We start from the raw sequence: 56,694 nt of genomic DNA, 5'->3' as shown, positions 1-56,694 counted from the left end.
GTCGAAGCACGCCTGCAGGACGAGCTGGCGGGCCGGGGCGCGCACGCCGAACTGCAGGTAGTTCGTCTCCGGTGGCTCCCCGTCGTAGGCGAACTCGAAGTCGAACACGTACGTCTCGCCCGCCCGCAGCGGGTAGTCGAAGCGCAGTTCGCACGCCACCAGTTCGGACGCCGCGTCCCGGCGGACGCGGCCCGGGCGGCAGCAGTGCGCCGAGCGCAGCACCGGCCGGCGGCCCCCGCCGGTCTGCGGCCGGAAGAACGACACCCAGCGGTCGACGCCGTCCGCGCGGCTGGTCACCACCAGCTCCGTGCGCACCGACCGCTCGGTGCGGTCCGCACCCAGCGTCGCCCGCTGGTGCACCGACACGAGCGCGAGCCGGGCGTTGCCGTCGAGGTCGATGCCGTCGCAGGCCGCCAGGTCGGTCGGCGCGGAGCCGAGCGCGCTGGCCAGGCTGACCCCGCCGGGCCACGGCTGCGCACGGCGCTCCCGCGGCCGCGTCACCAGGCTGGTCAGCGCGTCCGCGGGCAGGCCGAGGCAGCTTTCGGCGACGGTCACCGCGTGCAGCGAACGCCGGCCCTCCGGGTGACGGCGACCCCGCCGCCAGTAGCTGAGCGTGGCCAGGCTGACCTGGGCGCCGCGGATCGCCATCCGCCGCTGCAGGGCCTCCAGGCTCAGGCCGCGCTGCCGGATCGCCTGGTCGAAGGCCGCGGCGAACGGTCCTTCCCGGACCGTCGCGGCGACCTCCGCGGGAATCGCCTCCATCCGGGTAAGCATGAGTACCGGATGCCCGCGGCGCAACGAGGGCCTGCCACCAAAGTAGGTGGCAGGCCCCGCGGGGTCAGCTCAGGGTGACCCCGGTGTCGTCCACGGCGAACGACGTCTGCAGCGACTGGTCTTCCGTCCCGGCGAACTTCAGTGTCACCGTCTGGCCGGCGTACGAAGACAGGTCGAGCGTCTTCTGGACGTACGCCGAGTTGCGGTCGAGGTTCGAGTACGTCGCCAGCGTCGCCGAGCCCGCGGACACGACGAGCTTGTCGTAGACGACGTTCTCGGTCTCCGCCGTCCACACGCGCAGCCAGAACGTCAGGCTCGCCTTGCAGCCGGCCGGGATGGTGACGGCCTGCGTGAGCGTGTCCGTGTGCGCCGAGCCCCGGCCACCGAGCCAGGAGTCGTAGCTGCCCGAGCGCGCCGGCGCCTGGCTGCCCCACTGGCCGATGGTCGTGTCCGGGTCCGTCCAGGACGCCTTGCCGGACTCGAAGCCCGGGTTCTGCACCAGCTGCCCGCTGCACCCGCCCGGAGGAGTGGTGGTGGTCGGCGGCGTGGTCGGGGTCGTCGACGTGGTCGGCGGGGTGCCGGTGCACGTCGGGTCGCCGGACTGCGCCGGGACGCTCACCGCGTTCCAGGCCGCCTTGACCGCGTCGAACTCGGCGCAGCTGTTCGGGTACAGGTTCTTCGCGGCCTGCAGCGTCCACGTCCGGTAGCGCAGGTACGAACTGCCGGACGTCTTCAGCTGCACCGCGCCGTGCATGATGTTGATCGCCTTGCGGATGCCGATGCCCGCCACCGTGCTGTTGTTGCATGTGGAGCTCGTCGGCTGCCCGTTCGTCGGGTTGCTGCCCTCGGCGAGCAGGTAGAACCAGTGGTCGCCGGGGCCTGCCGCCTTGTGCACCTCCGCGTTCGGCGTCGAGCTGGAGTAGCAGTTCGGGTCGCCGACCTTCGACGGGTCGTACATGTACCGGATCGCGCCGGTGCCGACCAGGTTGACCTCCTCACCGATCGCGTAGTCCGGCGGGTCGTACTGGGACGGCTCGTTCGCGTAGAACTCCGTCGCGGTGCCGAAGGTGTCGGCGATGAACTCCTGGGTGCCGCCGCCGGAGAAGCCGCCGGACCCGGAGTAGTCGTCGATGCCGTGGCCCATCTCGTGGCCGAGGATGTCCAGCGAGCCGACCCACTCACCGCTCGGGTTGTGGCCGAGGTTCACGTACGCCGGCCGGGAGTTGTAGTAGTACGCGTTCTCGTCGTCGAGGCCGACGCGGATCTTCCAGGCGCCGCCGTTGCCGGTGAAGCCGTTGCGGCCCACCCACTCCGAAAGCATCTTCTTCTCGGTCTGCGCGACGAACAACGCGTCCGCGCAGCCGGTTTCGATGTTCGTGCCGCTGCCGTTGCCCCAGCTGTCGTCCGGTCCGGTGAGGACCGAGTCGCTGCTGTAGTTGCGGCAATCCAGGTTCGGCGTGTTCGGGTCGGCCATCGAATACGTGCTGCCGGACTTCGTCGTGTTCAACGGCAGCGACGGGCCGTTCCACTTGCCGGTACCGGTGCCCGCGGCCAGGTGCTGGACCGTCCGCAGGACGCGCCCGTCCACGGCGTCGACGTAGACGCTCAGGCTGCTCGGCTCGCCGTGCTCGTCGGTGCCTTCGACGTTGCTTTCGTAGGCGAGCCGTCCGGTGCCCTCGGCGACCACGACGAGCTTCCCGCCCAGCAGGCTCTTGGGCCCCCGGACCTGCCGGCGCGCCACGGCTTCGGCCTGCGCGGCGGTCAGTTTCGCGCCGTGGACGTCGAGGTCGCCGAGAGCCTGCTGCTGCGCGACGGAGGTGGTCTTCACCGTGCCGGCGGCGTCGGTGGCGATGACCAGGTCGCCGCCGATCACGGGCAGGCCGTCGTAGGTGCGGTCGTAGACGACGTACGACAGCCCGGCCGCCGACCGGACGTCCCGCTGGACGAACCGGTCGTGCTTCCCGGCGTGCAGTGCGGCGGGGCGGGCGGCGACCAGGCCGGCGGCGGCGCCGGTCGCGTTGGCCTGGGCCTGCGCGGCGGACGGCGGAGGAACGGGGGCGGGCTGCGCGGGCGCGGCGACGGCGATGCCGACCACCACCATGCCCGCCGCCGTCGCGCCGCCGAGCGCGGCGAACCGTTGGGGCAATCTCATGACGCTCCTTGGAAACGCGAAGGGGAAAGGGGAGAACCCGATCGACGCTAACCGCGGAACAGGACCGTCAGAAGATTCATCACAGCGCCGGAATTTCACGCTGCCGCACTGTGAAAAGCGTGAAAGTCAGAGAACCGTGAAGCCGATGCCCGCCTTGGTGAGCCGGTCCACCAGCGCGCCGCCCATCGCGGTCGCCGTGGTCACCTGGCCCGCGGTCTCCGGGAGGTCGTCGGTCGCCAGGCAGAGGGCCGACTCCGCCAGCATCTTCGCCGTCTCGTCGTAGCCCGGGTCGCCGCCCGACACCTCCGTCACCACCCGCGAACCGCCGCCCTCGCCGAAGAACCGCACCGAGAACCACGACCGCGCGCGCCGCTCGGGGCTCGGGCCGTGGCCCGGGGCCAGCAGCCGGGACAGCGCCCGGCGGGCCGGCGGGAGCTGCGCCGCGGCGAGCAGGGCGCCGGCCCCGGCCACGCCGCCCGCCAGGACCGGCAGGTGCTTCACCGCGGCGAAGTGCCGGTACGTGAAGTCCGGGCCGTAGCGCTCGGACGCGGCCGCGGAGCGCCGGACGACTTCGGCGTCGATCGTCGGCAGCGGGACCGCCCACCAGCCCGGGTCGGGGACCCGGTGCGGGCGGCCGAGCGGGGCGCGGGCGAACCGGCCGGCCGGCCGCGGTTCGGCCGCCGCCCGCTCGCGGGCCACCCGGGCGCCGGCCGGCAGGCGGGACATGATGGTCAGCGCGCTCAGGAACGTGCCGCCCGAGGGCATCCCGCCCGCCCGGACGTAACCGGCGAGCTGCAGCGGCACGCTTTCGGGAAGCTGCTGCACGGTGAACCACGCGCCGAGGTCGTGCGGGATCGAGTCGAACCCGCACGCGTGCACCAGCCGTGCCCCGGTCTCACGGGCGCGCCGGTCGTGCGCCAGGTACATCCGGTCGACGAACTCGGGCTCGCCGGTCAGGTCGACGTAGTCGGTGCCCGCCTCGGCGCACGCCGCCACCAGCGGCTCGCCGTGCGTCAGGTACGGGCCGACGGTCGTGATCACCACCTTCGCCGAGGAGGCGACCTCCGTCAGCGACGCCCGGTCGCCGGAGTCGGCGACGAGCAGGTCGAGGGCGGCGAACCGGTCGTCGATCTCGCTGAGCAGCGCCCGGACGGCTTCGAGCTTGCCGCGGTTGCGCCCGGCCAGGGCCCAGCGCAGGTCCGCGGGCGCGTGCCGGGCCAGGTACTCGGCGGTCAGCCCGCCGGTGAACCCGGTGGCGCCGAACAGGACCACGTCGTACGCGCGCATGTCTGCTCCTTCGCTGGGACGTCGGCGCGCTCAGGTTACCCACCGGTCACATCCCGGCGCCGGGTGAACTACCGGCGGGTACAGTGCCCCCTCGAACGCGAGGAGGCAACCGTGACCGAACGCTTCGGCAGCTATCAGAACGAGATCTACCTGCAGGGACTCGGTGGTCAGCTGCCGCCGTGCTCGACCGACGCGACGAAGCTCGAAGCGTCGGCGCGCGAGCTCATGGCGCCCGGGCCGTTCTCCTACGTCGCGGGCGCGGCCGGCTCCGGCGCCACCGCCCGCGCCAACCGCGAGGCCTTCGACCGCTGGCGCGTCGTGCCCCGGATGCTGACCGGCGCCACCGACCGCGACCTGGCCACGACCGTGCTCGGCACCCGGCTGCCCGCCCCGGTGGCCGTCGCGCCGGTCGGCGTCCAGTCGATCGTCCACCCGGACGCCGAGCGCGCGACCGCGCGCGCCGCCGCGTCGGTCGGGCTGCCGTTCACCCTCTCGACGGCCTCGTCGACCGGCATCGAGGACGTCGCCGCGGCCAACGGTGACGGCCCGCGCTGGTTCCAGCTGTACTGGCCCGGCGACAACGACGTCTGCGCGAGCCTGCTGACCCGGGCGAAGAACGCCGGCTACACGGCGCTGGTCGTCACCCTCGACACGTGGACGCTGGCCTGGCGACCGTCCGATCTGGACCAGGCGTACCTGCCGTTCCTCAAGGGGGAGGGCTGCGCCGTCCCGTTCACCGACCCGGTGTTCCGCGGCCTGCTGGAGAAGACGCCGGAAGAGGACCTGAACATGGCGATTCTGCGCTGGATCGGCATGCTCACCGGCACCGACCGGACGTGGGACCAGCTGCCGTTCCTGCGCGAGCACTGGGACGGCCCGATCGTCCTCAAGGGCATCCAGCACGTCGCCGACGCCCGCCGCGCGGCCGAAGCGGGCATGGACGGCATCGTGGTCTCGAACCACGGCGGCCGCCAGGTCGACGGCGCGATCGGCGCGCTGGAGGCGCTCCCGGGCATCGTCGCGGCGGTCGGCGACCGGCTGGAGGTGCTGTTCGACTCGGGCGTCCGCACCGGCGCCGACGTCCTCAAGGCGATCGCCCTGGGCGCCCGGGCGGTCCTGGTCGGCCGCCCGTGGGTGTACGGGCTGGCCCACGCGGGTGAGGACGGGGTCCGGCACGTCCTGCGCAGCCTCCTGGCGGACTTCGACCTGACCATGGGGCTGTCCGGCCACCGCACCCTCGCCGACCTGGGCCCGGACTCGCTGCAGCGGACATGAGGTAACGAATCGGGAATTCCGGAGACAGCCGGGACCGGGGCCGCTACATTTCTGCCTCACCACGGCCGCTCGGGGACGGACCGGTGGTTCCATCAGTCCTTTCACGAGGGGGTTTCCCATGTCTTCGATCATGATGCGGATCGGCGTGCTGTGCGCGGTGCTCGGGTTCGGCACCATCGTCCTCGAGCAGTTCGACTACGAGTTCCGGATCCTGTCCTGGGCCAGCGACATGCAGCCGTTCTTCGGCATCATCCTCGGCCTGGTCGGTCTCGCGCTGATCGGCGGCTCGGTGGCGCTGAGCCGGGCCAAGGCCGCGCCGCAGGCGCCGGTCCAGCCGCCGCAGCAGCCCGGCCAGCCCGGCTGACGCATCGCCCGTGAGGCCCCCTCGCCGCCGGTGAGGGGGCCTTTCGCGTGCGTCCCGTCACGCGGCGGGGATATTCGGGAGCCCGGTTCGTCACGCACGGCTATCCTTGGACCAAGAATGTCCGAGCCATCCCCCTTCGCCGCGCTGCGTGCGCGCCTGCCCGAGCTCATGCCGCGTGACGAGCAACGGCTGCGCCGCCGGCTCGAAGGCGCCCGCAAAGCCCGCAACCGCGACTCCGTCCTCGCCCAGATCGCCGCCGACGTCGAGAAGGCCGAGCTGCGCGTCCAGTCGCGGCGCGAGAGCGTGCCCAAGATCGAATATCCCGAAGAGCTGCCGGTCAGCAAGCTCAAGGACGAGATCGCCGCCGCCATCGACAAGCACCAGGTCGTGATCGTCGCGGGCGAGACCGGCTCGGGCAAGACCACCCAGCTGCCGAAGATCTGCCTGGAGCTCGGCAGGGGCATCCGCGGCCAGATCGGGCACACCCAGCCGCGGCGGCTGGCCGCGCGCACGGTCGCCGACCGGATCGCGAGCGAGCTCCATACCGAGCTCGGCGACGCCGTCGGCTACAAGGTCCGGTTCACCGACCAGTCCGGGCAGGACACGCTGGTCAAGCTGATGACCGACGGCATCCTGCTCGCCGAGATCCAGACCGACCGCTCGCTGCGCCAGTACGACACGCTGATCATCGACGAGGCCCACGAGCGCAGCCTCAACATCGACTTCATCCTCGGCTACCTCAAGCAGCTGCTGCCGCGCCGCCCGGACCTCAAGGTCATCATCACCTCGGCGACGATCGACCCGGAGCGCTTCTCGAAGCACTTCGACGACGCGCCGATCGTCGAGGTCTCCGGCCGGACGTACCCGGTCGAGGTGCGCTACCGGCCGCTCGTCGACCCGGACGACCCCGAGGGCGACGACGAGCGCGACCAGACGCAGGGCATCCTCGACGCCGTCGAGGAGCTGTGCGCCGAAGGCCCCGGCGACATCCTGGTGTTCCTCTCCGGCGAACGCGAGATCCGCGACACCGCGGACGTCCTCAACCGGGCGAACCTTCGCAACACCGAGGTCCTCCCGCTGTACGCGCGGCTGTCGTCGGCCGAGCAGCAGCGCATCTTCCAGTCCCACACCGGGCGCCGGGTGGTGCTCGCGACGAACGTCGCCGAGACGTCGCTGACCGTGCCGGGCATCAAGTACGTCGTCGACCCGGGCACCGCGCGGATCTCCCGCTACAGCCACCGCACCAAGGTGCAGCGGCTGCCGATCGAACCGGTGTCGCAGGCGTCGGCGAACCAGCGCAAGGGCCGCTGCGGCCGCACGTCGGACGGCATCTGCATCCGGCTCTACTCCGAAGAGGACTTCGAGAGCCGGCCCGAGTTCACCGATCCCGAGATCCTGCGGACCAACCTCGCGTCGGTCATCCTGCAGATGACGTCGCTGGGGCTCGGGGACATCGCCGCGTTCCCGTTCGTCGAACCGCCGGACCGCCGCCAGGTCAGCGACGGCATCGGCCTGCTGCAGGAGCTGGGCGCGTTTTCGAGCACCGGGTCCGACCGCAGCCTGACCGACATCGGCCGCAAGCTCGCGCAGCTGCCGGTCGACCCGCGGATGGGCCGGATGGTCCTGGAGGCGGCGAAGAACGGCTGCGTCCGCGAGGTGATGATCATCGCCGCCGCGCTGTCCATTCAGGACCCCCGCGAGCGGCCGGCCGAGAAGCAGCAGGCGGCCGACGCCCAGCACGCCCGGTTCGCCGACCCGACGTCGGACTTCCTGGCCTACCTGAACCTCTGGGAGTACGTCGCCGAGCAGCAGAAGGCGTTGTCCGGCAACCAGTTCCGCCGGATGTGCCGCACCGAGTACCTGAACTACCTGCGGCTGCGCGAGTGGCAGGACATCTTCAGCCAGCTGCGCCAGCTGGCCAAGCCGCTCGGGATCTCGCTGAACACGAACACGACACCGGCCGACCCGCAGCGCGTGCACACGTCGCTGATCGCCGGGCTGCTGTCGCACATCGGGCTCAAGGACCCGGCCAAGGGTGACTACCTGGGCGCGCGCGGCGCCCGCTTCGGCATCTTCCCGGGCTCGGCGCTGTTCAAGAAGCAGCCGCGCTGGGTGATGTCGGCGGAGCTGGTCGAGACGTCCCGGTTGTGGGCGCGGGTCAACGCGCGCATCGAACCCGAGTGGGTCGAGCCGCTGGCGCAGCACGTCGTGAAGCGGTCCTATTCCGAGCCGCACTGGGAACGCAAGCAGGGCGCGGTGATCGCGACGGAGAAGGTGACGCTGTACGGCGTCCCGCTGATCGCCGACCGCCGCGTCAACTACGGCCGGATCGACCCCGAGATGTCACGGGCGCTGTTCATCCGGCACGCGCTGGTGGAGGGGGACTGGCAGACGCGCCACCACTTCTTCGCCGAGAACCGCGCGCTGCTGGAAGAGGTCGAGGACCTCGAAAACCGGGCGCGGCGGCGGGACATCCTGGTCGACGACCAGACGCTCTACGAGTTCTACGACGCCCGCGTCCCGGCGGACGTCGTCTCGGTGCGCCACTTCGACAGCTGGTGGAAGAAGGCGCGCCACGAGCAGCCGGACCTGCTTTCGTTCGAGAAGTCCATGCTCATCAACGAGACGGCGGGCGGCGTCCGCGAGGGCGACTACCCGGACTCGTGGACGCAGGGCACGCAGGTCTTCAAGCTGACCTACCAGTTCGAGCCGGGCGCGGACGCCGACGGCGTCACCGTGCACGTCCCGCTGCCGGTGCTCAACCAGGTGACGCCGGACGGGTTCGACTGGCAGGTGCCGGGCCTGCGGGCGGAACTGGTCACGCAGTTGATCAAGTCGATGCCGAAGGCGTTGCGCCGCAACTTCGTCCCGGCGCCGGACACCGCTCGGGACGTCCTTTCGCGAGTGTCCCCTTCGGACGGTCCGCTGCTGGAGGTGCTCGGCCGCGAACTGCGTTCTCTGCGGGGCATCACGGTGCCGTATGCGGACTGGGACCTGGCTTCGGTGCCGGAGCACCTGAAGATGACGTTCCGGGTGGTGGACGAGCGGGGCAAGCGCGTCGCCGAGGGCAAGGACGTCGCGGAACTGCAGCGGCGGCTGGCGCCGAAGGTGCGTGAGACGATCTCCAAGGCGGCCAACACGCTGGAGAAGGCCGGGCTGACGAAGCCGTCGTTCGGGGCGCTGCCGCACGTGTTCGAGTCGAAGCAGCGCGGCCACGACGTCAAGGCGTACCCGGCGCTGGTGGACGAGGGTGCTTCGGTGGCCGTGCGGCTGCTGGACACCCCGGCCGAGCAGGAACACGCGATGTGGGCGGGTACCCGGCGGATGCTGCGGCTGAACCTGAGCTCGCCGATGAAGTTCATCACGCGGTCGCTGTCCAATTCGTCGAAGCTGGTGCTGAACCGGAACCCGCACGGCAGTGTCGCGGCGTTGCTCGAGGACTGCGTCGACTGCGCGGTGGACGCCCTGATGGCCGCGGGCGGCGGCCCGGTGTTCGACGAGACCGGCTTCAAGGTCCTGCTGGAGAAGGTCCGCGCGGGCCTGCACCCGCAGGTGCTCGACGTGCTGACGGACGTGGAGAAGATCCTCCGCGCGGCAAACGACGTCGAGGTGGCCCTGCCGTCGGCGCGGGGTCCCGCCGAGTCGCTGGCCGACATCCGCGCCCAGCTGGCCGGCCTGGTGTACCCGGGGTTCGTGACGGCGACCGGCGCGGGGCGGCTCCGGCACGTCGTCCGGTACCTGCAGGGGATTTCGCGACGGCTGGAGAAACTCCCGACCGAGCCGACGCGCGACCTGCAGCGGACCGCGGACATCGCCTGGATCCAGGGTGAATACGCCGACGCGGTGGCATCGCTGCCGCCGGGGACGTCGTCACCGGCGCTGAACGAGGTGCGGTGGATGATCGAAGAGCTGCGGGTGTCGTTCTTCGCCCAGACGTTGGGCACGGCGCACCCGGTGTCGCTCAAGCGGATCACGAAGGCGATCGACGACGCTCTGGCCTAGAGGAGTCCAGGCTTCTCCGCCGGGGCCGGTCAGGTCGACCCGGAACGGCCCGGCGGGAATCGGCAGCTGGGCCGCGGAGAACGACAGCGTCCGCCCAGCGACGCCGAGCGCGGCCACGTGCCGGAGCCGGCCGGCACCATCAGCGTCGGCGTCACCGCCGACCCGAACCACGGGAACGGCCGGTCCGGCGGGAGGTCGCGCGGGGCCGTAATCGATCATTGTTCCACATTACCGAAAAACCGGAATGTCCGGCTTCGAACTTCCGTCGGTTGACCGCGGTGCACCGCGGGACAAGCCTGGGTCGGCCGGAGACCTTCCTGGGAAAGGACTGTCCGATGTCCTTGGGTGTTTCGTCCGCCAGAAGAAGAATCGTCATCGCCTGCCTCGCACTCCTTGCGCCGGTCGTCTTCGCGCCGGCCGCGCACGCTGCCGCCGAGCCACCGCACAACGTCCCGAATCCGCTGCTCAAGGAGCAGTTCGCCGAAGGGGAAGAGGACGAGGGCGGCGACGATCCCGCGCTGTCCGCCCTCTGCCAGACCTACCTCGGCAAGCCGAACCCCTACCGGCCGCTCGCGCCGAACACCGACGTCATCGACGGGGACAAGATCGTGCCGACCGGCAGCCAGACCGGCTGCAGCACGGCGCAGAACGAGACCACCGTCGCCGTCAACCCGGAGAACCCGCGCAACATCGTCGCCGGGTCGAACGACTACCGGCTGTACAACACCCGCGAGGCCCGCAACGACTCGGGCGGCTTCGCCTACACGTCGTTCGACGGCGGCCGGACCTGGGCGAACGTCCAGCTGCCGCACCTGGACTACCCGACCGGGGCGCCCGCCCCACTGTCCTACATGGACGCCGCCGGTGACCCGGCCATCGCGTTCGGGCCGCACAACACGGTGTACTACGCGACGCTGGTGTTCAGCCGGGCCGAGGTGCCGGACGACCAGCAGCTCGCCAGCGGCATCGCGGTGTCGGTGTCCCACGACGGCGGGCGCAGCTTCGGCGACCCGGCGATCCTGCACCTCGACGGCGTCACCCCGGCGGGCACGCCGACGCCGGCGCGGATCTTCAACGACAAGGAGTGGATCGCCGCGGACCCGGTGTCCGGCGACGTCTACGTGACGTGGACGCAGTTCACCTACGACGCGTCCGGCGCGTTCGTCGAATCGCCGATCGTGCTGTCGAAGTCCCGCGACTTCGGCCGGACCTGGTCGCCGCTCCGCCGGATTTCGCCGTCGCTGACCGGGTTCCACGGCGGGATCACGCCGTTCGGCAGCGGCTCGAACCCGGTGGTGACCCGCGACGGGACGCTCCAGGTGGCGTACGAGACGTCGGTCTGCGCGACGGCGGCGTGCGACCAGCCGGCCGACCACGACGCGGTGGTGGTGGCGACCTCCCGTGACGGCGGCCGGACGTTCCGGCACACCGAAGTGGGGCTCGACTTCGACTTCCCGGTGGACGAAGACGTCGCCAACAACGCGCTGACCGGCGAGAACTTCCGCGTCAACAGCTTCCCGCAGCTGACGTACGACCGCGTGACGGACCACCTGTGGGTGACGTGGGCCGACGACCGCAACGGAACGTACCGAGACGGCGAGTCGGTGAAGACGAACGGAGACGCGTTCCTGAGCGGGTCCGACGGCCGGCACGGCTGGTCGAAGCCGGTGAAGATCGGCTCGGCAGCCGACGAGGTGTTCCCGGCGGTGGCGGCGTTCGGCGGGCGCGTCGCGGTGACGACGTACACGCGCGCGTACGACCCGAACGGCATCGGCCTGGACCACGCGTACGCGACCGGCTGGGGCGACGGCTTGTCCCCGCTGCGCAGGATCACGACGCAGACGGCGAACCCGCAGGTCCAGTTCGTGTCGACGGGAGCGGAGACGGGCAAGGAGCTGCAGGGCGTGTTCATCGGCGACTACACGGCGGTGGCGGTTGGCGCGGACTTCCGGCTGCACCCGGTGTGGACCGACTTCCGCGGCAACCCGGGCCGGACACTGCCGAACCAGGACGTCATGACGCAAACGCTACCGATGTTCCCGTAATGGCCGGGCCGGCCGCTCCCAAGCGGGGAGCGGCCGGCCCGGGCATCACTGCTCATTTGGCAATCAGGGTCACGGTTGCCGCGCACGCGGAAACCATCCCGGCGAAGGCGGAAAAGGTCGCGGCCTGACCGCCGACACTGCTGAATACCCGGCGCCCCAGTTTTCCCCAGTACTGCTGGCGGATGGCCATCTTGACCTTCTGCCACTTGTGCTGCCGCAAATGGCAGCCGAGCAGGATTCCGTACGCGTTGTTGCGGCACAGTTCACGGCTGCGGGTTTCAGCACAGCACCACATCGGCGCCTGGAACAAGGTGTAGATCACCACCAGCCCCGAGAGGATGGCGATCGCGCCGGGACCGACCGAGGGGAGGAACCACATCCAGAGCACCGCGGCCAGGAGGAGATAGCCCCACAAACTTCCCAGCAGCTTCCTGGTCGATTTCTTGGCCATGTGAGCTGAACGTAGTCAGCGCCCTTCGGCGCGCGAAAGCGCTGGTCGGATGATTCGCCTTCACTCGACCGGCGAATCGGCTCACCGGCAGCGATTCCGATTGCGCCGAAGGAGTGTTCCGGTGATCGTCCATGTGGTCACTGATCAGAGCTGTGGCGAAATCACTTTGCGTCGGCGTAGGTGTCTACCGCGGCCGTCTGCATGGGGAAGCGGACCGGGCAAGCCGGGCCGAACAGCATTGTCGCCGCCTCCGTCACCGAATCCTCGATGGACCGGGCGACGGAGGCGGCCAGCTCGGCCGGGGTGTGGACGATCACCTCGTCGTGCTGGAAGAAGACCAGGTGGGCGGGCTCCGGGAGGCGGGTGCGGAGGGTCGCCAGCATCACCGCCGTCATGTCCGCCGCGCTCGCCTGCACCACGAAGTTGCGCGTGAACCGGCCCCAGCCCCTTGAAGCCCGCCGGGCCTTCAGCTCCCCGGCTTCGTCCGAAGCCAGGCCGCCCGTCAACGCGCGCCACGCCGCCGAGGGGGCCGGCGAAGTGCGCCCCAGCCGGGACCGGACCCGCTCGCCGCGCTCGCCCGCCTGCGCCGCACGCTCCACATAGGACACCGCGTCCGGGAACCGCTGCCGCAGCAAACCCAGCAAGGGGCCCGCCTCGCCGGACGTGCCGCCGTACATCGCCGACAGCATCGCGATCTTCGCCCGGGCCCGGTCGTCGCGGTCGTCGTTCGCGGCCGGGACCCAGCGCGCGCCCGAGAACAGCGCCTCGCCCAAGCGCGCATACAGGTCCGTCGCCGCCGCGACGTCGGCCAGCCGGCGGTCGCCCGACAGCGCCGTGAGGACCCGGGGCTCCAGCTGGGCCGCGTCCGCCACCACCAGCTTCCAGCCCGGGTCCGCGCGCACGCACGTCCGCAGCACCTTCGGGATCTGCAGCGCCCCGCCGCCGCGGCTGGCCCAGCGCCCGGACACCACGCCGCCGACGACGTAGTGCGGCCGGAACCGGCCATCCGTGACCCACTCTTCGAGCCACGCCCACCCGTTCGCCGCGAACAGCCGCGACAGCTCCTTGTACTCCAGCAACGGCCCGACCGCGGGGTGGTCGATCCCCTTCAGCAGGTACTTCCGCGCCGCCGGCACCTCGATGCCTTCGCGGGCCAGCGCGCGGACCACGCTCGGCGGCGAATCCGGGTTCACCGGCCGCCCGCCGAACGCCTCGCTGATCTTCGCCGCCAGCTCGACCAGCGCCTTCGGCCGCTGCCCGGCGGGCACCCGCGGCCCCAGCCGCGCCGCCAGCAGCTCCTCGTGCACGTCGGCGCGCCACGGCAGGCCGTCGGCCGACATCTCCGCCGCGGCCAGCGCGCTCGCCGACTCCGCGGCCAGCAGCAGCCGCATCCGGTCCGGGTGCTCGACCGCCGCCACCCGCCGCTCCTGCTCGGCGAGCACGCGCCGGACCGCCGTGACGACCGTCACGCCCTCCGGCAACGTCGGCACGCGCGTCTCGAACAGCGTCGGCTGCGCCAACTCGACGGCGGACTGCTCGGACGGCGGCTCCTCACCGTTCGCCCTGGCCCAGGCCGCGCGCAGGCTGCGCGACTGCGTCTCCGCGCCCTCGTACGCCAGCAGCAGCCCCTCGGCCAGCTCGAGGTCGTAGCAGCGGCGCACCCGCAGGCCGGCCGCCATCAGCACCGGGTACGTCCCCTCAACCGAGGGGAACACCCACCGCGGCGCCAGGGACGCCTCCAGCTCCCGCGCCAGCGCCACGAAACCGGCCTGGTCCAGGCCATCCTTCGTCGACGACGGCGTGTGCACGCTGAAGCTCCCGTCCTCCTCTCGTCCCGCAATGACCTGCACCCGGACATCATGCCGACCACCACCGACATTTTTCGGGGGTGCGGGTGGCGGAGCCCCCGCCTCGGGGCGAAGCCCCGGATGCCATTGACAGTTTCCGCTCGCTCGCGGGCTGGTGCGTTCGGCCTACCCTTGGTTTACTCTCCGGTAGCTCCCATACCGCCGGTACGGCGCTAGCTCTCTTCCCCGCAGCAACGGAGGTGCCTGGATGAGCCTGGTCGCGCTCGCCACCACGGTGGCGGACAAGGTGACCGAGACGGTGCGCAGCGTCGACGTGATGCGGCGGGCGGGCCTGGTCCCCTTCCCCAGGGTCGACGAAGGCGTCCGTTCGCTGGTCGCGTTGCGGAAGTTCGGCCCGTTCGCCGGCGCCAACCACATCTCCGCCCGCCGCGACCCGGCCGCCGTCGGCATCGTCGACGAACTCGGCCCGCTCACCTACAAGCAGCTCGACGACCAGTCGAACGCCCTGGCCAGGGCCTGGTCCGAGCGCGGCATCCGGCCCGGCCAGGTCGTCGCCGCCCTCTGCCGGGACCACCGCGGCCTGGTCATCACGATGGCCGCGTCGGGCAAGCTCGGCGTCCGCCTGCTGCTGATGAACACCGGATTCGCGAAGCCGCAGCTGGCCGACGTCGCCCAGCGCGAGGGCGTCACCGCGCTCGTCTACGACCAGGAGTTCACCGGCCTGCTCGACGCGATCCCAGACGGGGTCGACCGCTACCTCGCCTGGGTCGACCCGGGCTCGGACCTGACCGACCGGACCGTCCCGGTGCTCGACGAGATCATCGCCAGCACCGACGACCGGCCGTGGCCCGCGCCGGCCAAGCCGGGCGGGTTCGTGCTGCTGACCAGCGGCACCACCGGCACGCCGAAGGGCGCGCCGCGGCCGCACACCTCCGCGCTGGCCTCGGCGCAGTTCCTCGACCGGATCCCGCTGCGGTCCAACGAGGCCACCTACATGGGCGCGCCGCTGTTCCACGGCACCGGCCTCTCGCAGTTCATCCTGTCCTTCGCGCTCGGCTCGAAGGTCGTCATGCGCCGCAAGTTCAACCCCGAAGAGGCGCTGCGCGGCGTCGCCGAGCACAAGTGCACCGCGCTCGTGCTGGTGCCGACCATGCTGCAGCGCATCGTCGACCTGCCGAAGGACGTCCGGCAGAAGTACGACACGTCCGCGCTGCGGATCATCTTCGTCGCCGGCTCGGCGCTCTCGCCGGACCTGGGCAACCGCGCGAACGAGGCGTTCGGCCCGGTCGTGCACAACCTCTACGGCTCGACCGAGGTCGCGGTGGCCACGGTCGCGACGCCGGAGGACTGGGCGAAGGCCCCGGGCACGGTCGGCCGCGCGCCGGTCGGCTGCAAGGTGGCGCTGTACGACGAAAAGGGCGTCCGGATCACCGAGCCGCACGTGACCGGCCGCGTGTTCGTCGGCAGCGGGCTCAGCTTCGGCGGCTACACCGACGGCCGCCACAAGGAGATCATCGACGGCCTGCTCTCCAGCGGCGACGTCGGCCACTTCGACGAGGACGGCCTGCTGTTCATCGACGGCCGCGACGACGAAATGATCGTCTCCGGCGGCGAGAACGTGTTCCCGATCGAGGTGGAGAACCTGCTGGTCGAGCGCGAGGACGTGATCGAGGCGGCGGTGATCGGCGTCGAGGACCCGGAGTTCGGGCAGCGGCTGAAGGCGTTCGTCGTGCGAGCCGAAGGCGCGTCGCTGGACGCCGACGAGATCCGCGACTACGTCAAGGCGAACCTGGCCCGCTACAAGGTGCCGCGGGACGTCGAGTTCCTGGACGAGCTGCCCCGCAACGCCACCGGAAAGGTGCTGCGCACCAAGCTGCAGTGACAACCGAGGCTTCGCCTCGGGCCGGGGGCTTCGCCACCCGGACCCCCGCAAAGCGGTCATGACCCGCGTTGCACGTTGACGATCCGCCAGCGCCCGTCCCGGCGCTCGGCGACCACCGTGCAGGCGACGCCGTCGCGGTGCCCGGTCGCGACGCCGACCGACGGCGTCACCTGCAGGCGCGTCCAGCGGAACGCGCCCGCGGGGACGCGGCCGGGCCAGCCGGCCTTGCCGAGCACGCGCCCGGCCGGGCCGTCGCCGCGGAAGCCGTCGGCGAGCAGCGGCGCCAAGGCCTCGGTGTCGCCGTCCGCGTCGGCGTCCCGCCAGCGGGCCAGCAGTTCCTCGAACGTCTCCACGATCCGAAGGTCGCAGGCGCGCCCGTGCGCAACATCGGCCACCTGGCCGAGATCCGCTGGCAGACTGGCCGGGTCATGACTGCGACGAAACTCCTCCCGGCGGGCACGGTCACGATCCTCTGCGCCGGCGACGCCGCCCCGGCCGTCTTCACGACCCCGGCCGAGGCGCTCGCGGCGCTGACCGGCGGCCCGGCGGCGGTGCACACCGGCGACGTGCTGATCCGCGACGACGGCACGCCCACCGGCCCGGCCGTGCGCCGCTGCGAACAGCTGCGCGCGCTGGCGGACGAGGGCCGGATCCTGGTGTCGGCCCGCGCCGCGGCGGGTCTCGGGGACGCCGTGCCGCTGCACGACCTCGGCGTCCACCGCCTGCCGGACCTCACCGCGCCCGAGCGCGTCTTCGAGCTCGGCGGGACACCCGGGCCGCTGCGCTCGCTCGACGCCGTCCCGAACAACCTCCCGGTGCAGCTGACCGGCTTCGTCGGCCGCGACACCGAGGTCGCCGAAGTCCGGCGGCTGCTCGCCGGGACGCGCCTGGTGACCCTCTCCGGCCCCGGCGGCAGCGGCAAGACGCGGCTGGCCGCGCAGGTCGCGGCCGGTGGCGAGTGGCCCGACGGCGTCTGGTGGGTGGAGCTCGACGCCGTCACCGACGTCGCCGAGCGGGTCGCCGCGACGCTCGGCGTCCCGGTGGAACCCCAGGTCGGGGCAGCCCGCTCGGTCTCGACGGACCTGCGCGACCGGCGGGTGCTGCTCTGCCTCGACAACTGCGAGCACGTCCTCGACGGCGCCGCCGAGGTCGCGGTCGAGCTGCTGCGGTCCTGCCCCGAGGTCGCGGTGCTGACGACCAGCCGGGAGCCGCTGGACGTGCCGGGGGAGACGGTGTGGCGGGTGCCGCCGCTGGCCGTCGGGGACGCCGTCGCGCTGTTCGTCGAGCGCGCGGGCGCGGTCCGGCCGCTGTTCACCTTGGACGCCTCCAGCGCGGCCGCCGTCCGGTCGATCTGCACCCGGCTCGACGGCATCCCCCTGGCCGTCGAACTGGCCGCGGCGTGGCTGGGAACGCTGACCCCGCACCAGATCGACGCCGGCCTCGACAACCGGTTCGCTTTGCTGACGCGTGGCCCGCGCGGGGTGCCGGCGCGGCAGCGGACCCTCGAAGGCTCGATCGCGTGGAGCCACGACCAGCTCGACGCGCAGGACCGGGCGGTGTTCCGGCGGCTCGCGGTGTTCGCCGGCGGGTTCACCTTGGCCGCGGCGGGCGGCCCGGCGGTGCTGCCCGCGCTCGGCCGGCTCGTCGACAAGTCCTTGGTCCTGGCCGAAGACGGCCGCTACCGGCTGCTGGAAACGCTCCGCGAGTACGCGGCCGCCCGGCTGGCCGAGGCGGGGGAGACCGACGCCGTCCGCGACCGCCACCTCGACCACTACCTGGCCCTGGCCGAAGCCGCCGAGCCCGACCTCGACCGCGACAAGGACGCCTGGCGGGCCCGGGTGGAGCCCGAGCGCGACAACCTGCGCGCGGCGCTGGAATGGGGACTGGCCCAGGAAGATCCCGCGCGGGGCCGCCGGCTCGCGGCCGCCGTCGCGTGGTTGTGGAACCTGCACGGCCGCGGCCACGAGGGCCTGGCGTACCTCAGGCGCGCGGTGGCGCGCTGCCCGGACGCCCGGACGCCGGTGCAGGCCCGGCTGCTGACCGGGATGGGCCTGGTGGCGGACACGACCGCCCCGTTCGACCTCGAAGCGGCGCGGCAGGGCCTGGACCTGGCCACCGAACTCGGCGAAGCGGACCTGCGCGCGAGGTGCCTCGCCCTGACGGCGCTCGGTCACCTGTACACGGATTTGGACACCGCCTGGGACCTCGCCGTCGAAGCCGGGCGGGAGACCGACGGGTTCGCGCGGGACAGTGCGTTGATGCTGCGCGGAATCATCCGGACCATCCGCGACCGCCACGACGAAGCGGCGCCCCTGCTCGCCGAGGCGGCTCAGGGGCTCCTCCGGCGCGGCGACCGCGGGCTCGCCTCGACCGTCCTCAGTGTGCAGTCGGCGAGCGCGCTGGCGGCGGCGGACCTACCGCGGGCGCGTTCGCTTGCGCTGCAGGCCGTCGACGTCGCCGCACCGTTGCGGGACTTCCACCGCGTCAACACGACGTTGTGCTGCTTGGCAAGGGTGCACTGCGCGGCGGGGGACGTCGACGCGGGCTTCCGGGTGATGGAGCCGTTCCTGCGGCTGCTCGAGACGGCGGGCGACGCCTTCGTGCCGGGGATGGCGAATGTGCTGGGGCAGCTGCATTGGCGGCGGGGCGGGTTCGAGGAGGCGTTGCGCTGGTTCGAGCGCGAAGCCGTGCCCGGGACGTACATGGCGGCGCAGGGGCTGCCGGAACGCGGGGCGCTTCTGCGTCGGCTCGGCCGGCTCGACGAGGCCGCGGAGGTCCTGGACACGGCCGTCGAGCTCGCTCGGCGCTGGTCGCTGCCGTCGCCGTTGGCGGACGCCCTGGACGAGCAGGGGCACCTGGCGGAGCCGGCGCAGGCAGCCGAGCTGCACTACGAAGCGCTGAGCCTCCGCCTCGACCACGGCCTCCGGCTGGGTGTCCTGGCCAGCCTGGACGCGCTGACGGCGTTGTTCGCGCGCAGTGGCCGTGAGGCCGACGCCGCGCGGGTGTTCGTGTCGGCTTCGCAGGCCCGGGCCGAGCTGGGCGTCCCGCGGCGGCCGTTCGAGCAGGCGGAGCTGGACGTGTTCGGGACGGCGTCGTCGCCGATGGGCCTCGACGACGTGGTGGCGTTCGTCCGCCGGACCCGGGGCTCGCGCGGCCGCCCGTCGAGCGGCTGGGGCAGTCTGACGCCGACGGAGCTCGAGGTGGTGAAGCTGGCGGCGGAGGGGTGCACCAACCCGGAGATCGGAGCGCGGCTGTTCATGAGCCGCGGCACGGTGAAGACCCATCTGGCGCATGTGTACGCGAAGCTGGGCATCGCGAACCGCACGGAGCTGGCCACCGTCGCGGCGGCCCGCCTGGGCTGAAGTCAGTCCCAGTCGATGCCGAAAACCCCCGGCCCGAAGTCGAACGTCACCGCGTGCACGCCGTCCGCCCCGTCCAGCTTCAACGCCCGCCGCGCCAACGTCCCGTCCGCTCCGTTGCGCGAGTACTGCCAGCAACGCTCCGGCGCCGTTCCCCGCGCGAAGCGGACCTCCAGCAAGTACTCGCGCACCGGGCGGCGGAACTCGCGGTAGTGCGTGTTGCGGCACTCCGGGTACGGCGGGCCGCTGTTGGTCAGCGTGTACTCGATCAGGTGGGTCTCGCCGCGGTTGATCGGCTGGTCGAAGAGAAGTTCCGTGACGAGGAGGCCGTGGGCCTCGTCGATCTCCGCGCGGCCGATCCGGCAGTTGCGCACCGCGTGCAGCTCCGGGACGCCCGCGGCCGGGTCGTCCTGGGTGTACACCAGCAGCCAGCGGTCCTGGCCGTCCGCGGCCGACTGGAACACCGCGCGGGCCGTCACCGCGCGCTGGCCGCCGTCCTCGGCGATCTCGCACAGGTCGTGCAGGCCGACCATCTTCAGCGGCTGCTGGCGGTCGAGCGCGTGCGGCGCGCCCACCTTCTCCAGCAACGGCTGCAACACCTCGCGCGGGAACGACAACGGCTCGCCGCCGGCCTGGCGCTTGCCGGCGCCGCCGCGGGGGCGGGGCGGGGGCAGCAGCCCGAGCAGGGAACCGGCGGGGACGTCGAGGATTTCTTCCAGCGTGCGCACCGCCGAAAGCGAACTCTGCCGCTCCGGCTGTCTCTTGCCCGATTGCCAATAACTGAGGGCCGTCACGCTGACGACGACACCGCGGGCTCGCAGCCGCGCCTGGATCCGGTCGAGCGAGAGCCCGCTGGTGGCGATGGCCGCGCGCAGCCGGATGGCGAATTCGGTGCGCCCGTTCTCCTGGCCGTCACCCACCGTGCTGCCCGCCATCGCTGAAATCCCGACCCGCCCCATGCCGTCCCCCGACGATCCCCGACACGGAGCACGTTAGCAGTTTTCCACGCGGTCTCCGCCCCCCTCTTCGGCCGTGCCGCCGGGGCCGCCACTCGGGCGAACGGGCTAGTACTGGCAACTGTGAACCATTGCCCCGGCCTGGGCCGACGCGCTTGTATGACTTGCCTGCGCCGGTGGCACCGCCTCCCCCTCACGGCCCACCCGGGCGCAGGTGTGACCGGCCGCGCGAGCGGTTCCGGCTCCGGTTCACCCGGCCGAGTTGTGCGACCGGCCGAGGTGACCGCGCGATGACCGGTGGCCCGGCGACGCCCCCAGCGCCGGGCCACCGGTCTTGTTACCAGCGGGTAGGCTCCCCTCATGGTCCTCCGGCAGAACATCCTCATCACCGGCGCGAGCAGCGGGCTGGGCGAAGGCATGGCCCGCCAGTTCGCGGCGAAGGGGCGCAACCTCGCGCTGTGCGCCCGGCGCACCGAACGGCTCGAGAAGCTGGCCGCCGAGCTGACCGGGGCGCACCCGGGGATCAAGGTCGTCACGCGCACCCTCGACGTCACCGACCACGACCGCGTGTTCGCCGTCTTCGAGGAGTTCCGCGCCGACCTCGGGTCCCTCGACCGGGTGATTGTGAACGCCGGGCTCGGGAAGGGGCAGCGGGTCGGCACCGGGCGGTTCGATGCCAACCGCCAGACCCTCGAGGTCAACTTCGTCGCGGCTGCCGCCCAGATCGAGGCCGCCGCGGGGATCTTCCGTGAGCAGGGCGCCGGCCACCTCGCCGTCATCTCCTCGTTCAGCGCCCTTCGCCCGTTCCCGGGCAAGCTGACCGCGTACGCCGCGTCGAAGGCCGGGATCTCGGCGTTCGTCGACGGCACCCGGATCGAGCTGAAGCGCCAGGGCATCGCCGTCACCGACGTGCGGCCCGGCTACATCGAGTCGGAGATGAACGACCGGATCGGCCGGAACCCGTTGCTGGCCAAGGCCGGCACCGGCGCCCGAGCGCTGGCCAAGGCGATCGAGGCCGAGCGCGCCCGGGCCTACGTCCCGGCGTGGCCGTGGGTGCCGCTGAGCGTCGTCATGCGCGTGGTGCCGGCCGCGCTGCTGCGGAAGTTCTCGTGAACGCCCCGGTCGAGGTCCGCGCGGAGGACGCCTTCGACGCGGGCGCGGTGCACGCCTGGCTGAGCGCGAAGGTCGAGGGCCTCGGCGACGAGCCGCCGCACGTCCGGCAGTTCCCCGGCGGCGCGTCCAACCTGACGTACCTGCTGACGTACCCGGACCGGGAGCTGATCCTGCGCCGCCCGCCCGCCGGGCACAAAGCGGCCTCGGCGCACGACATGCGGCGCGAGTACCGCGTCCAGCACGCGCTGAAGCCCGTCTTCCCGTACGTGCCGCGGATGGTGGCGTTCGGCGACGACCCGGCCGTGCTCGGCGGCGACTTCTACGTCATGGAGAAGCTGGACGGCCTGATCCTGCGCGGCGACCTGCCGCCGGGGATGACGCTGACGCCGGAGCAGGCGCGCGAGCTGTCCGGCAAGGTCGTCGACCGGCTGGTCGACCTGCACGCCGTCGACGTCGGAAAGGCCGGTCTCGCCGACCTCGGCAAGGGCGCCGGGTACGTCGAGCGGCAGATCCGCGGCTGGTCGGAGCGGTACGTCGCGGCGCGCACGGACAACGTCGGCGACTTCGCCGAAGTGCGCGCGTGGCTGGCCGCGAACCAGCCCGGTGAGGTCAAGATCTGCTTGATCCACAACGACTACCGGCTCGACAACCTGGTCTTGGACGGCCCGGCGACGCTGAACATCACCGGCGTCCTCGACTGGGAGATGGCCACCCTCGGTGACCCGCTGATGGAGCTGGGCAGCATGCTGGCCTACTGGGTCCAGGCCGGCGACGACGGCGTCATGCACACGAGCCGCCGCCAGCCGACCCACCTGCCCGGCATGTTCACCCGCGAGGAGTTCGTCGCGCGCTACGCCGAGAAGACCGGGCTGGCGGTCGGCGACTGGCGGTTCTACGAGGTCTACGGCCTGTTCCGGCTCGCCGCGGTGCTGCAGCAGCTGTACCGCCGGTACCACGACGGCGCCACCCGCAACCCGGCGTTCAAGGACTTCTGGCAGTTCGTCAACTACCTCGACTGGCGCTGCCGCGAGATCATCGCGAAGGGGAGCGTGTAGTGGGCGCGATCTACCTGGTCCGGCACGGGCAGGCGTCCTTCGGCGCGGCGGACTACGACGCGCTGTCCCCGCGCGGCTTCGAACAGTCCACTGTGGTCGGTGCGGAACTGGTGCGGCGCGGGGTGGTCTTCAGCCAGGTCCGGTCCGGCTCGCTGGCCCGGCAGCGCGACACCGCGGCGACGGCGCTGAAGGTGCTCGGCAGCGACGTCCCGGTGGTCGAGGACCCGCGCTGGAACGAGTACGACCACGTCGACATCGCGCTGCACCACGCCGGCGGGGCGCCGCAGGAGGATTCGCGGGCCTACCAGGGCGTCCTGGACGCGGCCCTGGCGGCGTGGACGTCGGCGGGTGCCGGCGGCCCGTGCGCCGAGACCTGGCCCGCGTTCCTCGCCCGGTGCCGGGAAGCGCTGGCCGACCTGGTGGCGTCGCTGGGCAAGGGCGAGCACGCCGTGGTGTTCACCTCCGGCGGCGTGATCGCGACGATCTGCGGTGCCCTGCTGGGGACGCCCGAAGCCGGGCTGCTCAAGCTCAACCGCGTCACGGTCAACGGCGGGATCACCAAGCTGGTGTCCGGCCGCGGCGGCGTCACGATGCTGTCCTTCAACGAGCACCCGCACTTCGAGGCGGACGCGGCCTCGTTGCTCACCTATCGCTAGGAGGCACCGATGCGGTTCGGCGAGGTCACGCTGTACCCGGTGAACGGCCACGGCCCGGAGGACGTCGTCGTCGACGCCGAGGGCCGGATCTACACCGGCGTCGACGACGGCCGGATCCTGCGCCTGTCGCCGGACGGCCGGCGCATCGACGTCGTCGCCGACACCGGCGGCCGCCCGCTCGGGCTGGAGCTGTACGGCGAAGACGAGCTGCTGGTCTGCGACGCGCGGGCCGGCCTGCTGGTGGTCCCGCTGGCGGGCGGTTCGCCCTCGGTGCTGGCCACTTCGGCGCTGGGCCTGGACTTCGTGTTCTGCAACAACGCGGCGGTGGCGTCCGACGGGACGATCTACTTCACGGATTCCTCCCGCCGCTTCGGCATCGACAACTGGCGCGACGACCTGATCGAGCAGACGGCGGGCGGCCGCCTGCTGCGCCGCTCCGCGGACGGCGCGATCGACCTGCTGCTCGACGGCCTCCAGTTCGCGAACGGCGTCGCGCTGGCCCCGGACGAGTCCTTCGTGGCGGTGGCGGAGACGGGCGCGTGCCGCGTGTCGAGGGTGTGGCTTTCCGACGGCCGCACGGACGTCTACGTCGACGGCCTGTGGGGCTTCCCGGACAACATCTCGACGGGCACGGACGGGCTGATCTGGATCACCCAGGCGTCCCCGAAGGTGGCGGCACTGGACGTGGTGCGCCGGCTGCCGGCGTTCCTGCGGGCGGGGGTCCGCCGGTTGCCGACGTCGCTGCAGCCCAGCCCGGGGCGGGAGGTGGGTGTCCTGGGGGTCGCACCGGACGGGAAGGTCGTGCGGGAGCTGCGCGGCGAGATCGACGGGTTCCACATGCTGGTGGGCGTCCGCGAGTGGCAGGGGCAGCTCTACTTCGGGTCGTTGGAGGAGTCGGCGATCGCGGTGACGCCGGCCGTCGGGTGACGCCGAGCAACGTCCGGATCGGGGTCACCGCGGGACGGTTTCGCCGTGCCGGTCCAGGAACCGCAGCCCGGGCCCCTTCGCGGACTCGAGGACGTCGACGACCGCCGGGATGCTTTCCGCGGGGTCCAGCGGGGCGTCCGGGCCGCCGAAGCGGGTCCGGTTGTGGCCGGGATCGATGAGCAGCTTGGTGTGCGAGCACGGGTTCGCCGCGCTGACGGTCGAGGCGATCGCGCGGCGGGCCGGCGTCGCCAAGCAGACGAGCTGCTCAGGCCTTGAGCGGGCTCAGCGGCCCGTCCAGCGCGGCTCCCGCCCCGCGGTCCAGGCCGCGTAGAACTCCTTGTGGTCCTTCGCCGTCATCAGCAGCGCCTGGGTGATCGCCTCCAGCTCGATCGCAGAACCCAGGTCCATGTCCAGCTCGCGGGTCAGCAGCACCTTCGTCGTCGCGTAAGCGAGCGCCGGGCCGTCGGCCAGCCGGCGCGCCAGCGCCAAAGCCTCAGAGGCCAGCGAAGCATCGGGAACCACCTGCGAAGCCAACCCGATCTCCGAAGCCCGCGATGCCGTCACCTTGTCGCCCAGCATCAGCAGCTCCGTCGCGCGGCCCAGGCCGACCAGCCGCGGCAACAGATAAGCCGACCCCATGTCCGCCCCGGCCAAACCCACCTTCGTGAACAGGAACGCGAACTTCGCCGACTCCGCCAGCAGCCGGAAGTCGCTCGCCAGCGCGATCACCGAGCCCGCGCCCGCCGCCACGCCGTTCACCGCCGCGATCACCGGGATCGGGCACTCGCGCAGGGCCTTCACCACCGCGCCCGTCATGCGGGTGAACTCCAGCAGCTCCGCCGTCTCGAACTTCTGCAGCTCGCCGATGATCTCCTCGACGTCACCGCCCGAACAGAACCCGCGGCCTTCGCCCGTGATCACCAGCACCCGGACGTCCTCGTGCTGCGGGAGCTCGATGACCAGGTCCCGCAGGTCCGCGTACACGTCGAACGTCAGCGCGTTGAGCTTCGAAGGACGCGTGAACGTCACCGTGGCCACCCCGTCGGACACGGCGAAGGCGAAGTGCTCCCACTCACGGGTCAGCGGGGCAGTGGCACGGAACGGGCTCATGACTGGATTCCTCCGCCGTCGAGTACGAGGGTCTGGCCGTTGATCGCGGCGGCTTCCGGGGCCGCCAGGAAGGACACCGCGAACGCCACTTCGGCCGGCTCCAGCAGCCGGCCCAGCGGGGACGCCGCCGCCAGTGCCGCTTCCGCGTCCGAAGTGGACCGTCCGGAGCGGGCGACGATCCGCTCCACCGAGGTCGCCGTCATGTCGGTGCGGACGAACGCCGGGCACACCGCGTTCGCCGTGACGCCGGTGCCGGTCAGCTCCGCCGCCACCGCGCGCATGAGGCCCACCGCCGCGTGCTTCGACGCCGTGTACCCCGCCGTGTAGCGGTAGCCGACGTGCGAAGCCGTCGACGCCACCGTGACGATCCGGCCGCGGTCGCGCGACCGCATTCCGGCCAGCACCGCGCGCGTGCAAAGGAACGCTCCTGTTGCGTTCACCTCGAACTGCGACTGCCAGTCGGCCAGCGAAGTCCGGGCGACCGGCGCGCTGGAGGAAATGCCGGCGTTGTTGACCAGCACGTCCACCGGGCCTGCCGAAGCGAAGTACTCGGCCACGGCTTCCTCGGAGGTGACGTCGCAGTCCGCGCGGCCGGGCGCCAGCACGGTGTCCCCGGCCGCGCGGAACCGGTCGGCGATCGCCGCGCCGATGCCGCGGGTGCCGCCGGTGACCACGACCAGGCGGCTCACGGGCGGGCCGCCAGCGCGCGCCGGTCGAGCTTCCCGTTGGCGGTGCGGGGGAGTTCCGGCATGAAGACCACCTCGCGGGGGTACTTGTGCTTGGCCAGGTGGGCTTTCGCGTGGTTCTTGAGCTCGTCGGCCGACACCGGGGACCGCACCACGACGTACGCGCGCGGGACGACCAGGCCGTCGGCCTCGTGCCCGACCACCGCGCAGTCGACCACGGCGGCGTGCCCGAGCAGGCAGTCCTCGATTTCGCCGGGCGCGACGAACACGCCACCGACCTTGAGCAGCGCGTCGGCCCGGCCGTGGTGGCGGAAGTACCCGTCCGGATCGCGGCTGAAGAGGTCGCCGGAGGTGAGCGTGTCGCCGTCGAACGTCCGCGCCGACTTCTCCGGATCGCCGTAGTACTCCAAGGCGATCGTCGGTCCGGTCACCCGCAGCGGCCCGATTTCCCCGTCCGGCAACGGTTCCCCGAGTTCGTCGACGACCTGCGCGGTGTACCCCGGCACCTCCGTGCCCAGCGTGCCGGCGCGAGCTCGCCCGGGCCGGTTCGACAGGTAGATGTGGTACGCCTCGGACGAGCCGATCCCGTCCACCACCGGCACGCCGAAGGCCGCGTCCCACCTGCGGTGCAGCTCCGGCGGCAGCGCCTCGCCCGCCGACGTCGCCATCCGCAGGCAGCTCAGGTCCTGCTCCGAAGCCGCCGGGTGGGCGACCATCGCGCTCATCATCGTCGGCACGTTGACCAGGACCGTCGGCCGATGGCGGGCGATCAGCTCGAACACCAGGTCCGCGGTGCTGCGCTCGGGAAACGCGATACCGGCGGCGCCGACGCCGAACGGGAACAGCGCCACCAGATCACGCGCGTAGCCGAAGAACAGCTTCGGCACGGCCAGGACCTTGTCGTCCTCCCGCAGGCCGAGCACCTGGACGGCGTACCGTTCGAAGCTCTCCAGCGGGCTGCGCAGGGGGTGCACGCACGCCTTGGGCGCGCCGGTGCTGCCGGTGGTGAACTTCCAGATCCCGACGTCGTCCACAGTGGTCGGTGCCGCTTCGAGGGTGTCCGGCGCCGCGTCGACGAGTGTCCGGAAAGGACGTTCGCCGGGGCGCAGCTCCGCCGAGGGGACGCCGGTCACCAGGAGGTTCCGGGCCCCCGCTTCGCGCAGTGCGGGCAGCGTGACGGCGTCCGCGAGCACCACCACGGCCTCGGTGTAGCCGAGGTAGTACGCGTAGTCCTTGGGTTGCAGGAACGGGTAGACCTCGGCGGTCACCGCGCCGATCTTCTGCGCGCCGTACCAGGCCGCGACGAACTCGTCGCCGTCGCTCAGCGCCAGCAGCACCCGCTGTCCACGGCGGACACCGGCGTCGAGCAGCACGTTCCCGACGCGGTTCGCCAACGCCGCCAGCGCCGCGTAGCTGACCGAACGGTCCCCGACGTACAGCGCGGTCCGGTCACCCCGGCCGGAAGCCACGTGCCGGTCGAGGAAGTGCGTGGCGAGGTTGAACGGCTCACTCACGGGCCAGCTCCCGGATCGCTTCCACCAGCAGGTCGGTCAACGTCGAAAAGGTCTCCGCGCCCTCTTCCGCGGTCGCCTCGGCGGGCCGGCCGCAGTAGGCGTCCGACATCCCCATGGCGAGGAAGCCCCCGTCTTCGGGCGCCGAAGCAAGGCTCACGGGTACGTGCGGCAGCGTCCGCATCAGCGCCTGGTCCACCAGCTCGGGCCGGTCGGCGAGCACCAGCGACGTCTCGTACCGCCCGGCGTGGCACTCGCCGGACCGGAACTCGTCGGTCAGCCGCTCCGCGTGCCGCCGCCGGACCAGGTCGAGCAGGGCGGCACGCCCGTCGTAGGCGAAGTTCAGCGTCTCCACCGCCCGCCGCAGGGTGACCAGGTGCGCGGGCTCGAAGTGGTTGTTGACCAGCAGGATCCGCCGCAGTCGCCGGCCGATCAGCGAAGCCCCGATGTCCACGAGCAGCGAGTGCAGCGTCTCCTCGCCGATGTGGATGCCGCCGGCGAACCCGGCCGCGAACCGCGTCACGCCGTAGGGGATTTCGGGCAGGACCAGGACGTGCACTTCGGAATCGGCGGCCAGGCGGGAAGCCGCGCGCTCGCACATCCCGCGCGAGATCAGCGGGTCCGTGCCCAGCGGCGCGTGCGGGCCGTGCGGCTCGATCGCGCCCAGCGGAAGCAGCAGCACCGGGACGCGGTCGTCGTCCGGCAGCGCCGCCACCTGCGGCGAGGTGAGGTCCGCGAAGTACGTCACGCAAATCAAGCTACACCGCAGCGGCCTGGGGTGTATAGAGTTGCGCCCGTGACTGCCGATGCCTTCGAAACCGGCCCTCAGGAGCTGGTCGTGACGTTGCTGGGCAGCTACGTCCACCCGCGCGAGACCCGCCGGGTGTGGTCGGGCGGCCTGGTCGCGGTGCTCGCCGAGCTGGGCTTCTCCGACGGCGCCGCCCGGATCGCGCTCACCCGCCTGGTGCGCCGCGGCCTCCTGCGGCGTCACCGCGAAGGCCGCACCGTGCACTACTCGCTGACCCGGCGCACCATCGCGCTGCTCGCCGACGGCGACCAGCGGATCTTCTCCCTCGGCCGCCGCGAGCGCGCCGCGGGCGAGTGGACCGTGCTGTGGCAGAGCATCCCGGAGAGCCGCCGCCAGGCCAGGGAGCGCCTGGTCCGGCGGCTGCGGTTCCTCGGGTTCGGGCCGTACTCCGACGGCACCTGGATCGCCCCGCACGACCGCGAGGCCGAGGTCGTCGCCCTGCTCGGCGAACTCGACGTCACCGAGCACGCCGGGCTGCTGCTCGGCCGCCCGTCGGCCGCCATCGACGTCCGCCGGTTCGCCGGCCGGGCCTGGGACCTCGACGACCTGGCCGCGCGGTACGCCGCGTTCGTCGGCCAGTTCGGCGGGTACGCGGGGAAGGAGATCTCCGACGCCGAGGCCTTCGAGGTGCGCACCCGCCTGGTGCACACCTTCCGCATGTTCCCGTCGCTCGACCCGGAACTGCCCGCCGGCCTGGTGCCGGCCCCGGACCGCCGGGCCGCGGCGGTCGAGCTGTTCCACGATCTGTACACCGCGCTCGCGCAGCCCGCGCAGCGCCATTTCGACGAGGTGACCAAGGGATGACCGAACCCAGCCAAGCGACCCAGGAAGCCCTGAGCTACACCTCGTACCTCGGGCTCGACGAAGTGCTGAACGCGCAGCGCCTGCGTTCCGACGAGCACGACGAGCTGTTGTTCATCGTGATCCACCAGGTGTACGAGCTGTGGTTCAAGCAGATCCTGCACGAAGCCGCCTTCCTCCAGGCGAACCTGGAAAAGGGCAACACCGCGCACGCCATCCGGACCCTGCGCCGGATCCTCACCATCCTCAAGGTCGCCGTCGCGCAGATCGACGTGCTGGAAACCATGACGCCCAGCCAGTTCACCAGTTTCCGCGCCCGTTTGGACGCTTCGAGCGGCTTCCAGTCGGCCCAGTTCCGCGAGCTTGAGGCGGTGCTCGGCCGTCGCGACGAGCGCGTGTTCGCGCACTACCCCGAGGACGGCGAGCAGCGGAAACGCATTGCCGAAGCGATGGCGCGACCGTCCTTGTTCGACTCTTTTCTCGCGTACCTCAAGGTTTCTGGCTATGCGGTCGAGTGTGACCGAGACGTCACTCGACCGGTGGAGCCGTCCCCGGCCCTGCAGGCGATATTGCTGGACGTGTACAGCGACGACGGGGGACCCTCGGTCGTCGCCGAATGTCTGGTGGATCTCGACGAAGGGATGCAGGAGTGGCGCTACCGGCACGTGAAGATGGTCGAACGCACCATCGGCGACAAGACCGGGACGGGAGGATCATCCGGCGCGACTTACCTGCGTACCACGCTTTTCCAGCCGATGTTCCCGGATCTCTGGGCCGTACGGAGCCGACTGTGACCACTTTGGACGACCTGCGCGCGGACGCCAACAGCCTCGCCGCGCACTACACCCGGTTCGCGGTGGCCGACCGCCTCCTGCTCTCCGGGCACTCGCACCAGGCCTGGCCGGACGTCGCCGAGGAGGGGCTCCTGGAGTCCTTCGCGGACGCCGCCTGGGACGCCGACGGCAAATGGGAGCGTGCCTTCGCGAAGGCGGACCAGCTGCGCGCGGGCTTCCGCCTGCTGCTCGGCGACCCGCACGGCGAGTACGCGCTCGGCGCGAGCACCCACGACCTGGTGCTGCGCTTCCTCTCGGCGATGGAGCTGCCGCGGCGGCCGCGCCTGGTCACCACCGACGGCGAGTTCCACACCCTCCGCCGTCAGCTCGCCCGCCTCGAAGAGGAGGGCGTCGAGGTGGTGCGGGTGCCGCTCGAGCCGGTGGCGACGCTCGCCGAGCGGGTCGCCGGCGAGGTCGACGGCAACACCGCCGCCGTGCTCGTCTCGGCCGTGCTGTTCGAGACGTCGAGGCTGGTCCCCGGCCTGGCGCACCTCGCCGACGTCTGCCGCGGCCGGTCGATCGAGCTCGTCGTCGACGCCTACCACGCGCTCGGCGTCGTCCCGTTCGCGCTGCACGACCTCGGGCTCACCAACGCCTGGGTGCTCGGCGGCGGCTACAAGTACCTGCAGCTGGGCGAGGGCAACTGCTTCCTGCGGCTGCCCGCGCACGCCCAGGAGCTGCGGCCGGTGATCACCGGCTGGTACGCCGAGTTCGGCGCCCTCGCCGACGACCGCCACCCCGGCCGGGTGCCCTACGCCACCGGCGGCGACCGGTTCGCCGGCGCCACCTACGACCCGGCCAGCCACTACCGCGGCGTCCGGGTCCAGCGGTTCTTCGCCGAGCACGGGCTCACCCCGGAGTTCCTGCGGGAGGTGTCCCAGCACCAGGTGGGCCTGCTCGCGGAGGTGTTCGACAAGCTCGGGTTGCCGGAGGACGTCGTCACCCGCGACCGCGAGACGCCGCTCGGGTTGCTCGGCGGGTTCCTCGCGCTGCGCTGCGCCGACGCCGCCGGGCTGCAGACGGCACTGGCCGCGCACGGCGTGCGCACCGACAGCCGCGGCTCCCACCTGCGCTTCGGCCCGGCGCCGTACCTCTCCGACACCCAGCTGGAGACGGCGATGGGCACGCTCGCCACGGTGGTGCGCGGCTGAGCCAGGGGCCCCTGTTTTCCGTGCTACCGGTCCGTATGGCGGGACCTGCACTGGTCCGGCGGACGGTGAAGATCTAGGTTGGTGCCGGGACCCGGCCGAGTGGCGGACGACCTCCGCCCGGCGCCGGTTCCCGGCCACCCTCACGCGCGTCCCGGCCACGAAACCGGGCGCGGATGACAAAGGAGTCACCACCCGTGACCGAAGGAGTGTTCGCCCGGGGCACCGGGCACGAACAAGTCGTGTACTGCCACGACCAGGCCAGCGGCCTCCAGGCCATCATCGGCATCTACTCCACCGCGCTCGGCCCCGCCTTGGGCGGGACGCGCTTCCACCCCTACGCCACCGAAGCCGACGCGCTCGACGACGTCCTCGCGCTGTCCAAGGGCATGGCGTACAAGAACGCGCTGGCCGGGCTCGACCTCGGCGGCGGCAAGGCCGTCATCATCGGCGACCCGAAGACGCTCAAGTCCGAAGCGCTGCTGCGCGCGTACGGGCGTTTCGTGCAGTCACTGGGCGGCCGCTACATCACGGCGTGCGACGTGGGCACGTACGTGCAGGACATGGACGTCGTGGCCCGCGAGTGCCGGTACGTCACCGGCCGCTCGCCCGAGGACGGCGGCGCGGGCGACTCGTCCGTGCTCACCGCGTTCGGCGTCTTCCAGGGCATGCGGGCCTCGGCCGAGCACGTCTGGGGCAGCCCGGACCTGGCCGGCAAGCGCGTCGGCGTCGCGGGGGTCGGCAAGGTCGGCCACATCCTCGTCGGGCACCTCGTCGAGGCGGGCGCGCAGGTGACGATCACCGACGTCTACGCCCCGGCGATCTCCCGCACGCTCGAGATCTACCCCTCCGTGCAGGTGGCGTCCGATGTGGACACCCTGCTGCGCGCCGAGCTGGACGTCTTCGCGCCGTGTGCGCTGGGCGGTGTCCTGAACGACGAAACGGTGCCGGTGCTCGGCGCCCGCATCGTCTGCGGCGCGGCGAACAACCAGCTCGCGCACGCGGGCATCGACAAGCAGCTCGCCGACCGCGGCGTCCTGTACGCCCCGGACTACCTGGTGAACGCGGGCGGCGTGATCCAGGTCGACGACGAGCGCCACGGCTTCGACTTCGAGCGCGCCAAGCGCAAGACGACGGCCATCTTCGACACGACGAAGGCGGTGTTCGCACTGGCCGAGACGGACGGCGTACCCCCGGCCACGGCGGCCGACCGCCTCGCCGAGCGCCGGATGGCCGAAGTCGGGCGGCTGCGGTCCATCCTGACCGTGTGAGTCTTCCCGGGTTCTTCGAGGCGGCGGGCGTGCGGGGCTTCCTGCACGCCCGCCGCCTCGGTTCGTCCGAATCGGTGGGCGTGGACGCCGACTCGCCGGTGGTGCTGGCGTCGGTGGTGAAGGTGCCCCTGGCGTATGAATTCGCCCGGCAGGTCGCGGCCGGGCTGCTGGATCCGGCCGACCGGGTGCAGGCGTCAGCGGCGGACCGCCTGGGCGGCACGGGATCGGCGGGGTTCGCCGACGACGTTTCCTACAGCCTGCGGGACGCGGCGCTGCTGGCGCTGACGGTGTCCGACAACACGGCCGCGGACCTGCTGTTCGACCGCGTCGGGGTGGAGAACGTCCGGTCGCTGCTGACGGAGCTGGGCTTGACGCGCACGACGGTGCTCGGCGCGCCACGGGACGTGCTGCGCACGATCATCGAGGACACTGCGGCGGGCCGCCTGCTGCGGGCGCTGGATCCACTGCGGACGTCCGCGACCACGCCGCGCGAGATGACGGCGCTGCTGGCGGCGATCTGGGCGGACGAGGTGGGTGCGCCGGTCCGCGAGTGGATGTCCGCGCAGGTCAGCTGGCACCGGCTGACCGCGGGGTTCCCGCCGGAGGTCGCGGTGGCGGGCAAGACGGGCACGATGCCGGGAATCCGCAACGAAATCGGCGTCGCAACCTATCCGGACGGCGCCGCGTACGCGGTCGCGGTGTTCACGACGGGCGGCGCGGAGACACTGCGGCGCCCGGACATCGACCGCGCGATCGGCGACGCGGCCCGGGCGGCGGTCGATCAGTTGCGCTCGAGGTTCGCCTGATACGGTTCTGTCGCGTCTGGACCGGTCTTTGTCAAAAACATGCCGTCAACTCCCCCTCTCGTTGAGAAATAATTCAGCTCGTAGCAGCTGCACGACAGGAACAACCTTGTTTTGCCGAATCCCAACACGTTCTTGTCGATATGCAGTGTGGCCGAGTAGTCCTCGGCGTAGCCGGATTGGCCTTTCAGGGTTATGTTTCGCCATTTCACTTCCAGTGTGTCGGCGGACGTCCTTTTCATGCAATCCAGGGTGGCCCAATCGGCACCGTCGTTGAAATCGATGATCCTGAAGTCGTCGTAAGTACTCGCGAATGCCGCTTTGACATCCACGGGAATCTCCTCGCTCGGCGTGCACCTGTTCGGCTGCAGGCCATCCCAGAGGTAATTGCGAACGAGGGTGTTGATGTGTTGCCGTTCCCCGGGAATCTCGGACTCGAGGTGGGCAAATTTCTGGATGACGGCGGCCCGCGTGACTGCGTTCCCGGATGATAACTGGCCGTAGGCGTTGGCCAGGGCTGTTTCCTCCTGACTCTGTGCTGCAAGCTGAGCTTGCCATTGGCTAGTCTGAGCCTGCTGCTGACCTGTCATGGCATTATTTGCAGTGAACCACAACGTCACGACGGCGGCGAATGACGCAAGCCGCATCCATCCCTCCCAGACGGCGAACTTGTTCAGGGAGGCAACGACTCGAGTCGTCCGTCGCGCGGGTGGTCGACGGGCCTTCCGGGTCGTGGTCTTCATGCGTCGCAAACCGGCTTTGGGAACGTTGATGGGTCTCGACGTAATGATTCGTCGTTCTCGCGATAGGGAGCTCACCATGGCGGCATAATGGCAGGCGTGGCCGTGGAACCTGGGTCGCGGTCGATCAGCTGCGCTCGTAGAACACGTCCCACGGCCGGGCCGCCTGCGGCTCCGGCGCCGGCCGCGAGACACCGTCGTGCCGGAGGACTTCGGCCGCGACCTCGGCCAGCTTCGCCGCCTGCGGGTGCGGGGTGGTCGAGGGCCACGCGAAGGCCATCCGGGTCCGCAGCACCTCGCCTTCGAGCGGCCGCCACACCACCCGCGGCTCCTTGCGGGCGCCGGGTTCGAAGGCCACGCCGTGCCCGGCCAGGACCAGACCGAGCACGAATTCGGGGTTGCGGGCGTGCCGGATCGCGGCCGGGCGGAAGCCGTGGTCCCAGCACGTGCGCAGCAACGTGTCGTAGCTTCCCGGCGCGGCCGCGCGCGGGGCGTGGACCAGGCCTTCCCCGGCCAGGTCGGCGAGGGTCAGCCGGGCGCGGAGGGCGAGCGGCGAGTCGCGGGGGAGCAGCACGCCCAGCGGGGTGTCGACGACCGGGCCGAGCTCGAGCCCGGCCGCGTCCACCGGCAGCTGCAGCAGGCCGGCGTCGAGGGCGCGGTCGGCGAGCAGCCGGGCCTGTTCGGCGGTGGTGAGTTCCTGCAGGTCCAGCCGGACGGCCGGACACTGCTCGGCGAACTTCGTCAGGATCGCGGCCAGCACCCGGCCGGGCAGGTCCGGGGGTACGCCCGCGCGCAGGCTGTCCAGCTCCCCGCGTTCGGCCTTCGCGACGAGCGCCGTCATGCGATCCCACCGGGAGAGCAGGTCCCGGGCTTCGGCACGCAGCACCTCGCCGGCTTCGGTGAGGGTGACGCGGCGGCCGCGCTCGAACAGCCTCGCGCCCAGCTCGGCTTCGAGCCGCTTGATGCGCTGGCTCAACGGCGGCTGCGCCATCCCGAGCCGTTCGGCGGCCCGTCCGAAGTGGAGTTCTTCGGCGACGACGAGGAAGTACCGCAGCGAGCGAAGGTGGTCCACGCTGCGACGATAGCCGTTCGCGTATCAATAGGGCGGTGTCGTGATCTTGGACAGCGCCGGGTGCTTCGTGGTCGGGTGTCCGCCATGGACACAGGAATCAGCAGGCGCGGGCTGTTCGGCGCGGGCGCCGCGGCGGCGGCCGTGCTCGCGGGCGCTCCGGCGGTCGCCCGCGCGGCTTGGGCTGCCACGATGACGTTGCGCTGGTGGGGGAACAACGGCTGGGAGATCCGCATCGGCCCGAAGACGGTCCTCATCGACCCGTGGCTGACCCGGTTCAAGACCGGCACGTACACCCCGGCGGGCGCGGATCCCCGGACGCCGCTCTCGGTGAACCGGGCCCTGATCGACGGCTACCTCGACCGCGGTTTCCTTCGGGCCGACCACATCCTGGTGACGCACGGCCACTACGACCACCTGACGGACGTCCCGTACCTGGCAAAACGCACCGGAGCCACGGTCATCGGCACCGAGACGCATTTGAGTCTCATGGCCGCGTTGGGCGCTCCGGAGGACCAGCTGTCGATCGCGACGGGCGGCGAGGACCTGACGTTCGACGGCTACTCGATCCGGGTGCTGCGGTCCCTGCATTCGGCCACGGGAACCCGCGCCCAGGTGGCGTTCCCGGGCACCCGGCCCCTGTCCCGCCGTGATCGGCCGCGGGTGATCTCCGACCTGCTGGAGGGCGGCACGCTGGCGTACCTGGTGTCCGGCGGTGGGGCGAGCGTGCTGGACTTCGGCGGTTCGAACTACGTGGAGTCCGAGCTGGCGGGGCTGCGTCCGGACGTGGTCCTGCTCCCGCCGGGCGGGGCGAAGGTCCGGGAGTACGCCCCGAGGCTGCTGCGGACGGTGGGCCATCCGCGCTGGGTGGCGGCAACGCACTGGGACGACTTCGACCTGCCGCTGGGCCAGGCTCACGATCCGAACGGCGGGCTCGAGACGCTGCGGAAGGCGGTAGCGGCGGCGAGCCCGCGCAGCGAGTTCGTGGTCCTGGACCACCTCGGCGAGTTCACACCGTAGTCGGGGCCCGGCGGAGGGCTGTCACGACGAGCGCCACGCCCGCGACGACGGCGACCAGCAGGTAGGCGTTGCCGATGATCGCCTGCCCGGTGGTCCAGGCCCGTTCCCGGCCTTGGCCGCCGGGCACCACCGCCACGGTCCAGCCGGTGAACACCACCGCGACGAGCAGCGCGGACCACCGGCGGCCGGTGGCGAGCAGGTACCCGAGCGCGGGCGCGATCCACACCCAGTGGTGCGTCCAGGAAATCGGGCTCACCAGCAGCCCGCACCCGGCGGTGACCAGCAACGCCCCGCCGTCGTCGCCCGCCCGGTGCCGCCATCGGACGACGATCGCCGCACCCACCACGAGCAGGACCGTGACCGCGAGCGGCCACGCCTGCCCGGGGAGCGTCCGTGCCGCGAAGCCGGCCCACGACTGGTTGCCCACCCAGCCCTTCATCTGCGCGAAGTGGTCGTTGAACAGGGCGGACGTCCAATACCGTGCCGAATCGCCGGGCAGCAGCACGGCGCCGAGCGCGGTGGCCCCGCCGAAGGTGCCGAGAGCGCGGAGCGCGTCCGCCCGGCGGCCGGTCAGCAGCAGGTGCCCGACGAAGATCAGCGGGACCAGCTTGACCGCGGCCGCGAGACCGATGAGGACGCCGCCCGCCGAGCCACGCCGGCGCAGCACATCGGTGACCACGAGCGCCATCAGCACCAGGTTGAGCTGGCCCAGCCCGACGGTCTGCCACACCGGCTGGAGGGCGAACGCGGCGGCCGGTGCCGCCGCCCCCGGTGCGTACGGGCGCAGGGCCAGCACCAGTGCGGGTGCCGCGGTCATCGCGACCAGGCCCCAGCACCACGGCACGGGCAGCGCCGCGAACGGCGTGAACAGCAGCGCCGCGAACGGCGGGTAGGTGAACGGCAGCTCCGGCGCCCAGCCGGGCAGCGCCGACAGGTGCCCGTAGAGGGGTTCCCCGCGCAGCACGGCGATCCCGCCGGCGCGGTACACCGCGGAATCCACGCCGAGCGGGCGGCCGAGCACCCACCACGACACCGCGACGAGCGCAAAGGCCGCCGTCACCGTCAACGCCACGATCACCGTGCGCCGCTCGATCCCCATGGCGCCACGATGATCGGTCTCGCGCGCCCGGTCGTCGTGCCGGAGTGCCGTCTTCCGGTGGTACCCGGGTAGGGCCGCCGCGCCCGGGTGCTACCCCGGTACTACCGGCCGGGCACCACGATGCCCGCTTCGTAGGCGGCCACGACCGCCTGCGCCCGGTCGCGCGCGCCGAGCTTGCCGAACACCCGGCTGACGTGGGTCTTCGCGGTCTGCTCGGCGATCACCAGCGCGTCGGCGATCTCCGCGTTGGACAGTCCTTTCGCGACCAGGCGGAGGACTTCGGTCTCCCGCTCGGTCAAGCCTGCGATCCCGGAGCCGCTCCGGGAGCCGGTCTCGGCGGACCGGCCGCGGACGGCGAACTCGCCGATGAGCCTGCGCGTGACCGAAGGCGCGAACAGGGCATTGCCCGCCGCGACCACCCGCACCGCGACGACCAGGTCGTCCAGCGGCGCGTCCTTGAGCAGGAACCCGCTGGCGCCCGCGCGAAGCGCACCGTAGACGTACTCGTCGATGTCGAAGGTCGTCAGCATCAGCACGCGGACGTCACCGCTCGAACCGAGGATGCGGCGGGCCGCTTCCAGACCGCCCATGCCGGGCATCCGGACGTCCATCAGCACGACGTCCGGGGAGAGCTCCGCGCAGCGCGTCACGGCTTCGACCCCGTCCGCGGCCTCGCCCGCCACCCGGATGTCGTCCTGGGCGTCGAGGACGGCGCGGAAACTCTGCCGGACCATGGTCTGGTCGTCGGCGACGAGCACGGAAATCACACGTCCTCCTGGTGGTCCAGCGGCAGGTCCGCGACGACCTCGAACCCGCCGTCGGCCGTGGGTCCGGCCACCAGCGTGCCACCGAGCATCGCGGTCCGCTCCCGCATGCCGAGCAGCCCGTGCCCGGTGGTCCCCGCCGCCCGGGCGGGACCACCCGGGGTGTTGCGCACCGCCGCGTGCACGGAACCGGCGCCGACCCGCAGTTCCAGCTCGATCGCCGCCCCCGGCGCGTGCCGGACCGCGTTGCTCAACGCCTCCTGCACGATCCGGTAGGCGGACAACGCGACGCCCGCCGGGAGCGCGTCGAAGTCACCATGCACCCGCACGGTGCAGACGGCCCCGAGCGCACGCACCCGCTCCACCAGCTCGGCCACCCGGCTGGCACCGGGCTGCGGCGCCACCGGCCCGGCGGTGCTTTCGGTCCGCAGCACGCCGAGCAGCCGCCGCATCTCGACCATGCCTTCCCGCGCGGTCCCGGTCAGCTCGGCGAACTCGGTGCGCAGGTCGTCCGGCAGGCCGGGGAAGCGGTAGCGCGCGGAATCGGCGCGCAGCGCGAGCACGGACATGTGGTGGGCGACCACGTCGTGCAGCTCCCGGGCGATGCGCGCGCGTTCCTCGAGGACGGCGGCCCTCGTCTCCTCCGCCGCCCGCCGCCGCTGCTGCTCGGCGCTTTCCCGTTCGGCGACCCGCCGCTGCCGCACCGCGTTGCCGCCGAGCAGCAGCGCGGTCATCAAGGCCACCAGCAACGCCAGGTCCCGCCAGTCGCCGACCCAGACGGCCATCGCGGCGGCCGACACCACGCCGACCACGACCAGGACCGCCTGCGCGTGGGCCGCCGCGACCAGGAACCAGACCAGCGCGGCCGTCAGCGCCAGACCCGGTGACCACGGCCAGCCCCACACCCGCGGCAAAGCCGGGTACGCCACCGGCGTGGCCAGGATCAGGACGAGGAGAAGCCGCCACGCCCACAACGGCGAACGGACGGCGACGAGCGCGGGTACCACCGTCGCCGCCACCAGCCCGAACGCGAGCGGGGCGGCCGTTCCCCCGGGCGTCGTCTGGCTCGCCAGGAACCCGCCCCAGAGGCCGATGCCCACCACGGCGACGGCCCGCAGCCGGGCCAGGCCGGCCGACCGCGCCCGGACATCGGGCCGGACCCCGGCGTAGCCGGTGTGCCGGACGACCCGCCACGCCTCGTCCCACCGCACCCGGCCCACCCTAGGACGCCCGCCGTGTCCGGGTACGCCGAAGGCCACCACGAACCCGCGTCCGTGGTGGCCTTCGGAGGCTTGCCGTCGGTTCCCGGAAGCTCAGCCGCTCTTGCGGCGGAACTGGCGCTTGTTCGCCGCCGGGCCGTGGGCGTGCTGGTTCTTGCCGCCGCCGTTCTCGTGGGCCGCGCCCGCTCGGGCGTGCGCCTGCTTGCGCTCCAGGGCCTCGCGGAACTTGCGCTTGACGTCGTCCTCCTCGCCGCTGGGCGACGGGTCCGGTTCACTCATGCTTACCTCCGAAAACGACGACGTGTGACCGCTCCAGCCTGGCACCACTCCCTGCGGTTGGCGAGCCGATTTCCGTCACCCTTCAGCGTTTGGGCGAGGGCACGCCGCCGAACTGCACCGACTTGCGGGTCAGCGGGCGGCCGCAGTGGTCGCACAGCAGCATCGGGCGCAGGCGCTCGCCGCATTCGACGTGGTGCAGCGTGATGTCCGGCTCCTGGCCCGTCACCTCGAACCCGCGTGACCACTCCGCGATGAACGCCAGCGCCGGGAAGAACGCCAGGCCCTTCGCCGTCAGGCGGTAGTCGCGCGCGTCCGTCCGGGTGGCCGCCGCTCCGGTGCGCAGGACGCCGACCTCGACCAGCTTGCTCAGCCGGGCCGACAGCACGCTCGGGCCGATGCCCAGCTCGCGCTCGAACTCCGAGAAGTGCCGGCAGCCGAGCAGCGCGGACACCAGCAGCCCGGTCGACCAGCGGTCGCCGAGCAGCTCCATCGTGTCCGGGAAGAACATCAGCGGGTCGCCGGCCAGCGAGTCCGCGTCCTTGCGGCGGAAGCGCTTGGACGCCGTCGCGGCGGCGACCCCGGTGCTGTCCAGCCGTTCCGCGCGGACGTCGCGCGCGTCGACCCGGCGGCCGCAAGCGGCGCAGCCGAGTGGCGCTGATGTAGCCAGCTCGCAGTCGAGGTGGATCAGCGTCGGCAGCACTTCGCGGCGGCCTTCGACCCACTCGCGCTCCCACGCCCAGATCGAGATCAGCAGCGGCCACAGCTCCAGGCCGCGCTCGGTGAGCCGGTACTCGTGCCGCGTGCGGCGGGCGTCCCGGTACGGCACGCGCGTCAGCATGCCCGCGTCGACCATGTCCCGCAGGCGCCCGGACAACGCCGTCGGCGAAATGCCCAGGCGCAGGCGCAGCTCTTCGTACCGCCGGAAGCGCAGGAACAGGCTCTGCAGGATCAGCAGCGTCCACTGGTCGCCGACCAGCTCGAGCGCCCGGCGCAGCGGATCTCCCGCCGGCCTGATGCGCTGTGCAGTCGCCTCCACCACTCGGTCCCCCTCGTTACATCGCCTCCCGAGGGTAGCACCTGACTACACCAAAAGAAGCCTATTGACAGCTGGGTACACAAATCATAGTCTCGTCTCCATCAGCCCGCGCAGCCAGGGAGCAGCCCGATGACCAGCACCTCCGAACAGCCGCTGATGGTGGCCCGGACGGCGGACGCGGCCGAGGCGAACCCCTACCTGCTCGGCGTCTACGCCCCGGTCGGCACCGAGATCGACGCCGAAGACCTGCAGGTCATCGGCGAGATCCCGAAGGATCTCAACGGCGTCTACCTGCGCAACGGCCCGAACCCGCGGTTCGCTCCGGAAGGCCGCTACCACTGGTTCGACGGCGACGGCATGATCCACGCCGTCCACCTGGAGAACGGCAAGGCCCGCTACCGCAACCGCTGGGTCCGCACGAAGGCCTTCGAGGCCGAGTCCGCCGCCGGCAAGGCGCTCTGGACCGGCGTCATGGAGAACCCGCAGGACAACCCCTTCGGCAACAGCCACGGCCTGGGCCTCAAGGACAACGCCAACACCGACGTCGTCTTCCACCGCGGCCGGATCCTCGCCACCTGGTACCTGTGCGGCTCGCCGTACGCGGTCGACCCGCTGTCGCTGGAGACCCTCGGCGCCGACGACTTCCTCGGCACGCTGGCCGGCGACATGATGGCCCATCCCAAGGTCGACGAGACCACCGGCGAGCTGTTCTGGTTCGACTACGGCCCGCGCCCGCCGTACCTGCGCTACGGCGTGATCAGCGCGGACGGCCGGGTCGTCAAGACCACCGACGTCGAGCTGCCCGGCCCGCGCCTGCCGCACGACATGGCCATCACCGAGCGCTACGCGGTGCTGATGGACCTGCCGCTGGTCCAGGACCTCGCGGCGGCGAAGCAGGGCCGCCACAAGCTGCACTTCGACCGCTCGATGCCGAGCCGCTTCGGTGTCCTGCCACGCTACGCAGACGGTAGCCAGATCCGGTGGTTCGAAGCGAGCCCCTGCTACATCTACCACGTCGTCAACGCCTGGGAGGAGGGCGACGAGGTCGTCCTCGACGTCTGCCGCGTGCAGCGCCCGCAGCCGCGGGCCGACGCGCACACGCCGCTCGCGAAGATGCTGTCCTACCTGCGGCTGGACGCCCAGCTGCACCGCTACCGCTTCGACCTGCGGACCGGCGCGTGCCACGAGGCGCCGCTCGACGACGACAACACCGAGTTCCCGACCGTCGACGCCCGCGGCGTCGGACGGCGGAACCGGTACTCCTACGCGGTGCACATCTCGCCCGAGTCGACGCTGAAGTTCGACGGGCTGGTGCGCCACGACAATCTTGCCGGCACGAAGACCGAATACCGGTTCGGTCCCGGCCGGTGGGGCAGTGAGGCTCCGTTCGCACCCCGCGAAGGAGCGGCCGCCGATTCGGCGGACGGTTATCTGGTGACGTTCGTGCAGGACGAGCGCGAGGGGCGCTCGGAACTGGACATCTTCGACGCCGCCGAGCTCGCTGCCGGACCCGTGGCCAGGGTCCTGCTTCCCCAGCGTGTCCCGCTCGGTTTTCACGCGACCTGGGTCCGGGCGGACCAGCTGGAAAACCTCCGTTCATGAGATGCCATCGAGAGGGTCGCGCCCGGGACTTCCGGGCGTGGGGATGGTGGAGTGCGGAGACGATCGACCGGCTCGTGAAGGAGCGGGTAGGTGCCGACCCGGAGGGTCTCGCGCTGGTCGATCCACCGAACACCACCGCACTGGTCGGACGCGACCCGGTGCGGTGGACCTGGAACCGGCTCGACGAACGCGTCGACGTCCTGGCCGCGTTCCTGCTCGCCGGAGGGGTGCGAGCAGGTGACGTCGTGGCCGTGCAGCTGCCGAACTGCTCGGCCCTGGTGCAGGCGTTCCTCGCGATCGTGCGGATCGGCGCGATCGTCACCCCGTTCCCGGTGTCCTACCGGGAACACGAACTCGGCCCGATGTGCCGGCGCACCGGTGCCGTCGGGGTGGTGACCGCATCCAGATACGGCGAGCACGAGCTCGCCGGGGCGGCCCTTGGGCTAGGCGCTGCGGCGCCGTCGGTCCGGTTCGTCGTCGCCTCGGGGGACGACGAACCGGCCGGCGCCCTGGCCTGGCCCGAAGCCCCACTGTCCGAAGCGGAAAAGTCTGCTTTGGACTCACAGCTGACCGAAGCCGACGTGAACGACTGCGTCACGATCTGCTGGACGTCCGGCACCGAAGCCGAGCCGAAGGCCGTGCCGCGCTGCCACGGGGACTGGCTGGCCACGGCCGCCGGCTGCGTCCAGGCCGCCGGGATGACCCGCGACGACGTCCTGCTCTCCCCGTTCCCGATGACGAACATGGCCGGCATCGGCGGCATGTTCCTGCCGTGGCTGCTGACCGGCGCGGTGTTCGTCCCGCACCACCCGTTCGACCTGCCGGTGTTCCTGGGCCAGCTCGCGGCCGAGCGGGTGACGTACACGCTCGCGCCGCCGGCGTTGCTGACCATGTTGCTGCACAACGAAAAGATCCTGTCCGGAGTGGACATCTCGGCGCTGCGCAAGATCGGCTCCGGTTCGGCGCCGCTGTCACCGTGGCTCGTGCGCACCTGGGCCGAGCGGTACGGCATCGACATCATCAACTTCTTCGGCTCGAACGAGGGCACCGCGCTGCTGTCCGGTCCGGTGGACATCCCGGACCCGGACCAGCGCGCGACCTACTTCCCGAACTACGCCTCGGACGTCTCGTGGTCGACCCCGGTGGCCGACCGGACATCGGTGCGGCTGCACGACCCGGTCACCGGCGAGCAGGTGACCGAACCCGGACACCCCGGCGAGCTGCACATCGCCGGGCCGACCGTGTTCGCCGGGTACCTCACGGAGCTGGGGGAGCCGCTGGACACCTCGTCGTTCGACGAAGACGGGCACTTCCGCACCGGCGACGTCTTCGAGATCGACGGCGAGCGCGGCGAATTCCTGCGGTACGTCGACCGGATGAAGGACCTCGTGATCCGCGGCGGCATGAACATCTCGCCCGCCGAGGTCGAGGGCCTGCTGGCCGGGCACCCCGATGTCGCCGACGTGGGGGTCGTCGGCGTGCCCGACGACGTCATGGGGGAGCGGGTGTGCGCGGTCGTCGTGCCGGGTTCGCGCAAGCCGACCCTGGACGAGCTGGTCGCCTACCTGCGCGAGAAGAAGATCGCCGCGTTCAAGCTGCCGGAACGGCTCGAGTACGCCGACGCCTTGCCCCGCAACCCGGTGGGGAAGATCCTGAAGCGGCAGCTGCGGGAGAGCCTGGGGTGAGGTCATGACGGTGTTCGTGCTGGGCGGGGCGCAAACCGACTTCGCGCGCAACTTCACCAAGGAAGGGCGCGGGATCCTCGAGCTGTTCGCCGAGGTCGTGCCCGCCGCGCTGGCCGACGCCGGGGTTTCGGCCGAAGACGTCGAAGTCGCCCACGTCGGGAACCTCGCGGCGGAGCTGTTCACCGGCCAGGCCCAGCTTGGCGGGCTCCTGGTGGCGGCCGTCCCGGAGCTGGACGGCGTGCCGTCGACCCGGCACGAAGCCGCGTGCGCGTCCGGCAGCACCGCGGTCCTGGCCGCCTGCGCGGACCTCGAAGCGGGCCGCTACGACGTCGCGCTGGTCGTCGGCGTCGAGCTGATGCGAAGCGTCGACGGGCAGCGCGCGGCCGAGCACCTCGGGTCCGCCGCCTGGGCCGGGCACGAAGCTGTCGCCGCGAAGTTCCCGTGGCCCGCGTTGTTCGCCGACGTCGCCGCTGCCTATGAGGCACGTTACGGCCTCGACCCGGACCACCTCGGGCAGTTCGCTTCGCATGCTTTCGACCGGGCGGCGCTGAACCCCCTGGCCCAAGCCCGCGACTGGCGGTTCCCGGCCGGCGCGTTCGGGCCCGACGACGAGCTCAACCCCGTCATCGAGGGAAGCCTGCGCAAACAAGACTGCGGCCGGATCACCGACGGGGCCGCGGCCGTCCTGCTGGCCTCGCCCGCGTTCGCCGAACGGCTCGGCGGCGGTTTCCCGCGCATCGCGGGCTTCGGGCACCGCACCGCGCACATCGGCCTGGCGCCGAAGATCGCGTCCGACGGCGAGTACCTGTTCCCGCACCTGCGCGGCGCCGTCATCGACGCCTACCGGCGAGCGGGCGTACCCGGCCCCGACGCGCTCGACGTCGTCGAACTGCACGACTGCTTCACCATCACCGGCCTGGTCGCGCTGGAGCACCTCGGCGCGGCACCGCCCGGCGACGGCGGCCGGTTCATCGCCGACGGCGGTCTCGACGCGGCCGGGATCAACCCGGGCGGCGGCCTGATCGGCCTCGGCCACCCGGTCGGCGCGACCGGCGTCCGCATGCTGCGCGACGCGGCCCGGCAGGTCTCGGGCACCGCGGGAGAGACGCAGGTCGAGGGCGCGCGGACGGCGTTGACGCTGAACGTCGGCGGGTCGTTCACCACGGTGGTCACGATGGTGGTCACCGCATGAGGCTTTCGGTGTCGCTGGGGCTCTGGCAGGACCGGCCGCCGGAGGAGGCGCTGGAAACGGCCCGCGCGGCCGAGGACGCGGGCTACCCGGAGCTGTGGATCGGCGAGATGGCGACGTGGGACGCCTTCGCGCTCGGCACCGCGATCGGCGCGGCCACCTCGCGGATTTCCCTGACGTTCGGGCCGTTGGCGGTGACCGTGCGGGACCCGGCGACGATCGCCATGGGCGTCGCCTCGGTGGCGGCGCTGACCGGCCGGTCGACCGGGGTCGCGCTGGGGACGTCCAGCGACGTCGTCGTGCGCGGCTGGCACGGACGTTCGCGGGACCGGGCGGCCACGGCGTTGGCGGAGTCCGCGGTGGCGGTCCGGCAGCTGCTGTCCGGCGAGAAGTCCACTGTGGACGGATCGGTGGTCGGCTCGCAGGGGTACCGGCTGCGGCTGCCCGCGCCGAAGTCGCCGGTGACGATCGCCGCGTTCGGGCCGCGGGCGCTCGAGGCCGCCGCGCGGCACGCCGACCGGATGGTGATCAACCTGGTCAGCCCGGCGGCCGCGGCGACGCTGGTGCGTGGCCTGCGAGACGCCGCTTCGCGCATCGGCGTCACACCGCCGCCGGTGGCCGCGTGGGTGGTCGCCGCGGCCGACCCGGGGCCGGCCGAGCTGGAGCAGCTCCGCCGCGGTGTGGTCGGCTACCTCGCCGCGCCGGGCTACGCGGACATGTTCCGCGCGGCGGGGTTCGGCGACCTGATCGACTTCGCCCGCACCCGGCCTCACCCGCGGGCGCTGCTGGCTGCGGTGCCCGCCGAGGCGATCGCCGTGGTCGGGCTGCTCGGGTCCGGCGCCGAGATCGCCGCGAAGGCCGCCGAGTACGCGGAGGCGGGCGTCGACGAGCTCGCGATCGTGCCCGCGACCGGCGACGACGATCCCGGTGGCGGAAAAACTCTCGCCGCGTGTCGATCCGCCGTCGTCCCGTTCGACGCGTAGGCATGACCGAAGCGAGCGAAACCAAGAACCTCGACGGAACCGGGTCCGCGGCGGCGCTGCCGTGGAGCAGGGCGCGCGATCTCCTCGCCACCCAGACCCCCAAGGAGGACCTGACCTTCTTCGTCGGCACCGTCCGTCCCGACGGGCGGCCGCACGCCGCCGGCGTCGGGGCCATCTGGGTGGACGACGCCCTGTACTTCGTGAGCGGGCCGGGCACGCGCCGGGCCCGCAACCTGGCGGCGAACCCGGCGTGCAGCGTGTCGGTGCGGCTGCGCGGCCTCGACCTCACCATGGAGGGCGAGGCCCACCAGGTCACCGACCCGGCGACGCTAGAGCGGGTGGCGGCCGTCTACCGCGAGGGCGGCTGGCCCGCGACCGTGCTGGACGAGGGCTTCACCGCCCCGTTCATGGCGGCGAGCGCCGGGCCGGCGCCGTGGCACCTGTACCGGCTGACGCTGGACCGGGCCATCGGCGTCGCGACCGCCGAGCCGCACGGCGCCACCCGCTGGGACTTCACCCGCTGACCGCCGCGGCGACCAGGCGGCCGATCGCGGCCATGCCGTCGGCGTTCGGGTGCATCGGCGCGGCGACCGACGTCGGGAGCACGCCCTCGAACCACTTCACGCCGGGCAGCTTGCAGACGTCGTGCCCGATCGAGGCGGTCCGGACGTCGACGTACTGCGCGTCGTGCGCGGCGGCCTGCCGGGCGAGGGCGGCGTTGGTCTTGTCGATGCTGCCCTGGATGTAGTTCGCGTCGCGCGGGGTCAGGGGCGCGAGCGGCCAGCAGCCGTTGTGCGGGAGGTAGGTGCCGTAGCCGGCGACGAAGACGTCGGCGTTCGGCGCCTTCGCGTGGATCGCGTCCAGCAGCGCGCCCCACACCGGCTCGAACGCGGCGATCTTCTCGGCCAGCTGGTCGTGGCCGCCGGCCGTGTACCGGTCGACGCAGTCGGGGTTGATGCCGGGCAGCAGGTTGATGCAGCTCGTCGCGGCGCCGACCAGGCCGATGTCGTTGCCGCCGATCGTCACGGTCACCGTGCGGGTCTGCTCGCTCAACGCGTCCAGCTGCGGCGGCACGGCGCCGGAGGACGTCTGCTGCGGGGCGGTCATGTCCGCCGTCGTCGCGCCGGAGCAGGTGACGTCCTTCAGCGGCACGCCGAGCTCCTTCGCGGCGAGGTGCGGGTAGTCGGCCAGCGACCGGAGGCAGCCGGGGGAGGAGAGGTCGGGCGGCAGGATCAGCGGCCCGGCCGCCGCCGAATCCCCCAGGGCCACGTACTCGCCGGCGGTGGCCGCGGCCGCCGGGCCCGCCGCCACGCCCGTCAGCGCGGTGACCACGATCGCGATGAACGCCGTTGTTCTCACTCGCACGGTGTCCTCCTTGACACTGTTGGTCTCCGTGACACCATCGGCACGGGGCGTCACCGGATTGACTGGGAATCCGGGCAGAGAACGGGGGCATCGGTTGTGACCGAGCACAAGTGCGGCGGGGACCTCACCCTCGGCGGCCAGCGCGTGCACGAGCGGCTCACCCGGGAGGAGCCCGAGCTGATCGCCCGGGTGCTCGCGCGGATCCAGGCCGAGGTCGCCGACTACCGGCGGCTGCCGGTGGAGGAACTGGCCGGCGACATCGCCGGCATCACGCGGCAGGCGGTGCGGGCCTTCGCGCGCAGCCTGCGGGAGGACCGCGAGCTCAACGAGGCCGAGCTGCGGCAGGTCGGCGCGTCCGCGGTCCGGCGGGCGGAGGAGGGCTTCCCGCTGGAGGCCGTGCTGACCGCGTACCACGTCGGCGCGCGGGAGATCTTCGCCGTCGGCTCCGCTCCTTCGGGCAGCGGGGACGTCGCCGATCTGCTCGAGGTGGCGGACCGGGTGCTGGCGTTCGTCGGCACGGTCACCGGCGCCGTGACGCGCGGGTACCTGGAGGAGCTGCGGACGAAGGTCGGGCAGGAGCACACCGCGCGCCGGACGCTGCTGTCGGTGCTCGTCGACGGCGGGCCGGTCGACGTCGTCGCCCGCAGCGCCGGGATCACGCTGCCGGCGCGGTACGTGGTGCTGAGCGTCGAACTCGGGCCGCACGCGGACGAGGAGTCGCCGGGGGTGGACGCCGAGATCGCCGTCCGGCGGAAGCTGCGCCGGTTCCTCGCGGCGTTCGAGGGATCCTGCGGCGACGGGGTGCTCGCGTCACTGGACGGCCCCGGCGGGCTCGTCCTGCTCCCGGTGGCCGGGCGGGTCCCCGATTGGGACGCGGTGGTGGCCGCGGCCGGGCGCGCGGCGGGCGTGACGGTGCTGGCGGCGGCGGAAACGGCGGCGCCGTCGGAGGTCCGGGAGGTGGCGGCGCAGACGGGCGAGGTGCTTGACGTGCTGCGCTGGTTCGGCCGCCCGCCGGGCCTGTACCGCCTCGACGACGTCCTGGTCGAGTACCAGCTGACCCGCCCGGGAGCGGCCCGCGACCGCCTAGCGGCGGCCCTCGACCCGCTTCAGGCCCACCCGGAGCTGGTCGAGACCCTGGACGCGTACCTCACCTTGGAAACCAACCGCCGCCGCACGGCGGCCCAGCTCCACGTCCACCCCAACACGGTCGACTACCGCCTCCGCCGCATCCGCGACCTCACCGGCATCGACCCCCTCCACCCGGCCGGCCTGCCCCGCATCATCGCCGCCTCCGCAGCCCGCCGCGCCACCCACCCCTGACGTGTCGTCCCCCCAGGTACGCGTGTCGTCCACCCAGGTACGCGTGTCGTCCCTTCAATCACGCGTGTTGACCCTCCAATCACGCGTGTCGACCCTCCAATCACGCGAGATGCGCCGCTGATCACGCCGGCCGACCCGCCGAGTACGCGAGCCGACGTCCCGACCACCGCGTCAGGAGCATCCGACCCGGCCGCCGGAGGATCATCCGGCGTATCCGGAGGGTCGGCTCACGGGACCCGGAGCACCCGGCCGGCGAACTCGCGTACCCGGACGGACGACTCGCGTACCCGGATGGACGACACGCGTACCGGAATGGACGACACGCGTGATTGGGGGGTCGACACGCGTGATTGGGAGGTCGACACGGCGGCGCGGGCGAGGAGGCCGGTGATCAGGGCCGAGGCGAGGACGAGCGCAGCGAGGCCGGAGGCGTGGCCGAAGGTGAGTTCGCCGAAGCGGCCGAGGACGAAGCCCGTGTGCAGGCCCCAGGCGACCACCGCCACGCCCGTCGCCGCGCGGAGGGGAGCGCGGTAGGCCGCGAACAGGACGACCGCGCCCGAGGTGACCAGGGAGTACCAGGGGTGACCCGTCGCGCCCGCGAGGTCGGCCACGATCACCGCGGCGACGGCGGCCACGCACCCGAACGGAAATTCGAAGCCCATCCGCCCAGCCCAGCCCAGCGGCCGGGGGAAAGCGTGAGCCAGGACACGTTCCCTACGCCGCGCCCGCGGGTCTTTACGCTTTCTTGACGAAACCCTCGATCGTGTCGACGAGCGACGGCCACACCGGCCGCGGCAGGTTGTGCCCCATCCCCGGGACCACCACCAGCTCCGCGCCCGGGATCGCCTCCGCCGTCGCCTTGCCGCCGCTCACGTTGATCAGCGGGTCCGCGTCGCCGTGGACGACCAGCGCCGGCAGCCGCACCCCGCGCAAAAGCGCCGTGCGGTCGCCGGACGCCACCACCGCGGCCGCGTGGCGCAGGGTGCCCACCGGGTGGCGGGCGCGGTCGTAGTGCAACGCCGCCTTGGCCAGCAGGAACGCCTCGTCGTCCGGGTAGCCGGGGGAGCCGAGCTTCCGGTAGCCCTCGACGCTGTCCACCAGCGCCTGCTCGCGCGTCGACGCCGGCGGCCGCGTCAGCAGCGCGAGCGCCCACGGCTCGGCCTGCCCGACCGCCCGGTCGCCGGTGGTCGACATGATCGACGTGATCGACAGCAGCCGGTCCGGGTGGTCGATCGCCAGCTGCTGGACGATCATCCCGCCCATCGAGGCGCCCACGACGTGCGCCCGGGAAATCCCCAGCGCGTCGAACAGGCCGACGGCGTCGTCCGCCATGTCCGACAGCGTGTACGGCGCACTCGACAGATCGCCGGCCGCCAGCGCGGCCAGGTCCGGCGGCGGCAGGTGGTCGAGCCACGTCGAGAGCCCGACGTCCCGATTGTCGTACCGCACGACGAAGAACCCGCGGCCGGCCAGCAATTCGCAGAAGCCGTCCTCCCAGGTGATCATCTGGGCGCCGAGGCCCATCACGAGGACCAGCGGCGGAGCCGCCGGATCGCCGAAGGTGTCGTACTCGAGCTCGAGACCGTTGGCCTGTGCGCGTGCCATACCCCGATCCTGCCGTACCCGCGCGGAGCTGGCACCGGGCCCGGCCGTGCGGTTACCGTTACGCCCCATGCCGACCTCTTCCTCGGGCACGGGACAGCGCCCTCGCTCGCGGGCCGCCGCGGGCCTGCCGGCGCTGACGGCCGACCGCATCGTCTCCGCGGCCACGGCCCTCACCGCCCAGCGCGGCCTGGACAACTGGACGCTGCGGGAGCTCGCCCGCTCGGTCGAGGCCTACCCGGCGGTGATCTACCACCACGTCGGCGACCGGGACGCGGTGGTGAACGCCGTCGTCGACCGGGTCGTCGGGCTGCTGGAGCTGCCGGACGAGCGGCTGCCGTGGCAGGAGTGGTTCACCGAGCTGCTGGCCGGCCTGCGCGCGGTGCTGCGGACCTACCCGGGCTGCGCGCGGCGGCTCGCCCTGTTCGGCCCGTCCGTCAAAGCGGCGACGCGCACCATCGACGCGGGCATCGGCGTGCTGCTCGGCGCCGGGTTCGGCCGCGAGAGCGTCATGGCCTACAACCTGCTGCTGATGACCGCGTGCCAGTTCGTCGCCATGGAGGACGACCGCGACGGCGCGCTCGCGCTGCGGATCGACAACACCGAGGAGTACGCGACCTACCGCGAGCGGGCCGACCTGCCGGGGATGGCCGAGCTGGGCGCGGCGATGCACGACCTGATGGGCGACCCGGACCTCGCCTCGGGCTACTACGCGCAGCTCTACGACTACGCGGTCCGGCGGTGCCTCGACGGCCTCGCGCACCGGCTGGACGAACTTCGCGAATCGGACAGTGAAGGTTGACAGCGACTTGACAGTGCTTCGGCGTACCGTGGGCGTGCGTCGGTGGTTCGCCCACTGACCCGGAGCCCCTGGCGCCCTCCTCCCCCTCGTGGCGCCGGGGGCTTCGGTCTAACTGGAGTCGCCCTGCCGCGGTGACGGCGGCCCGGGGCGCGGCGGCGCCGCCTGGATGGCCGGGAAGACCTCGCCGACCAGGGTCACCAGGGACTTCGCCAGCAGCAGGTGCACCTGGTCGCGGGTCAGCGACCCGCGCACGAGCCACTCCCGGCCCGCCGACTTCACCATCCCGCCGAACGCGCGCACCAGCGCGTTCAGCTCGGGCCCGTGCTCGCTCTCCCGCGACAGCCCGACGGCCTCCAGCACGCGGTCGGCGGATTCGCGGTCGGCCTCTTCGAGGATGCGTTCCACCTCGAGGTCGCGGCCGATGCCTTCCGGCGCGATCGCGGCCAGCCACATCCGCTCCTGGCTGGTGACCATGTCGAGGAACCACTCGATGGCGACGTCGGCGCGCAGTTCCAGCGGCCCGTCGGGGAGGATCTCGACGGCCAGCCGCGGCACGGTCAGCGCCCGGCGGATGATTTCCAGGTACAGCTCGCGTTTCGTGCCGAAGTAGTGGTTGATCAGGCCCCGCGCCACCCCGGCCGCCGCCGCGATGTCCGAAGTGGACACTGCGGAATAGGGACGCTCACCGAACAGCCGCGCCGCACAAGCGTAGATCTGTTCCTTCCGTTCGTCCGGTTCCAGTCTTCGCCATCTCGGCGCCGGCTCGGTGTTCATCCGCCCATCGTCGCACGGGCCGTTGCGCCGGGCAGGGTAGTGCGCACGATGTCGGACGCGCACCCACTATCGGGGCACGGTCAGTCCGGGAGCGTGATCGGAGCGAGGTCCGCGAAGCCGTCTCCGGGGCCCGGATTCGCCGGATCGGTTACTCCGCCGAAGTGGTGCAGCACGCCCCACACGGCGTTGAGCGCCGTCTGCACCGCGCCCTCGGCCCAGCCCGCCGTCCACGAGATGTCGTCGCCCGCCAGGAACAGGCCCCGGTAGCGCGCCGGCAGCTCGTCCTGCACGAAGTGCGTGAACAGCCGCTGCTGGTAGCGGTAGTGCCCGGGCAGGTTCGCCTTGAACGCGCCCATGAAGTGCGGCTCGGCCTCCCAGGACACCGTGACCGGGTCGCCGATGATGTGCCGCCGGACGTCGACACCCGGGTAGATCTCGCGCAGCGACTGGAGCATCACCTCGACGCGCTCGCCGACCGAGAGCGGCAGCCACTTCAGCGAGTCGTCGGCCCACGTGTAGGACAGGCAGATCACCGCGGGGGAGTCCGGGTCGTCGCCGAGCAGGTACGTGCCGCGGGGCATCCGGTCGGTGAGCGTCATGCTCATCGCGTCGCGGCCGGTGCCCGCGTCGCGGTCCAGCCAGAACGGCCGGTCGACCGGCACGAACACCTTCGACGACGCCATGTAGTGCGTGCGCTCGATCGCCGTCCAGTGGTCGATCGGGAACAGCGCCTCGTCGCACTCGATGTTCGACAGCAGCATCCAGCTCTGCGCGGTGAACACCGCCGCCGGGAAGGTCCGGATGTGCCCTTCGGTGTCGGTCACGGTGATGTTGCCGGGTGCCGTGCGGTGCAGCCGCGCGACGCCGGGCTGCGGACGTCCGCCGTGCAGGGTGCTCAGGCTGGTGCCCGCGGGCCAGAAGGCGATCTCTTCCGGGGCGTGCTCCCACAACCGCAGCGGGAGCTGCCTGCTGCCGCCGACGATGCTGCGGTGCTCGTCGTCGGCTCCGGTGTAGACCACCCGCAGGATCTCCAGGATGGAGTTGGGGAAGTCGGTGTCCCAGCCGCCGGTGCCGAAGCCGACCTGGCCGAAGATCTCGCGGTGGCGGAAGGAGGCGAACGCGGGGGAGTCGCACAGGAAGCCGTAGAAGGTCTGGTTGTCCAGCCGCGGGACGAGCTCGTTCCACAGCCGTTTGATCGTCTTCGCGTCGCGGTCGCGGATCGCCGTCTGCATCTCGGCGAAGGAGGCGTGCTCGGCCAGCGTCCGGTCCCAGGCCGCGGCGACCTCGCGGAAGACGGCGGGCAGGTCCTCGGGCGTGCGCGCGTAGTGGCTTTCGCCCTTCAGGTCGACGACGGTGCTCGGCGTCCCCGGGGCGAGCGGGTTCGGGAACGGCGTGGTCTCCAGTCCGACCTTGTCGATGTAGTGGAACAGCGCGGTGGACGCGGGCGGGAAGCGCATCGCCCCCATCTCGGCGACGACGTCGTCCGGGCAGCCGGGGAACCGGACGGTCCGCAGCCGGCCGCCGATCTCGGCGATCTCGTACACCACCGGCCGCAGGCCCAGCTTCATCAGCTCGTACGCGGTCACGATGCCGGAGAGGCCGCCACCGATCACGGCGACCTCGGTGCCGTGCCGCTCGGCGGGCAGCGTGCCCAGGCCGGCGGGGTGGGCGAGGTAGTCGTCGTAGGCGAACGGGAAGTCCGGGCCGAACATCGTGATCGGGCGGCCCGCCGGTTCGTCGTGGTGGATCGCGGTCGGGACGGCGGAGGTCATGCGGTGGTTCCTCGGTACAGTTCGGGCCGTCGGTCGGCCAGGTGGGTGTTCTCCAGGCGGGACGCGGCCAGCGCGTCCCGGGTGACGTCGGCGGTGACGACTTCGGGCCCGGCGCCGGCGCGGGCCAGCACCTCGCCGGTCGGGGCCACGACGCAGGACCGGCCGCAGTAGGTCAGCTCCTGCTCGGTGTCGCAGCGGTTCGCGTAGGCGACGAACAGCTGGCTTTCGTAGGCGCGGACGGGCACGAGCGTGTCCGCGACCAGCTCGTACGGGCTCATCAGCGCGGTCGGCACGACCAGGAGCTCGGTGCCGGCGAGCGCGTGCGCGCGGACCAGTTCCGGGAACTCGACGTCGTAGCAGATCAGCAGGCCGATCCGGAGGCCGCCGAGGTCGGCCTGGACGACGGGCTCGTCGCCGGGGGTGAACCAGGCCTTGTCGAGCTCGCCGAAGAGGTGGGTCTTGCGGTAGTTGGCGAGCCGGTTTCCGGTCGCGTCGATCAGCTGGACGCTGTTGTAGACGTGCTCGCCGTCGGTTTCCGGGTAGCCGTAGGCCAGTGCGGTGCCGGTTCGCCGCGCCCACGCGGACATCCGGGCCGCGGTGGGGCCGTCGGCGGGTTCGGCGAGCTCGTGCGTGCGCGCGCCGATGTGGTAGCCCGTCGTGCTCATCTCCGCGGTGACGACCAGGTCGGCGTCGATTTCGGGCAGGTCGGCGAGCGCGCCCTGGTGGATCGCGACCCTCATGCCAGCCTCGACTTCCGGATCCCGTAGCCGAAGTAGATCAGCAGGCCCAGGACCATCCAGGCGCCGAAGACCAGCCAGGTGGCGCCGTCGAGGCTGAGCATCATGTAGCCGCAGCACAGCACGCCCAGGATCGGCGTCACCGGCGAGAGGGGGACGCGGAACGTCCGCGGGCGGTCGGGCTGGCGCTTCCTGAGCAGCAGGACGGCGACGTTGACCAGGCCGAACGCGAACAGCGTGCCGATGCTGGTGGCGTCGGCGAGCTTGCCGAGCGGGATGAAGGCGGCCAGGACCGCGACGAACGCCGAGACCACGAGGGTGTTGATCCGCGGGGAGCCGGTCTTCGCGTCTACTTTGGACAGCGCGGACGGGACGAGGCCGTCGCGGGACATCGCGAACAGGATGCGCGTCTGTCCGTAGAGGACGGTCAGCACGACGCTGGAGATCGCCACGATCGCGCCGACGGCCAGCAGCCCGGCCCAGAACGGGTTGTCCGAGACGACGTCGAGCACGTGCGAAAGGGCGGCTTCCTGGCCGTCGAACCGCTGCCACGGCAGGGCGCCGACGGCGGCGACCGCGACCAGGCAGTACAGCACGGTGACGATGCCGAGGGAGAGCAGGATCGCGCGCGGCAGGTCGCGCTGCGGGTTCTTCGCCTCCTCGCCGGCGGTCGAAGCGGCGTCGAAACCGATGTAGGAGAAGAACAGCTTGGCGCCGCCGGCGCTCAACCCGGCCAGCCCGAGCGGCAGGAACGGCGTGAAGTTCTTCGCCTGCACCGCGCTGAAGGCGATCGCGCAGAACAGCACCAGCGTCCCGATCTTGACCACGACCATGACGGCGTTGGCCCGCGCGCTCTCCTTGGCGCCGGAGAGCAGCAGCACCATCGCGAGGACGACCACGAGGATGGCGGGCACGTTGACGACCCCGCCGGAGCCGGGCGGCTGGCTCAGCGCGTCCGGGATGGCGAAGCCGAAGGCCAGGCGGAGCAGCTCGTTGAGGTACTGGCCCCAGCCCACGGCGACGGAGGCGACCGAGACGCCGTATTCGAGGACCAGGCACCACCCGCAGACCCAGGCGACGAGCTCGCCGAGCGTGGCGTAGGTGTAGGAGTAGGACGAACCGGACAGCGGGATCATCCCGGCGAGCTCGGCGTAGGACAGCGCCGAGAACAACGCCGTGACGCCGGCGAGCACGAAGGAGAGCACCACCGCCGGGCCGGCCACCGGGACGGCCTCGCCGAGCACGACGAAGATGCCGCTGCCCAGCGTCGCCCCGATGCTGAGCATGGTGAGCTGCCCGAGGCCGAGTGACCGCTTCAACGTGCCATGATCACCTTCGGCGACCAGGTCGGCGACCGGTTTCCGCCGCACCGTCGCGGCTCGTAAAGTCATGCCGACGACGGTAACGGTCGTTTCCGGAGCGCAAAACAGGAGAACATTGCGCGTACAGATGAATCACAGGTGATTCATTGCACATTGTCGTCAGATCATGGCGATTCGTTTTGATTCCCCTGGGGGTGTCGGATCGGCGGTCGGCCGTTCGTGGAGGGGGTGAGCGGCCGCCACGAGGACGCCGCCACGAGCCCAAGGGGAAGAAAATGGCCGTCGCCCGCCGCATGTACGACCTGGTCGAGCCGATCGGCCTCGTGCCCTACTTCGCCGACGAGTCGGACGAGGCCCTCCTGGCGCTCGGCCTGCGCAACGTGTGGGACGCCTACTTCGCCGGACGGGCCGCGCCGCTGGGCCGGTCGGTGCCGGCCGAGGTGGTCCACGCGATCTTCTACAACTTCGCTCCCGGCGAGGTGGCCCGGCACATCCCGCGGGTCTGGGAGCTCACCACGCCCGAGGCGGCGCTGGCCGCGCGCGAGCGTGGCTGCGTCGCGGGGGTGCGGCGGATCCTCGGTGACCTCGCCGACGACCCGCGTGTCGCCCGCGCCGCCGACCTCCTGCTCAAGGCGGCGACCAGCGCGCCGGTGGAAGGACGTGCGCTCTTCTCGGCCCTGCGCGCGCTGCCGGTCCCGGAGGAGCCGGTGGCCCGGCTGTGGCACGCGGCCACCCTGCTGCGCGAGCACCGCGGCGACGGTCACATCGTCGCGCTGGTGGCCGAGGGCATCGGCGGGACGGAGGCCCACGTGCTCCACGCGCTGTCGATCGACCTGCCCGCGGAGAAGTTCGGCCGGGTCTGGCACCTGCCCGCCGCCCAGCTGACGGCGGTCGTCGACGGCCTGCGCGCCCGCGGCCTCGTCGGCCCCGACGGCTGGCTCACCGCCGACGGCCGGGCCGCGAAGGAGCGCGTCGAGGCCCTGACCGACCGGCTCGCCGAGGCCCCGTACGACGCCCTCACCCCGGCCGAGCTCAACAGCCTCATCACCGACCTCGAACCGCTCTCGGCCGCCTTCCGCGCCACCTTCCCGATGTAGCCGTGATCAGCGAGCCATCACCCGTGATTGAAGGGTCGACACGCGTGATTGAAGGGTCGACACGGCTCGCTGGCGTGTCGACCTCCTAATAAAGCGTGTCGACCTTACAAACACGCCTGTCGACAGATAGGTAGAGCGTG

General features: G+C 72.0%; 51 protein-coding genes (1 of these 51 only partly in view). 25 read left to right on the top strand and 26 right to left on the bottom strand.

Going from position 1 to position 56,694, the window contains the following annotated elements:
• The 3 genes from ACWDN5_RS09660 to ACWDN5_RS09650 form a co-directional block, all read right to left on the bottom strand.
• Positions 1–762: the 5' portion of a hypothetical protein gene (locus tag ACWDN5_RS09660; RefSeq protein ID WP_310971276.1), read on the bottom strand. The gene continues 147 nt to the left of window position 1, outside the view; 762 of the gene's 909 nt are visible here — the first part of the coding sequence; its start codon is at positions 760–762; its stop codon lies beyond the left edge, outside the window.
• A 76-nt stretch (positions 763–838) separates the two neighbouring features.
• Positions 839–2,926 carry a M4 family metallopeptidase gene (locus ACWDN5_RS09655; protein WP_449675809.1) on the bottom strand — a complete coding sequence of 696 codons (2,088 nt, stop codon included), beginning with the start codon at positions 2,924–2,926 and terminating at the stop codon, positions 839–841.
• A gap of 126 nt (positions 2,927–3,052) precedes the next feature.
• Positions 3,053–4,213, bottom strand: coding sequence for a saccharopine dehydrogenase family protein (locus ACWDN5_RS09650; RefSeq protein WP_310971278.1), 1,161 nt, complete (start codon positions 4,211–4,213; stop codon positions 3,053–3,055).
• Between the two features lie 111 nt (positions 4,214–4,324).
• Between ACWDN5_RS09650 and ACWDN5_RS09645 the strand changes: the two genes are divergently transcribed.
• The 4 genes from ACWDN5_RS09645 (at position 4,325) to ACWDN5_RS09630 (ending at position 11,899) form a co-directional block, all read left to right on the top strand.
• Complete coding sequence (locus ACWDN5_RS09645) at positions 4,325–5,488, top strand: lactate 2-monooxygenase (protein WP_310971279.1); 1,164 nt, start codon at positions 4,325–4,327, stop codon at positions 5,486–5,488.
• A gap of 118 nt (positions 5,489–5,606) precedes the next feature.
• A complete protein-coding gene (locus ACWDN5_RS09640) occupies positions 5,607–5,852 on the top strand; it encodes a hypothetical protein (protein ID WP_310971280.1) in 246 nt (81 codons plus the stop codon).
• Between the two features lie 168 nt (positions 5,853–6,020).
• Positions 6,021–9,854: an ATP-dependent RNA helicase HrpA gene (hrpA, locus tag ACWDN5_RS09635; RefSeq protein WP_449675840.1), complete on the top strand. Its 3,834-nt coding sequence runs from the start codon at positions 6,021–6,023 to the stop codon at positions 9,852–9,854.
• 335 nt (positions 9,855–10,189) lie between these two features.
• A complete protein-coding gene (locus ACWDN5_RS09630; RefSeq protein ID WP_449675808.1) occupies positions 10,190–11,899 on the top strand; it encodes a sialidase family protein in 1,710 nt (569 codons plus the stop codon).
• Between the two features lie 52 nt (positions 11,900–11,951).
• Here ACWDN5_RS09630 and ACWDN5_RS09625 read toward each other — a convergent pair whose 3' ends face one another.
• Positions 11,952–12,350, bottom strand: coding sequence for a hypothetical protein (locus tag ACWDN5_RS09625; protein WP_449675807.1), 399 nt, complete (start codon positions 12,348–12,350; stop codon positions 11,952–11,954).
• A 161-nt stretch (positions 12,351–12,511) separates the two neighbouring features.
• The gene (locus tag ACWDN5_RS09620) at positions 12,512–14,200 is read right to left on the bottom strand and encodes a bifunctional 3'-5' exonuclease/DNA polymerase (protein WP_449675806.1); all 1,689 of its coding nucleotides are present in this window, start codon (positions 14,198–14,200) and stop codon (positions 12,512–12,514) included.
• A 205-nt stretch (positions 14,201–14,405) separates the two neighbouring features.
• On the opposite strand from ACWDN5_RS09620, the gene ACWDN5_RS09615 reads away from it, so the two are divergent.
• Entirely contained in the window at positions 14,406–16,040 is a 1,635-nt protein-coding gene (locus ACWDN5_RS09615; RefSeq protein WP_449675805.1) for an acyl-CoA synthetase, read from the top strand.
• 56 nt (positions 16,041–16,096) lie between these two features.
• On the opposite strand, the gene ACWDN5_RS09610 is transcribed toward ACWDN5_RS09615, so the two are convergent.
• Positions 16,097–16,393, bottom strand: coding sequence for a nuclear transport factor 2 family protein (locus ACWDN5_RS09610; protein WP_310971285.1), 297 nt, complete (start codon positions 16,391–16,393; stop codon positions 16,097–16,099).
• Between the two features lie 75 nt (positions 16,394–16,468).
• On the opposite strand from ACWDN5_RS09610, the gene ACWDN5_RS09605 reads away from it, so the two are divergent.
• The gene (locus tag ACWDN5_RS09605) at positions 16,469–19,402 is read left to right on the top strand and encodes a helix-turn-helix transcriptional regulator (RefSeq protein WP_449675804.1); all 2,934 of its coding nucleotides are present in this window, start codon (positions 16,469–16,471) and stop codon (positions 19,400–19,402) included.
• Between the two features lie 2 nt (positions 19,403–19,404).
• On the opposite strand, the gene ACWDN5_RS09600 is transcribed toward ACWDN5_RS09605, so the two are convergent.
• The gene (locus ACWDN5_RS09600) at positions 19,405–20,334 is read right to left on the bottom strand and encodes a hypothetical protein (protein ID WP_310971287.1); all 930 of its coding nucleotides are present in this window, start codon (positions 20,332–20,334) and stop codon (positions 19,405–19,407) included.
• Positions 20,335–20,715: 381 nt separating this feature from the next.
• Between ACWDN5_RS09600 and ACWDN5_RS09595 the strand changes: the two genes are divergently transcribed.
• Genes ACWDN5_RS09595 through ACWDN5_RS09580 form a run of 4 tightly spaced genes read left to right on the top strand, consistent with a single transcriptional unit; the run spans position 20,716 to position 24,106 of the window.
• Positions 20,716–21,468 carry an SDR family oxidoreductase gene (locus ACWDN5_RS09595; RefSeq protein ID WP_449675803.1) on the top strand — a complete coding sequence of 251 codons (753 nt, stop codon included), beginning with the start codon at positions 20,716–20,718 and terminating at the stop codon, positions 21,466–21,468.
• The gene (locus ACWDN5_RS09590; protein WP_310971289.1) at positions 21,465–22,523 is read left to right on the top strand and encodes a phosphotransferase family protein; all 1,059 of its coding nucleotides are present in this window, start codon (positions 21,465–21,467) and stop codon (positions 22,521–22,523) included. The genes ACWDN5_RS09595 and ACWDN5_RS09590 overlap by 4 nt, the downstream gene beginning before the upstream one ends.
• The gene (locus ACWDN5_RS09585; RefSeq protein ID WP_449675802.1) at positions 22,523–23,179 is read left to right on the top strand and encodes a histidine phosphatase family protein; all 657 of its coding nucleotides are present in this window, start codon (positions 22,523–22,525) and stop codon (positions 23,177–23,179) included. Before ACWDN5_RS09590 ends, ACWDN5_RS09585 begins: the two co-directional genes overlap by 1 nt.
• A 9-nt stretch (positions 23,180–23,188) precedes the next feature.
• On the top strand, positions 23,189–24,106 hold the full coding sequence (locus tag ACWDN5_RS09580; RefSeq protein ID WP_449675801.1) for an SMP-30/gluconolactonase/LRE family protein: 918 nt from the start codon (positions 23,189–23,191) through the stop codon (positions 24,104–24,106).
• A 24-nt stretch (positions 24,107–24,130) separates the two neighbouring features.
• Here ACWDN5_RS09580 and ACWDN5_RS09575 read toward each other — a convergent pair whose 3' ends face one another.
• A complete protein-coding gene (locus ACWDN5_RS09575; protein ID WP_449675841.1) occupies positions 24,131–24,358 on the bottom strand; it encodes a hypothetical protein in 228 nt (75 codons plus the stop codon).
• On the opposite strand from ACWDN5_RS09575, the gene ACWDN5_RS09570 reads away from it, so the two are divergent.
• The gene (locus ACWDN5_RS09570) at positions 24,294–24,437 is read left to right on the top strand and encodes a TetR family transcriptional regulator (protein WP_449675839.1); all 144 of its coding nucleotides are present in this window, start codon (positions 24,294–24,296) and stop codon (positions 24,435–24,437) included. The two genes, ACWDN5_RS09575 and ACWDN5_RS09570, sit on opposite strands and share 65 nt — an antisense overlap.
• On the opposite strand, the gene ACWDN5_RS09565 is transcribed toward ACWDN5_RS09570, so the two are convergent.
• Genes ACWDN5_RS09565 through ACWDN5_RS09550 form a run of 4 tightly spaced genes read right to left on the bottom strand, consistent with a single transcriptional unit; the run spans position 24,389 to position 28,161 of the window.
• Positions 24,389–25,216, bottom strand: coding sequence for an enoyl-CoA hydratase family protein (locus ACWDN5_RS09565; RefSeq protein WP_449675800.1), 828 nt, complete (start codon positions 25,214–25,216; stop codon positions 24,389–24,391). The two genes, ACWDN5_RS09570 and ACWDN5_RS09565, sit on opposite strands and share 49 nt — an antisense overlap.
• Positions 25,213–25,905, bottom strand: a complete 693-nt coding sequence (locus tag ACWDN5_RS09560) for an SDR family NAD(P)-dependent oxidoreductase (protein ID WP_310971293.1) — start codon at positions 25,903–25,905, stop codon at positions 25,213–25,215. Before ACWDN5_RS09560 ends, ACWDN5_RS09565 begins: the two co-directional genes overlap by 4 nt.
• Positions 25,902–27,416 carry a benzoate-CoA ligase family protein gene (locus ACWDN5_RS09555; protein WP_449675799.1) on the bottom strand — a complete coding sequence of 505 codons (1,515 nt, stop codon included), beginning with the start codon at positions 27,414–27,416 and terminating at the stop codon, positions 25,902–25,904. The genes ACWDN5_RS09560 and ACWDN5_RS09555 overlap by 4 nt, the downstream gene beginning before the upstream one ends.
• Positions 27,409–28,161: a creatininase family protein gene (locus ACWDN5_RS09550; protein WP_310971295.1), complete on the bottom strand. Its 753-nt coding sequence runs from the start codon at positions 28,159–28,161 to the stop codon at positions 27,409–27,411. The genes ACWDN5_RS09555 and ACWDN5_RS09550 overlap by 8 nt, the downstream gene beginning before the upstream one ends.
• 48 nt (positions 28,162–28,209) lie before the next feature.
• Between ACWDN5_RS09550 and ACWDN5_RS09545 the strand changes: the two genes are divergently transcribed.
• The 5 genes from ACWDN5_RS09545 (at position 28,210) to ACWDN5_RS09525 (ending at position 33,080) form a co-directional block, all read left to right on the top strand.
• The gene (locus ACWDN5_RS09545; protein WP_449675798.1) at positions 28,210–29,025 is read left to right on the top strand and encodes a PaaX family transcriptional regulator; all 816 of its coding nucleotides are present in this window, start codon (positions 28,210–28,212) and stop codon (positions 29,023–29,025) included.
• Positions 29,022–29,816 carry a tryptophan 2,3-dioxygenase gene (locus ACWDN5_RS09540; RefSeq protein WP_310971297.1) on the top strand — a complete coding sequence of 265 codons (795 nt, stop codon included), beginning with the start codon at positions 29,022–29,024 and terminating at the stop codon, positions 29,814–29,816. The genes ACWDN5_RS09545 and ACWDN5_RS09540 overlap by 4 nt, the downstream gene beginning before the upstream one ends.
• On the top strand, positions 29,813–31,006 hold the full coding sequence (locus ACWDN5_RS09535) for a kynureninase (RefSeq protein ID WP_449675797.1): 1,194 nt from the start codon (positions 29,813–29,815) through the stop codon (positions 31,004–31,006). Before ACWDN5_RS09540 ends, ACWDN5_RS09535 begins: the two co-directional genes overlap by 4 nt.
• 194 nt (positions 31,007–31,200) lie before the next feature.
• Entirely contained in the window at positions 31,201–32,274 is a 1,074-nt protein-coding gene (locus tag ACWDN5_RS09530; protein ID WP_449675796.1) for a Glu/Leu/Phe/Val dehydrogenase dimerization domain-containing protein, read from the top strand.
• Positions 32,271–33,080 carry a serine hydrolase gene (locus ACWDN5_RS09525; protein ID WP_449675795.1) on the top strand — a complete coding sequence of 270 codons (810 nt, stop codon included), beginning with the start codon at positions 32,271–32,273 and terminating at the stop codon, positions 33,078–33,080. The genes ACWDN5_RS09530 and ACWDN5_RS09525 overlap by 4 nt, the downstream gene beginning before the upstream one ends.
• Here the strand turns inward: ACWDN5_RS09525 and ACWDN5_RS09520 are convergent.
• Positions 33,056–33,820 carry a hypothetical protein gene (locus ACWDN5_RS09520; RefSeq protein ID WP_449675794.1) on the bottom strand — a complete coding sequence of 255 codons (765 nt, stop codon included), beginning with the start codon at positions 33,818–33,820 and terminating at the stop codon, positions 33,056–33,058. The genes ACWDN5_RS09525 and ACWDN5_RS09520 overlap by 25 nt on opposite strands.
• A 124-nt stretch (positions 33,821–33,944) precedes the next feature.
• Positions 33,945–34,889: a LysR substrate-binding domain-containing protein gene (locus tag ACWDN5_RS09515; RefSeq protein ID WP_449675793.1), complete on the bottom strand. Its 945-nt coding sequence runs from the start codon at positions 34,887–34,889 to the stop codon at positions 33,945–33,947.
• Positions 34,890–34,973: 84 nt separating this feature from the next.
• On the opposite strand from ACWDN5_RS09515, the gene ACWDN5_RS09510 reads away from it, so the two are divergent.
• The gene (locus ACWDN5_RS09510; RefSeq protein ID WP_449675792.1) at positions 34,974–35,906 is read left to right on the top strand and encodes an MBL fold metallo-hydrolase; all 933 of its coding nucleotides are present in this window, start codon (positions 34,974–34,976) and stop codon (positions 35,904–35,906) included.
• On the opposite strand, the gene ACWDN5_RS09505 is transcribed toward ACWDN5_RS09510, so the two are convergent.
• From ACWDN5_RS09505 to ACWDN5_RS09485, 5 genes are all read right to left on the bottom strand, one after another.
• The gene (locus ACWDN5_RS09505; protein ID WP_449675791.1) at positions 35,896–37,005 is read right to left on the bottom strand and encodes a glycosyltransferase 87 family protein; all 1,110 of its coding nucleotides are present in this window, start codon (positions 37,003–37,005) and stop codon (positions 35,896–35,898) included. The genes ACWDN5_RS09510 and ACWDN5_RS09505 overlap by 11 nt on opposite strands.
• Positions 37,006–37,106: 101 nt before the next feature.
• On the bottom strand, positions 37,107–37,772 hold the full coding sequence (locus ACWDN5_RS09500; protein ID WP_449675790.1) for a response regulator: 666 nt from the start codon (positions 37,770–37,772) through the stop codon (positions 37,107–37,109).
• Positions 37,769–38,980, bottom strand: coding sequence for a sensor histidine kinase (locus ACWDN5_RS09495; protein WP_449675789.1), 1,212 nt, complete (start codon positions 38,978–38,980; stop codon positions 37,769–37,771). Before ACWDN5_RS09495 ends, ACWDN5_RS09500 begins: the two co-directional genes overlap by 4 nt.
• Positions 38,981–39,082: 102 nt before the next feature.
• Complete coding sequence (locus ACWDN5_RS09490) at positions 39,083–39,268, bottom strand: DUF5302 domain-containing protein (protein WP_310971306.1); 186 nt, start codon at positions 39,266–39,268, stop codon at positions 39,083–39,085.
• An 82-nt stretch (positions 39,269–39,350) separates the two neighbouring features.
• The gene (locus ACWDN5_RS09485) at positions 39,351–40,307 is read right to left on the bottom strand and encodes a winged helix-turn-helix transcriptional regulator (RefSeq protein WP_310971307.1); all 957 of its coding nucleotides are present in this window, start codon (positions 40,305–40,307) and stop codon (positions 39,351–39,353) included.
• 126 nt (positions 40,308–40,433) lie between these two features.
• Between ACWDN5_RS09485 and ACWDN5_RS09480 the strand changes: the two genes are divergently transcribed.
• Genes ACWDN5_RS09480 through ACWDN5_RS09460 form a run of 5 tightly spaced genes read left to right on the top strand, consistent with a single transcriptional unit; the run spans position 40,434 to position 46,287 of the window.
• On the top strand, positions 40,434–41,906 hold the full coding sequence (locus ACWDN5_RS09480; RefSeq protein ID WP_449675788.1) for a carotenoid oxygenase family protein: 1,473 nt from the start codon (positions 40,434–40,436) through the stop codon (positions 41,904–41,906).
• Entirely contained in the window at positions 41,903–43,591 is a 1,689-nt protein-coding gene (locus tag ACWDN5_RS09475) for a class I adenylate-forming enzyme family protein (protein ID WP_449675787.1), read from the top strand. Before ACWDN5_RS09480 ends, ACWDN5_RS09475 begins: the two co-directional genes overlap by 4 nt.
• 4 nt (positions 43,592–43,595) lie before the next feature.
• Complete coding sequence (locus tag ACWDN5_RS09470; RefSeq protein WP_449675786.1) at positions 43,596–44,783, top strand: acetyl-CoA acetyltransferase; 1,188 nt, start codon at positions 43,596–43,598, stop codon at positions 44,781–44,783.
• The gene (locus ACWDN5_RS09465) at positions 44,780–45,763 is read left to right on the top strand and encodes an LLM class F420-dependent oxidoreductase (RefSeq protein ID WP_310971311.1); all 984 of its coding nucleotides are present in this window, start codon (positions 44,780–44,782) and stop codon (positions 45,761–45,763) included. The genes ACWDN5_RS09470 and ACWDN5_RS09465 overlap by 4 nt, the downstream gene beginning before the upstream one ends.
• Before the next feature lie 2 nt (positions 45,764–45,765).
• The gene (locus ACWDN5_RS09460; protein WP_449675785.1) at positions 45,766–46,287 is read left to right on the top strand and encodes a pyridoxamine 5'-phosphate oxidase family protein; all 522 of its coding nucleotides are present in this window, start codon (positions 45,766–45,768) and stop codon (positions 46,285–46,287) included.
• On the opposite strand, the gene ACWDN5_RS09455 is transcribed toward ACWDN5_RS09460, so the two are convergent.
• Positions 46,277–47,122 (bottom strand): SGNH/GDSL hydrolase family protein, encoded by an 846-nt coding sequence (locus tag ACWDN5_RS09455; RefSeq protein WP_449675838.1) that lies wholly within the window; start codon positions 47,120–47,122, stop codon positions 46,277–46,279. The two genes, ACWDN5_RS09460 and ACWDN5_RS09455, sit on opposite strands and share 11 nt — an antisense overlap.
• 102 nt (positions 47,123–47,224) lie before the next feature.
• Between ACWDN5_RS09455 and ACWDN5_RS09450 the strand changes: the two genes are divergently transcribed.
• Positions 47,225–48,448 (top strand): PucR family transcriptional regulator, encoded by a 1,224-nt coding sequence (locus ACWDN5_RS09450; RefSeq protein WP_310971313.1) that lies wholly within the window; start codon positions 47,225–47,227, stop codon positions 48,446–48,448.
• Between the two features lie 227 nt (positions 48,449–48,675).
• Here ACWDN5_RS09450 and ACWDN5_RS09445 read toward each other — a convergent pair whose 3' ends face one another.
• Both ACWDN5_RS09445 and ACWDN5_RS09440 read right to left on the bottom strand, forming a co-directional pair.
• Complete coding sequence (locus ACWDN5_RS09445) at positions 48,676–49,110, bottom strand: hypothetical protein (RefSeq protein ID WP_449675784.1); 435 nt, start codon at positions 49,108–49,110, stop codon at positions 48,676–48,678.
• A 73-nt stretch (positions 49,111–49,183) separates the two neighbouring features.
• Positions 49,184–50,053: an alpha/beta fold hydrolase gene (locus ACWDN5_RS09440; protein WP_310971315.1), complete on the bottom strand. Its 870-nt coding sequence runs from the start codon at positions 50,051–50,053 to the stop codon at positions 49,184–49,186.
• Between the two features lie 67 nt (positions 50,054–50,120).
• Between ACWDN5_RS09440 and ACWDN5_RS09435 the strand changes: the two genes are divergently transcribed.
• Complete coding sequence (locus tag ACWDN5_RS09435) at positions 50,121–50,852, top strand: TetR/AcrR family transcriptional regulator (protein WP_310971316.1); 732 nt, start codon at positions 50,121–50,123, stop codon at positions 50,850–50,852.
• Between the two features lie 108 nt (positions 50,853–50,960).
• Here the strand turns inward: ACWDN5_RS09435 and ACWDN5_RS09430 are convergent, their stop codons facing one another.
• The 4 genes from ACWDN5_RS09430 to ACWDN5_RS09415 all read right to left on the bottom strand — a co-directional run bounded on the left by ACWDN5_RS09430 (position 50,961) and on the right by ACWDN5_RS09415 (position 55,526).
• On the bottom strand, positions 50,961–51,626 hold the full coding sequence (locus ACWDN5_RS09430; RefSeq protein WP_449675783.1) for a TetR/AcrR family transcriptional regulator: 666 nt from the start codon (positions 51,624–51,626) through the stop codon (positions 50,961–50,963).
• Positions 51,627–51,706: 80 nt separating this feature from the next.
• Positions 51,707–53,398 carry a flavin monoamine oxidase family protein gene (locus ACWDN5_RS09425; protein ID WP_449675782.1) on the bottom strand — a complete coding sequence of 564 codons (1,692 nt, stop codon included), beginning with the start codon at positions 53,396–53,398 and terminating at the stop codon, positions 51,707–51,709.
• Positions 53,395–54,138: a carbon-nitrogen hydrolase family protein gene (locus ACWDN5_RS09420; RefSeq protein WP_449675781.1), complete on the bottom strand. Its 744-nt coding sequence runs from the start codon at positions 54,136–54,138 to the stop codon at positions 53,395–53,397. The genes ACWDN5_RS09425 and ACWDN5_RS09420 overlap by 4 nt, the downstream gene beginning before the upstream one ends.
• Positions 54,135–55,526, bottom strand: a complete 1,392-nt coding sequence (locus ACWDN5_RS09415) for an amino acid permease (protein ID WP_449675780.1) — start codon at positions 55,524–55,526, stop codon at positions 54,135–54,137. The genes ACWDN5_RS09420 and ACWDN5_RS09415 overlap by 4 nt, the downstream gene beginning before the upstream one ends.
• Positions 55,527–55,732: 206 nt before the next feature.
• Here ACWDN5_RS09415 and ACWDN5_RS09410 point away from each other — a divergent pair, with 206 nt between their 5' ends.
• Positions 55,733–56,554, top strand: a complete 822-nt coding sequence (locus ACWDN5_RS09410) for an SCO6745 family protein (protein ID WP_449675779.1) — start codon at positions 55,733–55,735, stop codon at positions 56,552–56,554.
• The last annotated feature ends 140 nt before the right edge of the window (positions 56,555–56,694 follow it).

It is taken from the genome of Amycolatopsis sp. NPDC003731, assembly GCF_053586895.1.
Note: the sequence above shows the minus strand (reverse complement) of the source record. Positions and strands in the feature narration are given on the sequence as shown.

Bases quoted from the DNA above. Each gene is read 5' to 3' on its own strand.
- ACWDN5_RS09655 (WP_449675809.1), bottom strand. From the start codon at position 2,926: ATGAGATTGCCCCAACGGTTCGCCGCGCTCGGCGGCGCGACGGCGGCG.
- ACWDN5_RS09650 (WP_310971278.1), bottom strand. From the start codon at position 4,213: ATGCGCGCGTACGACGTGGTCCTGTTCGGCGCCACCGGGTTCACCGGC.
- ACWDN5_RS09640 (WP_310971280.1), top strand. From the start codon at position 5,607: ATGTCTTCGATCATGATGCGGATCGGCGTGCTGTGCGCGGTGCTCGGG.
- hrpA (WP_449675840.1), top strand. From the start codon at position 6,021: ATGCCGCGTGACGAGCAACGGCTGCGCCGCCGGCTCGAAGGCGCCCGC.
- ACWDN5_RS09630 (WP_449675808.1), top strand. From the start codon at position 10,190: ATGTCCTTGGGTGTTTCGTCCGCCAGAAGAAGAATCGTCATCGCCTGC.
- ACWDN5_RS09625 (WP_449675807.1), bottom strand. From the start codon at position 12,350: ATGGCCAAGAAATCGACCAGGAAGCTGCTGGGAAGTTTGTGGGGCTAT.
- ACWDN5_RS09615 (WP_449675805.1), top strand. From the start codon at position 14,406: ATGAGCCTGGTCGCGCTCGCCACCACGGTGGCGGACAAGGTGACCGAG.
- ACWDN5_RS09605 (WP_449675804.1), top strand. From the start codon at position 16,469: ATGACTGCGACGAAACTCCTCCCGGCGGGCACGGTCACGATCCTCTGC.
- ACWDN5_RS09600 (WP_310971287.1), bottom strand. From the start codon at position 20,334: ATGGCGGGCAGCACGGTGGGTGACGGCCAGGAGAACGGGCGCACCGAA.
- ACWDN5_RS09595 (WP_449675803.1), top strand. From the start codon at position 20,716: ATGGTCCTCCGGCAGAACATCCTCATCACCGGCGCGAGCAGCGGGCTG.
- ACWDN5_RS09580 (WP_449675801.1), top strand. From the start codon at position 23,189: ATGCGGTTCGGCGAGGTCACGCTGTACCCGGTGAACGGCCACGGCCCG.
- ACWDN5_RS09565 (WP_449675800.1), bottom strand. From the start codon at position 25,216: ATGAGCCCGTTCCGTGCCACTGCCCCGCTGACCCGTGAGTGGGAGCAC.
- ACWDN5_RS09540 (WP_310971297.1), top strand. From the start codon at position 29,022: ATGACCGAACCCAGCCAAGCGACCCAGGAAGCCCTGAGCTACACCTCG.
- ACWDN5_RS09520 (WP_449675794.1), bottom strand. From the start codon at position 33,820: ATGAAGACCACGACCCGGAAGGCCCGTCGACCACCCGCGCGACGGACG.
- ACWDN5_RS09510 (WP_449675792.1), top strand. From the start codon at position 34,974: ATGGACACAGGAATCAGCAGGCGCGGGCTGTTCGGCGCGGGCGCCGCG.
- ACWDN5_RS09505 (WP_449675791.1), bottom strand. From the start codon at position 37,005: ATGGGGATCGAGCGGCGCACGGTGATCGTGGCGTTGACGGTGACGGCG.
- ACWDN5_RS09490 (WP_310971306.1), bottom strand. From the start codon at position 39,268: ATGAGTGAACCGGACCCGTCGCCCAGCGGCGAGGAGGACGACGTCAAG.
- ACWDN5_RS09480 (WP_449675788.1), top strand. From the start codon at position 40,434: ATGACCAGCACCTCCGAACAGCCGCTGATGGTGGCCCGGACGGCGGAC.
- ACWDN5_RS09475 (WP_449675787.1), top strand. From the start codon at position 41,903: ATGAGATGCCATCGAGAGGGTCGCGCCCGGGACTTCCGGGCGTGGGGA.
- ACWDN5_RS09470 (WP_449675786.1), top strand. From the start codon at position 43,596: ATGACGGTGTTCGTGCTGGGCGGGGCGCAAACCGACTTCGCGCGCAAC.
- ACWDN5_RS09465 (WP_310971311.1), top strand. From the start codon at position 44,780: ATGAGGCTTTCGGTGTCGCTGGGGCTCTGGCAGGACCGGCCGCCGGAG.
- ACWDN5_RS09460 (WP_449675785.1), top strand. From the start codon at position 45,766: ATGACCGAAGCGAGCGAAACCAAGAACCTCGACGGAACCGGGTCCGCG.
- ACWDN5_RS09445 (WP_449675784.1), bottom strand. From the start codon at position 49,110: ATGGGCTTCGAATTTCCGTTCGGGTGCGTGGCCGCCGTCGCCGCGGTG.
- ACWDN5_RS09440 (WP_310971315.1), bottom strand. From the start codon at position 50,053: ATGGCACGCGCACAGGCCAACGGTCTCGAGCTCGAGTACGACACCTTC.
- ACWDN5_RS09435 (WP_310971316.1), top strand. From the start codon at position 50,121: ATGCCGACCTCTTCCTCGGGCACGGGACAGCGCCCTCGCTCGCGGGCC.
- ACWDN5_RS09430 (WP_449675783.1), bottom strand. From the start codon at position 51,626: ATGAACACCGAGCCGGCGCCGAGATGGCGAAGACTGGAACCGGACGAA.
- ACWDN5_RS09425 (WP_449675782.1), bottom strand. From the start codon at position 53,398: ATGACCTCCGCCGTCCCGACCGCGATCCACCACGACGAACCGGCGGGC.
- ACWDN5_RS09420 (WP_449675781.1), bottom strand. From the start codon at position 54,138: ATGAGGGTCGCGATCCACCAGGGCGCGCTCGCCGACCTGCCCGAAATC.
- ACWDN5_RS09415 (WP_449675780.1), bottom strand. From the start codon at position 55,526: ATGACTTTACGAGCCGCGACGGTGCGGCGGAAACCGGTCGCCGACCTG.
- ACWDN5_RS09410 (WP_449675779.1), top strand. From the start codon at position 55,733: ATGGCCGTCGCCCGCCGCATGTACGACCTGGTCGAGCCGATCGGCCTC.